General features: G+C 44.0%; 52 protein-coding genes and 1 riboswitch (1 of these 53 running past the window's edge). Of the genes, 28 read left to right on the top strand and 24 right to left on the bottom strand.

Annotated elements, in window-relative coordinates; translation table 11 throughout:
* A protein-coding gene (locus JNK13_10975; GenBank protein MBL7663260.1) for a GTP-binding protein crosses the window boundary here: on the top strand, positions 1-1,104 show its 3' portion. 102 nt of this gene lie to the left of the window's left edge; only the last 1,104 of its 1,206 coding nucleotides appear in the window; its start codon lies off the left edge, out of view; its stop codon occupies positions 1,102-1,104.
* Between the two features lie 58 nt (positions 1,105-1,162).
* Here the strand turns inward: JNK13_10975 and JNK13_10970 are convergent, their stop codons facing one another.
* From JNK13_10970 to JNK13_10950, 5 genes are all read right to left on the bottom strand, one after another.
* The gene (locus tag JNK13_10970; GenBank protein ID MBL7663259.1) at positions 1,163-1,948 is read right to left on the bottom strand and encodes a hypothetical protein; all 786 of its coding nucleotides are present in this window, start codon (positions 1,946-1,948) and stop codon (positions 1,163-1,165) included.
* Between the two features lie 56 nt (positions 1,949-2,004).
* Positions 2,005-2,937: a nitronate monooxygenase gene (locus JNK13_10965; protein MBL7663258.1), complete on the bottom strand. Its 933-nt coding sequence runs from the start codon at positions 2,935-2,937 to the stop codon at positions 2,005-2,007.
* Positions 2,938-3,576: 639 nt separating this feature from the next.
* Positions 3,577-3,852: a hypothetical protein gene (locus tag JNK13_10960; protein MBL7663257.1), complete on the bottom strand. Its 276-nt coding sequence runs from the start codon at positions 3,850-3,852 to the stop codon at positions 3,577-3,579.
* Between the two features lie 122 nt (positions 3,853-3,974).
* Positions 3,975-4,706, bottom strand: a complete 732-nt coding sequence (locus JNK13_10955) for a hypothetical protein (protein ID MBL7663256.1) — start codon at positions 4,704-4,706, stop codon at positions 3,975-3,977.
* A gap of 5 nt (positions 4,707-4,711) precedes the next feature.
* A complete protein-coding gene (locus tag JNK13_10950) occupies positions 4,712-5,473 on the bottom strand; it encodes a nucleotidyltransferase domain-containing protein (protein MBL7663255.1) in 762 nt (253 codons plus the stop codon).
* 472 nt (positions 5,474-5,945) lie between these two features.
* On the opposite strand from JNK13_10950, the gene JNK13_10945 reads away from it, so the two are divergent.
* The 3 genes from JNK13_10945 (at position 5,946) to queF (ending at position 8,095) form a co-directional block, all read left to right on the top strand.
* On the top strand, positions 5,946-7,088 hold the full coding sequence (locus JNK13_10945) for a Fic family protein (protein MBL7663254.1): 1,143 nt from the start codon (positions 5,946-5,948) through the stop codon (positions 7,086-7,088).
* Between the two features lie 319 nt (positions 7,089-7,407).
* On the top strand, positions 7,408-7,710 hold the full coding sequence (locus JNK13_10940; protein MBL7663253.1) for a zf-TFIIB domain-containing protein: 303 nt from the start codon (positions 7,408-7,410) through the stop codon (positions 7,708-7,710).
* Between the two features lie 25 nt (positions 7,711-7,735).
* Positions 7,736-8,095 carry an NADPH-dependent 7-cyano-7-deazaguanine reductase QueF gene (gene queF, locus JNK13_10935; protein ID MBL7663252.1) on the top strand — a complete coding sequence of 120 codons (360 nt, stop codon included), beginning with the start codon at positions 7,736-7,738 and terminating at the stop codon, positions 8,093-8,095.
* Here queF and JNK13_10930 read toward each other — a convergent pair.
* Genes JNK13_10930 through JNK13_10910 form a run of 5 tightly spaced genes read right to left on the bottom strand, consistent with a single transcriptional unit; the run spans position 8,092 to position 14,230 of the window.
* Positions 8,092-9,798, bottom strand: a complete 1,707-nt coding sequence (locus JNK13_10930) for a hypothetical protein (GenBank protein MBL7663251.1) — start codon at positions 9,796-9,798, stop codon at positions 8,092-8,094. The two genes, queF and JNK13_10930, sit on opposite strands and share 4 nt — an antisense overlap.
* Positions 9,798-10,544: an ABC transporter ATP-binding protein gene (locus JNK13_10925; GenBank protein ID MBL7663250.1), complete on the bottom strand. Its 747-nt coding sequence runs from the start codon at positions 10,542-10,544 to the stop codon at positions 9,798-9,800. The genes JNK13_10930 and JNK13_10925 overlap by 1 nt, the downstream gene beginning before the upstream one ends.
* Positions 10,537-11,289, bottom strand: coding sequence for a hypothetical protein (locus tag JNK13_10920; GenBank protein MBL7663249.1), 753 nt, complete (start codon positions 11,287-11,289; stop codon positions 10,537-10,539). The genes JNK13_10925 and JNK13_10920 overlap by 8 nt, the downstream gene beginning before the upstream one ends.
* Before the next feature lie 25 nt (positions 11,290-11,314).
* Complete coding sequence (locus JNK13_10915; GenBank protein MBL7663248.1) at positions 11,315-12,241, bottom strand: hydroxymethylglutaryl-CoA lyase; 927 nt, start codon at positions 12,239-12,241, stop codon at positions 11,315-11,317.
* A 12-nt stretch (positions 12,242-12,253) separates the two neighbouring features.
* A complete protein-coding gene (locus tag JNK13_10910; GenBank protein ID MBL7663247.1) occupies positions 12,254-14,230 on the bottom strand; it encodes an acetoacetate--CoA ligase in 1,977 nt (658 codons plus the stop codon).
* A gap of 197 nt (positions 14,231-14,427) precedes the next feature.
* Between JNK13_10910 and JNK13_10905 the strand changes: the two genes are divergently transcribed.
* Both JNK13_10905 and metF read left to right on the top strand, forming a co-directional pair.
* Positions 14,428-14,964, top strand: coding sequence for a hypothetical protein (locus tag JNK13_10905; GenBank protein ID MBL7663246.1), 537 nt, complete (start codon positions 14,428-14,430; stop codon positions 14,962-14,964).
* Positions 14,965-15,140: 176 nt separating this feature from the next.
* Positions 15,141-16,037, top strand: coding sequence for a methylenetetrahydrofolate reductase [NAD(P)H] (gene metF / locus JNK13_10900; protein ID MBL7663245.1), 897 nt, complete (start codon positions 15,141-15,143; stop codon positions 16,035-16,037).
* Positions 16,038-16,394: 357 nt separating this feature from the next.
* Here metF and JNK13_10895 read toward each other — a convergent pair whose 3' ends face one another.
* The 3 genes from JNK13_10895 to JNK13_10885 are packed head-to-tail and all read right to left on the bottom strand — an operon-like array spanning position 16,395 to position 21,362.
* Entirely contained in the window at positions 16,395-17,951 is a 1,557-nt protein-coding gene (locus JNK13_10895) for a glucose-6-phosphate isomerase (GenBank protein ID MBL7663244.1), read from the bottom strand.
* Complete coding sequence (locus JNK13_10890; protein MBL7663243.1) at positions 17,926-20,262, bottom strand: thioredoxin family protein; 2,337 nt, start codon at positions 20,260-20,262, stop codon at positions 17,926-17,928. The genes JNK13_10895 and JNK13_10890 overlap by 26 nt, the downstream gene beginning before the upstream one ends.
* Positions 20,262-21,362, bottom strand: a complete 1,101-nt coding sequence (locus JNK13_10885) for an FAD-binding oxidoreductase (protein ID MBL7663242.1) — start codon at positions 21,360-21,362, stop codon at positions 20,262-20,264. Before JNK13_10885 ends, JNK13_10890 begins: the two co-directional genes overlap by 1 nt.
* Positions 21,363-21,391: 29 nt before the next feature.
* Here JNK13_10885 and JNK13_10880 point away from each other — a divergent pair, with 29 nt between their 5' ends.
* From JNK13_10880 to JNK13_10870, 3 genes are all read left to right on the top strand, one after another.
* The gene (locus JNK13_10880; protein ID MBL7663241.1) at positions 21,392-22,051 is read left to right on the top strand and encodes a 4'-phosphopantetheinyl transferase superfamily protein; all 660 of its coding nucleotides are present in this window, start codon (positions 21,392-21,394) and stop codon (positions 22,049-22,051) included.
* Between the two features lie 76 nt (positions 22,052-22,127).
* Positions 22,128-22,772, top strand: a complete 645-nt coding sequence (can, locus tag JNK13_10875) for a carbonate dehydratase (protein MBL7663240.1) — start codon at positions 22,128-22,130, stop codon at positions 22,770-22,772.
* A 56-nt stretch (positions 22,773-22,828) separates the two neighbouring features.
* A complete protein-coding gene (locus JNK13_10870; GenBank protein ID MBL7663239.1) occupies positions 22,829-24,370 on the top strand; it encodes a hypothetical protein in 1,542 nt (513 codons plus the stop codon).
* Here JNK13_10870 and JNK13_10865 read toward each other — a convergent pair.
* Entirely contained in the window at positions 24,367-25,806 is a 1,440-nt protein-coding gene (locus tag JNK13_10865; protein MBL7663238.1) for a hypothetical protein, read from the bottom strand. The two genes, JNK13_10870 and JNK13_10865, sit on opposite strands and share 4 nt — an antisense overlap.
* Before the next feature lie 99 nt (positions 25,807-25,905).
* On the opposite strand from JNK13_10865, the gene JNK13_10860 reads away from it, so the two are divergent.
* A complete protein-coding gene (locus JNK13_10860; GenBank protein ID MBL7663237.1) occupies positions 25,906-26,667 on the top strand; it encodes a hypothetical protein in 762 nt (253 codons plus the stop codon).
* A 63-nt stretch (positions 26,668-26,730) separates the two neighbouring features.
* Positions 26,731-28,413 carry an energy-dependent translational throttle protein EttA gene (gene ettA / locus JNK13_10855; GenBank protein MBL7663236.1) on the top strand — a complete coding sequence of 561 codons (1,683 nt, stop codon included), beginning with the start codon at positions 26,731-26,733 and terminating at the stop codon, positions 28,411-28,413.
* A 198-nt stretch (positions 28,414-28,611) separates the two neighbouring features.
* On the opposite strand, the gene JNK13_10850 is transcribed toward ettA, so the two are convergent.
* The 3 genes from JNK13_10850 to JNK13_10840 are packed head-to-tail and all read right to left on the bottom strand — an operon-like array spanning position 28,612 to position 30,464.
* Complete coding sequence (locus JNK13_10850; protein ID MBL7663235.1) at positions 28,612-29,514, bottom strand: RsmB/NOP family class I SAM-dependent RNA methyltransferase; 903 nt, start codon at positions 29,512-29,514, stop codon at positions 28,612-28,614.
* A gap of 19 nt (positions 29,515-29,533) precedes the next feature.
* Positions 29,534-29,893: a nucleotidyltransferase substrate binding protein gene (locus tag JNK13_10845; GenBank protein MBL7663234.1), complete on the bottom strand. Its 360-nt coding sequence runs from the start codon at positions 29,891-29,893 to the stop codon at positions 29,534-29,536.
* Positions 29,883-30,464 (bottom strand): helix-turn-helix domain-containing protein, encoded by a 582-nt coding sequence (locus JNK13_10840; GenBank protein MBL7663233.1) that lies wholly within the window; start codon positions 30,462-30,464, stop codon positions 29,883-29,885. Before JNK13_10840 ends, JNK13_10845 begins: the two co-directional genes overlap by 11 nt.
* Before the next feature lie 151 nt (positions 30,465-30,615).
* Here JNK13_10840 and nadE point away from each other — a divergent pair, with 151 nt between their 5' ends.
* The 3 genes from nadE (at position 30,616) to JNK13_10825 (ending at position 34,662) form a co-directional block, all read left to right on the top strand.
* Positions 30,616-31,488 carry an NAD(+) synthase gene (gene nadE, locus JNK13_10835; GenBank protein ID MBL7663232.1) on the top strand — a complete coding sequence of 291 codons (873 nt, stop codon included), beginning with the start codon at positions 30,616-30,618 and terminating at the stop codon, positions 31,486-31,488.
* Between the two features lie 16 nt (positions 31,489-31,504).
* Positions 31,505-32,695 carry a thiolase family protein gene (locus JNK13_10830; GenBank protein MBL7663231.1) on the top strand — a complete coding sequence of 397 codons (1,191 nt, stop codon included), beginning with the start codon at positions 31,505-31,507 and terminating at the stop codon, positions 32,693-32,695.
* 152 nt (positions 32,696-32,847) lie between these two features.
* Positions 32,848-34,662, top strand: a complete 1,815-nt coding sequence (locus tag JNK13_10825; GenBank protein MBL7663230.1) for a threonine--tRNA ligase — start codon at positions 32,848-32,850, stop codon at positions 34,660-34,662.
* 108 nt (positions 34,663-34,770) lie between these two features.
* Here the strand turns inward: JNK13_10825 and JNK13_10820 are convergent, their stop codons facing one another.
* The gene (locus JNK13_10820; protein MBL7663229.1) at positions 34,771-36,678 is read right to left on the bottom strand and encodes a TonB-dependent receptor; all 1,908 of its coding nucleotides are present in this window, start codon (positions 36,676-36,678) and stop codon (positions 34,771-34,773) included.
* Between the two features lie 53 nt (positions 36,679-36,731).
* Positions 36,732-36,927, bottom strand: a riboswitch (cobalamin riboswitch).
* A 57-nt stretch (positions 36,928-36,984) separates the two neighbouring features.
* Between JNK13_10820 and JNK13_10815 the strand changes: the two genes are divergently transcribed.
* The 5 genes from JNK13_10815 (at position 36,985) to JNK13_10795 (ending at position 41,518) form a co-directional block, all read left to right on the top strand.
* Positions 36,985-37,506 (top strand): dTDP-4-dehydrorhamnose 3,5-epimerase family protein, encoded by a 522-nt coding sequence (locus JNK13_10815; GenBank protein ID MBL7663228.1) that lies wholly within the window; start codon positions 36,985-36,987, stop codon positions 37,504-37,506.
* On the top strand, positions 37,493-38,935 hold the full coding sequence (locus JNK13_10810; GenBank protein ID MBL7663227.1) for a glycosyltransferase: 1,443 nt from the start codon (positions 37,493-37,495) through the stop codon (positions 38,933-38,935). The genes JNK13_10815 and JNK13_10810 overlap by 14 nt, the downstream gene beginning before the upstream one ends.
* Positions 38,935-39,573 carry a Rieske 2Fe-2S domain-containing protein gene (locus JNK13_10805; protein MBL7663226.1) on the top strand — a complete coding sequence of 213 codons (639 nt, stop codon included), beginning with the start codon at positions 38,935-38,937 and terminating at the stop codon, positions 39,571-39,573. The genes JNK13_10810 and JNK13_10805 overlap by 1 nt, the downstream gene beginning before the upstream one ends.
* Positions 39,570-40,673 carry a hypothetical protein gene (locus JNK13_10800; GenBank protein MBL7663225.1) on the top strand — a complete coding sequence of 368 codons (1,104 nt, stop codon included), beginning with the start codon at positions 39,570-39,572 and terminating at the stop codon, positions 40,671-40,673. The genes JNK13_10805 and JNK13_10800 overlap by 4 nt, the downstream gene beginning before the upstream one ends.
* Positions 40,674-40,735: 62 nt before the next feature.
* Positions 40,736-41,518 (top strand): MBL fold metallo-hydrolase, encoded by a 783-nt coding sequence (locus JNK13_10795; protein ID MBL7663224.1) that lies wholly within the window; start codon positions 40,736-40,738, stop codon positions 41,516-41,518.
* Between the two features lie 321 nt (positions 41,519-41,839).
* Here the strand turns inward: JNK13_10795 and JNK13_10790 are convergent, their stop codons facing one another.
* Together JNK13_10790 and fabD are read right to left on the bottom strand one after the other, a co-directional pair.
* Entirely contained in the window at positions 41,840-43,138 is a 1,299-nt protein-coding gene (locus JNK13_10790; GenBank protein ID MBL7663223.1) for a hypothetical protein, read from the bottom strand.
* A gap of 66 nt (positions 43,139-43,204) precedes the next feature.
* Positions 43,205-44,125 carry an ACP S-malonyltransferase gene (gene fabD, locus JNK13_10785; protein ID MBL7663222.1) on the bottom strand — a complete coding sequence of 307 codons (921 nt, stop codon included), beginning with the start codon at positions 44,123-44,125 and terminating at the stop codon, positions 43,205-43,207.
* 110 nt (positions 44,126-44,235) lie between these two features.
* On the opposite strand from fabD, the gene JNK13_10780 reads away from it, so the two are divergent.
* Both JNK13_10780 and JNK13_10775 read left to right on the top strand, forming a co-directional pair.
* Entirely contained in the window at positions 44,236-45,423 is a 1,188-nt protein-coding gene (locus tag JNK13_10780; protein MBL7663221.1) for a response regulator, read from the top strand.
* 222 nt (positions 45,424-45,645) lie between these two features.
* On the top strand, positions 45,646-46,245 hold the full coding sequence (locus JNK13_10775; GenBank protein MBL7663220.1) for a superoxide dismutase: 600 nt from the start codon (positions 45,646-45,648) through the stop codon (positions 46,243-46,245).
* 199 nt (positions 46,246-46,444) lie between these two features.
* On the opposite strand, the gene JNK13_10770 is transcribed toward JNK13_10775, so the two are convergent.
* The gene (locus tag JNK13_10770) at positions 46,445-47,209 is read right to left on the bottom strand and encodes a FliA/WhiG family RNA polymerase sigma factor (protein ID MBL7663219.1); all 765 of its coding nucleotides are present in this window, start codon (positions 47,207-47,209) and stop codon (positions 46,445-46,447) included.
* A 346-nt stretch (positions 47,210-47,555) separates the two neighbouring features.
* On the opposite strand from JNK13_10770, the gene JNK13_10765 reads away from it, so the two are divergent.
* On the top strand, positions 47,556-48,110 hold the full coding sequence (locus tag JNK13_10765; GenBank protein MBL7663218.1) for a hypothetical protein: 555 nt from the start codon (positions 47,556-47,558) through the stop codon (positions 48,108-48,110).
* A 223-nt stretch (positions 48,111-48,333) separates the two neighbouring features.
* Here JNK13_10765 and JNK13_10760 read toward each other — a convergent pair whose 3' ends face one another.
* Positions 48,334-49,314, bottom strand: a complete 981-nt coding sequence (locus JNK13_10760; protein ID MBL7663217.1) for a Gfo/Idh/MocA family oxidoreductase — start codon at positions 49,312-49,314, stop codon at positions 48,334-48,336.
* 240 nt (positions 49,315-49,554) lie between these two features.
* Between JNK13_10760 and JNK13_10755 the strand changes: the two genes are divergently transcribed.
* The 4 genes from JNK13_10755 to JNK13_10740 all read left to right on the top strand — a co-directional run bounded on the left by JNK13_10755 (position 49,555) and on the right by JNK13_10740 (position 54,350).
* Complete coding sequence (locus tag JNK13_10755; protein ID MBL7663216.1) at positions 49,555-50,562, top strand: ParA family protein; 1,008 nt, start codon at positions 49,555-49,557, stop codon at positions 50,560-50,562.
* A 96-nt stretch (positions 50,563-50,658) separates the two neighbouring features.
* Positions 50,659-51,633 carry a protoheme IX farnesyltransferase gene (locus JNK13_10750; protein MBL7663215.1) on the top strand — a complete coding sequence of 325 codons (975 nt, stop codon included), beginning with the start codon at positions 50,659-50,661 and terminating at the stop codon, positions 51,631-51,633.
* A gap of 8 nt (positions 51,634-51,641) precedes the next feature.
* Entirely contained in the window at positions 51,642-52,829 is a 1,188-nt protein-coding gene (locus JNK13_10745) for an aminotransferase class I/II-fold pyridoxal phosphate-dependent enzyme (GenBank protein ID MBL7663214.1), read from the top strand.
* A gap of 198 nt (positions 52,830-53,027) precedes the next feature.
* Positions 53,028-54,350: a pyridoxal phosphate-dependent aminotransferase gene (locus JNK13_10740; protein ID MBL7663213.1), complete on the top strand. Its 1,323-nt coding sequence runs from the start codon at positions 53,028-53,030 to the stop codon at positions 54,348-54,350.
* A 154-nt stretch (positions 54,351-54,504) separates the two neighbouring features.
* Here JNK13_10740 and dcd read toward each other — a convergent pair whose 3' ends face one another.
* A complete protein-coding gene (gene dcd, locus JNK13_10735; protein ID MBL7663212.1) occupies positions 54,505-55,062 on the bottom strand; it encodes a dCTP deaminase in 558 nt (185 codons plus the stop codon).
* Positions 55,063-55,413: 351 nt separating this feature from the next.
* Between dcd and JNK13_10730 the strand changes: the two genes are divergently transcribed.
* Positions 55,414-55,854: a hypothetical protein gene (locus JNK13_10730; protein MBL7663211.1), complete on the top strand. Its 441-nt coding sequence runs from the start codon at positions 55,414-55,416 to the stop codon at positions 55,852-55,854.
* A 24-nt stretch (positions 55,855-55,878) separates the two neighbouring features.
* On the top strand, positions 55,879-56,040 hold the full coding sequence (locus JNK13_10725) for a hypothetical protein (GenBank protein MBL7663210.1): 162 nt from the start codon (positions 55,879-55,881) through the stop codon (positions 56,038-56,040).
* A gap of 393 nt (positions 56,041-56,433) precedes the next feature.
* On the opposite strand, the gene JNK13_10720 is transcribed toward JNK13_10725, so the two are convergent.
* Entirely contained in the window at positions 56,434-57,654 is a 1,221-nt protein-coding gene (locus JNK13_10720) for a hypothetical protein (protein ID MBL7663209.1), read from the bottom strand.
* Positions 57,655-57,671 lie beyond the last annotated feature (17 nt).

Below are 57,671 nucleotides of genomic sequence, written 5' to 3'. Positions count from 1 at the left end.
GTGATCGTTAATGATATGAGCGAAATTAATATTGATGCAGAGCTTGTAAAAAGCGGCACGGCATCACTTAGTCGCACAGAAGAAAAGCTGGTAGAAATGACTAATGGGTGTATCTGCTGCACTCTTCGCGAAGATTTAATGAAAGAAGTTTCAAAGCTCGCTGCTGAAGGACGCTTTGATTATCTTCTTATCGAATCAACTGGAATCTCTGAGCCAATGCCAGTGGCATCAAGCTTTGTTTATGACATGGGAGAGGGCGCGAACTTATCTGAAGTTTCAATTCTTGATACCATGGTAACAGTTGTCGATGCTGCAAATTTTCTTACTTTGTACGAATCTCAAGAAGACTTAGTTGAAGCCAAACTTGCTGTGAATGATGCAGATGATAGAACGATCGTAGATCTTCTTACTGATCAGATCGAGTTTGCAAATGTCATAATTCTTAATAAGTGCGATCTTGTTGATGATTATCAACTCGGGAAAGTTGAAGGTATCATCAAAGCATTAAATGCAGATGCTAAAGTAATTCATAGCCGTTTTGGAAAAGTTCCCCTTGAAGAAGTTCTGAATACAAAGCTTTTCGATTTTGAAAAAGCATCACGAGCCCCAGGATGGGCAAAAGAGCTCGCAGGAGTACATATCCCAGAAACTGAAGAATATGGAATTTCAAGCTTTGTGTATCGAGCCCGAAAGCCTTTTCATCCGGAAAGATTTAATGAACTAACTAAAACTGAGTGGCCCGGAGTTCTGCGCTCAAAGGGATTTTTTTGGCTAGCTTCAAGAAATGATTGGGCTGGCATTTGGTCTCAAGCTGGAGGTTCATGTCGCGCAGAGCCTGGTGGTAAATGGCTGGCTGCTTCACCGAAAGAGATGTGGCCACCTGAAGTCTCCGAAGATAGTGGTTATATGAAAGAATGGCATCCTGAATTTGGTGATAGACGTCAAGAAATTGTTATTATTGGCATAGACATGGACAAAGAAGAACTTATAGCTTCTTTTGATAGCTGCCTTTTAACGGATGACGAAATAAAACTTGGTTCAAGTGAATGGGAGAAGCTAAAAGATACTTTGCCTCGTTGGGTTATGGAATCTGATCCTGATTAGCTCAACAATTATTTCACTACGCAGAACGTTTACATTCTGCCCGAACGGGCGTGCGTATTCAAAGAGCATCAGAATAAGCTTTTGGCAGGCGTTCTGGGCAGTAATGTTTTGTTATGCTGCCACCTATGAATGTTAATGGGATGGCAATTAACAAAGTCAGCAAAATACCAAGACTAGACAATGTGAGGGCGAGAATAAAACAAAAAACCGCCATTCCGAACAAACCTTTAATAAACGCATTCAGTAATTGACGGGCGGCCTCATCTCCGGAACTGTAGTGCGTGAATCCTGACAGAATTGTTCCAGCGATAGGAAAAGGTGCAAGAAGGCCACTAAGGCGTGGGCCCAAGATATCTGAGGAATATGTTATCAGGAGAACGAGCGTAGCCGCAGCAATCATACGAATGAGTATTTCGAGAAAAGATGTTTGAGGTTTTTTCACTATTTTATCGCTTTGCGGAAATGCAAATAGAAAAATGCAGAGAAGAAGAATAACTAAAAGGAATGTAATAAAGAGTGGCAAATCAAGAAAAGAAAATAGTGAGGTAGAAGCTGCAAACCCAAGCAAGCCTGCGCACAGTGATGAGAAGATTCCAAACCTCTGGGAAGTGATAGCATATAAGAAGCAGAAAAATCCTATTGAGATTACTCCTGCTAGTGCACCTTTTGCAGAAGTAGCGGCGAATTCGTTGCCGTGATCAATAGCCAAAAATATAAGTATCGGGCCTACGATCAGTGGTAAGCCAACTAGAAATCCTCCTATATAATGCCCCCACAATCGCCCTGCAAAACTAACAAGAGCAATCATCGCTGGGACAAGAATAATTTTAAATATCAGCAGCATAATGTCTTAAATCAGCGGGCGGCTTGTCCGTTCCGCTAATTTGATTGTTAACCATCCTACGTCAATTTACACTTGAATTCTTCCATGATTTCGGACACGCTCGCTATGCGATCGACACCGCTTACACCCATTCCGGCATACAAGCACATATTATCAATACTTCCGGTCACACCGCGAACTGGAGGCATATCCGAGAGCAGTGCGACCGGCGATCCGTCAGGAGCAAAAGCTCCTGACCGTTCAGGCAATTTTAACTTTTGTTCCCATAATTCGAGCACAGGATTGCGTAAAACTCGATGAGGGGCGTTTGGCCAACCAACCGAAAAACACTCTGTAAGAACAGTATCTGCACTGGAAGCTTGTACCAGTAAATTCTTATAGCCGTCATGAGCAGCTGATTCACTCGATGCGACAAAACGTGTACCCACCATTACAGCATCTGCTCCTGAGGAAAGAACTTTCAAGGCATCTATTGGAGTTCCAATACCACCTGCAGCGACTAGCGGTAAACCAATATCAACTAAATTTAATCGTTCAATTTGCTGGATAATCGGTAAATTTCCTTGCACATGGCCCCCAGCTTCGATCCCCTGTGTTATCAGAAAACTAGCACCAAGCTCTTTTGCCCGTCTAGCTTCAGTTTCCGTTAAGACTTGGATACCAAAAGGAATCCTTGCAGCAAGCAAATCATTCGTCGTTGTCGAAGATGGCATGCCCCAAGAAAACGTAATAACGGGCACTCGCGATTCAATGGCTGATCGAAGCTGCTCTTCAATTGGAAAGCACAGAACGAAGTTAGCTTGGAATGCCAATGAGGTTAGTTTCTTGGTTGCTTCTATGATCTCTCTGACTTGTCGGGGAGACTGCCAGGTTACGGCAAGTGCACCTAGCCCACCGTTATTGCTGACGGATGCTGCAAGCTCGGGTGTGCAGCAACTACCAATTGGCGCTTGAAGTAATTTAACTTGAAGTGAACTAATAACATTCATTTATTAGATGAATAACGTTTAGGAGGAGCGGGGAAAGGCCACTCCAACTCTATATAAAGTTTCACTTTCGCTTGCGGCCTTTCCTCTGCTCGCTCTGTTTGTTCTCCCCAGCCTTCCTCAGTTTCTTCCTAGACGTTCTTGCTTCCTGAAAAAAGGCGTATCCAGACCCCGTGGGTTTCATTCCACCCCAAGAGGATAATTCAGCGAGTCTTTCAATATATAGCATCGGGGAATCACTTTTTGGGTTTAGAATTCGTTTTCTCAATTTGGCATCTCGCCGAATCAAGTTAAGAGCTTGTTTTTCGGCTGATCGCGCGTCTCGAGCGATCACAAGCCGAGTCACGTAAAACCCATATCGCACTGTCTTACCCTGAGCTTCAAAGTGATAATTCGCTCCGCGAATAAGAACTCCAAATTTCTTCTTTTGTGACGCTTTAAGCATTTAATTACTCTTAGGGGAGAACATATAGATCACCATAACCGATGATCTACCTAAAATTTCTTTGATAATATACCGTCTATTAATATCACAAATCAAATATAGGTCTATATTATTGCATTCATTATCTATAGTTATTTAAGTTATAAATAAGCTACTTCAGCGTTCTGTCAATTTAGAAAAGTAACCCAGAACGAGGGCTAAAAAAATTTTCCCTCAGGAGTAAGAATAAAACCATCTGTAAGAGGCATGAACGATCGTAGCCCACCGTCGTCAACTGCGCCAACAACCCTAAGATTTCCATCTTTTTGATCATCCCAAAATACCTGAATTTCTATTTGATATTCGGCGCCACTTTTACCAGTTACTGCGTAAGTGTCTTGTGCATTAAGAAGCACTTGAAGTTCCGTGTAGGATTTCTGTCGATACTTCTTCAATTCCTGAGCAAGCAACTTTTTCGCTTCTTCATTGTCCATAGATCAATTTTTTTGTTGTATAACGTTTAGAGCCACAAGTTTCGCGCCAATTCTGCAGTTAATCAAACCAAAAGAGCTAAAAGGCGCGAAATCTTTGTGGGCTCAATTGTTATACGCCTTTATCAATCAATTAGCTGTTTCAAGTAAGCATCATATTCGATAGCTGGAGCTGTAGCTAAAGATTGGAGCTGCTTAAGTAGTCTAAATAGAAACTGGACAAGCGACCGCTCTTGCCCAGAAATAGCTATATCAATGATTGCATCAGTTGAATAAGTAATCTCGAATGATCCAGCGGTCAGCGCGCAACCAATATCGAGGCGATGCTCGTTGTCCAACTCTGCCAACACATCTTTGAAAGGTTGACCAAATGGCGGTGACCAAGAACTTTGATAAGTTACAATGCCTCCAATAATTCTTGGCAATGGTCGTGCACCATAAGAGCCACCAGCGTGGGGTATCGATGCTGAGGTCCGTTTCAATTTTCGAACAGATGCGGCCTTCTCGCCTGCGTAAATGATATGTTCACGACTCAAATCTTGCTTGGCCTCCAGAACTGCATACACACTTTCGGCGGGGACATATTGCTGACCAGCTTGGTTGTAAAGAATTGGAGAGTATTGACGATCATAAATAACGATATCAATCTGATCACTACATGCTCCTGTTGAATCAATCACAAAAGCCTTATCAGCTTGATATCGATTCGGAAGGTGCTGCTTAAAAAGATTTATCCAATCTTGCTCCGATGCCTCTCCTCGTGCACCAGAATGAGCAACAGCTGTTCTTGACCCGCACAGTTCTCCCTCTAAGCGCTCTTGTAGACCAGTAAAAATTTCTTTCAAGCGATCAGTCATTGCATTCACCATATTATATTTGCCCATGATCGCTCTACAGCAGACAAGGCAGCGAGGGCTGATATTCGGTCTTTTTCAGCCTTAGTCAGTTCGTCAGATAGAATATTATTGGTATTAGAGGGATCAACAATCCTTGTAGAGCTCAGAGAAGATCCAATGGTCCTCAAAACTGTTATGACGTTGGTTGCTACGGCATTTCGAGAATGCCCGTTAAGAGCATTGATTGTAAAAAGTTCAAGATAAAGTGATGGAAAATCAATTTGTCGTAAGGCTTTCCAAATTTTTATCGCTTTTATTTCTTTGATACGTTGAGATTGACTAACAATTTGTATGTGATTTGCAACATTGGTCTGTGTCCAAGAATCCCGTTTGGACAAATATAGACTATGGTAGTTTTGATAGCCGGACTGAACTTTCCCGGAAACGAGATCGCCTCGGTTTCCATTAATGATAATTCCAATGGAAACATTTTGTCTTCTTGGAGACCAACCTTGCGATTCAGCTAAAGAATACACACCCTCGTATAGGTCTTTAAGAGAGTTAGTCGTGTCTGCCTTGAGAGAGATAAAAATGTCCGCATCAGAAACGCCATGAATAGCTGTTCCTTTAGCGTAAGAACCAGAGTATTCAAGTGAGTTTAGCTGATTTCCCGCCCACGCACGTATTGGGCCAGCAACTGTACTACCTATGATTTCCGATGGTGAGTTTGCTCCAACCGGCGCAGTATATTTTAATAAAACTGATTCAACGTATTGATCGGGTGTCATCACTCATTGGCGTATAACATATAGATCACCACAACTGATGATCTACCTTAAATCTCTTTGATAATATACCGCCTATTAATATCACAAATCAAATAGAGGTCCATACTATTGCATTAATTATCGAGGGTTATCTTGGGTGCAAATAATCTATTGCAGCGCACCGGCGGTTTATTATCCAGCATCCGAAACTGGAGATCTAAATTTTCACTTAGAAAAGTAACCCAGTCCCCACGTCGAGGTTCTCCAAATTCTCCAGCAAACGCAATTGGAGAGATGACGGTGAAAAAACCCGTAGCTTCATGGCCATGACCCAGTAACAAGGCTAACCAGGACTAGTAAAACCAATTGCCGTAGCTGCTAAATATTTCAAAACTAATCGTTACATAAATTCTCACTAAGTATGAATTGACGGAAAAACATTACTTATGATACCATTAGTAATGATTAGTATATAAAACATTACTAAAATATTATGACTCGAGCCGGAAACTATATCAAGCAACTAACGGGATATCAGGCATTTGTTCCTAAACCATTGCCACCAGATCCACCCATTCTACTAGATGACGAACTTGTTTTGTTGTTATCACAAGCAAGCATTGCCTTAGGAAAACTAGCAGGACTAGCTTCTATAATTTCAGACCCAGATTTGTTTGTTTATCTATATGTACGCAAAGAAGCGCTTCTCAGCTCTCAAATTGAAGGCACTCAGTGTTCACTTGAGGATGTGCTTAGTCCTGCGGATAAGATGACTCCTAATCACAACATCATAGAAGTTTCCAACTACGTAAGGGCAATGAATCAAGGATTGGCCCAAATTAAAAACATCCCAGTCTCAACCAGGCTAATTAAAGAAATGCATGCAGTGTTGATGACGGAAGCTCGTGGTTCAAATAAGACACCAGGTCAGTTTAGAAAATCTCAAAACTGGATCGGACGGCCCGGAGCAATTTTAAATACCGCTGAGTTTGTCCCACCTCCTTTTACTGAGATTGATGATCATATGTCCGATCTCGAAAAATTCATACATTCTCAAAATTCAATGGCGCCACTAATCAAGGCTGCATTGATTCATGCGCAATTTGAAACTATCCATCCATTCCTCGATGGAAACGGCCGTTTAGGAAGACTACTCATCACCTATTTGCTCTGCTATTGGCGTGTACTAGACCGACCGCTTCTATATCTGAGTTACTATTTTAAAGCTTATCGTACTGAGTATTATGCAAAGTTAATGGATGTTCGATTTAAAGGGGACTGGGAAGGTTGGATAAAATTTTTCCTCAAAGCTGTCTCGGAATCCGCGGAAATGGCAAAGACAGCAGCACTTGAGATTCATCATCTGCACCAATCCAATCGCGAAGCATTGCAACAAAGTAAACCTACTGCATATACACTTCAAGTTTTTAACGAATTTTGCAAAGCACCAATCTGGACCGTGCAAGAGCTATTGGCGCAACACAACTCAAGTAAACCTAAGATTCAACGAGCGATCGATCACTTAATTGAATTAGGTTTTTTGCAAGAAACTAGTGGTAAGCAACGTAATCGTAAATACGCTTATGCAAGTTATTTGCAGATCCTCACACGTGATACGACAACGAAAATCGGCTAGTGCTTGGATAAAGATTTATCTACCAGTTTGCAAGAATCGTCAGTTTAATCCAAAATCTTTTTGCAAACTGGTATATAAGTTGTGTCGCAGACACAACCAGTAAATAAATAGCGTTTCCCTTTTAAAAATATACTCATAGATAGCTGTTCCACTCAGAGGAAATGTTTTTTATAGCATGCTGCGCTTGCTGCGTATCCCAAATAGTTATGGAAACGCTATCAAAGCGGTTCGGATGGGATCGCACAGATTTTTTGAGGGATTTTGAAGCGCAGCAACGTTATGCTAGACAAGAGCAGTAAATTTTCAGGAGGAAATCATCATGTCTAACGCTTGGGACGATATGCGCCGCGCCAAAGAAGAAAGTCACTTTGACAGAAAAAATCGTGAGCTACTGGAACGCCTGGCAGCCCGTAAAGCCGAAGATAAACCACGCTTAAGCCCAGTTACCGGCAAACCCATGGAACAAGTCCACTTCGGCGAAGTAATCGTCGACCGTTGCAACGACTCTGGCGGAATTTGGCTCGATGCTGGTGAACTAGAACTTTTAATCAATCAAGCCGCTGATAAAACTAACCAAGAAACTGGTTGGCTCAATAAATTTCTTGGGGCCGTGAAAAAATAAGGCCGTGAAAAAGTAAAGCAGCTAAATGTCTACCTCACCCTCAAAGCAACTGGAAACGTTTCCCAACCCACAACCTGGGCGTGACTACAAAATCGAGTTCTCATGCCCAGAGTTTACCTGCGTTTGCCCAAAAACTGGTCAACCAGATTTTGCGACAATTAAAATTAATTACACCCCAGATAAGCTTTGCGTAGAACTTAAATCTCTAAAACTTTACCTCTGGTCGTTTCGCAACGAAGGCCATTTCCATGAAGCTGTAACAAATTTAATCCTGGATGATTTAGTTGCAGCAGTTAATCCACGAAAAATTGAAGTGATCGGTGACTTTTATGTGCGTGGAGGAATTCACACGGTCGTAACTGCCACCTATCCAAGTAGCCGCTAATCGTGCTCCATTCTGCGTAATAACTCCCGCTCCCCATAGTTGAGCGCGATATCTTTAAACGCAATATTCAGCACAAACAGCAAAGTATAACAAAAGAGTGTTACAATTAGCCAAAACTGCTCATGGCGGATGTGCACGTTGCTATAAACTAATAAAATCGGGACCCACATAAAAAAGAGACTGACCGAGATAAATAACACTCCCGTGAGCATAAAGACCATGTTACCAAAACCAGCCGAAAGCTGCGCCGAATGCTCCCACTTGAAATTTGCAAAACGACTGCCGAATCCAATCGCAAGGCCAACCATTCCAAAACAGACAACTACAGTTGCAAGCGCTTTTAAAATTACTATTGCCCAAGGCGCGCCGATACTTCGCGTGCCGACACAAAATACCAGCGAACAAGTCGTAGCAACCGGAATAAACCAGCCCCAAAACTTATAACGCATAATCGATTTAATACTCTGCGGTGAGGTTTGTAAAACCCAAAAACTCTCACCCTCAAGCGATACCGAAGGAAAAACAAAACGCGAACACACAGCCGTAATAATAAAAGCTTCAGTCATCGCACTGATTAGCATCAAGAATTGACCCCAACTTTTTGCCTCCCAACCCGGAAGCATCACATTAAAACGATAGATTAATTGAATCCCTGCCACATAAAATGCCGCAATTCCAAGTAGCATCAGACTCTGTGAAGCCTGAGCTAAGTCACGAAAAAAAACTTTATAATCCTTTACGATCACACCACGCGCAGCAGAATACCTGTCACCGATTAACGCTGCCCAGCGGCGCTGCGAGGCACGACTATTAATACTTACACCCTGCTTAAGACTTTGAGCCTTAGAGAATGCTGCAAAGTGTAGCGTTCGAAATAGTAAAAATGTTAGCGCGCCGAGACAAATCGCAGCGATGTAAAGAATTGCAAAAAATTGATTAACCTCTTGCCCTGAACTTTGTAACCGCTCACCCAGTGCTACCCCGGCCCAGTAAGGGGGGCTAATTAATAAATCAGGACGCGCTAGCTGGTCGAGCACTAGAAAGATATTTTCAACACTAAAAAGTCCTCCCGCTTTTTCCGGAGCAAGGACTCGGAGAAAAAGCAGAAACCCAAAAACCAGCCCGATTCCAAGAATAATAAACACCTCACGAGTCCGGTTAGCTGGGAAAAATGAAGCAAAAAGAATAGCAATTAGCATCGCAGTCCAGACTGCCAGCGCCAAAAAAGGCAGAAAAACTAAGAGTGCATGTAGAAAAAACCAGAAGTCCCCGTGATGAAAAACCCAAAACCCAAAGATGATTGGACTGACAAATAAGACAACCATCCAAGATGAACTGACGCCGATTTCAACAGTTTTTGCAATGAATAAAGAAAATGGTGGCAGTGGCGACTTAATAATTGTCTCGAGACTACGGCTCAAAAAAAGCGACCCTAACGCTTCAATCAAGTTTGCGATCACAAGGAAAACAAAAACTGGAACAAAGATCGTTCCAATAATACTTGAAGGCGGAAGAAATGCTAAGGTTAGCGTTTCTTGAATAATGGCCAAGGTCCAAAGTGTTCCGCGAAAAACTCCATACACAAGAACGCCCAGTAAAATTACTGCTAGAGAAACTCGAAATAGTCCAGAGCGCTGACTTAAGACTTGCTTGGCAAGTCGACTGACTGTCCAAAATCCTGGTTTTGCCGCGGAAAAAAGCATCAGAGCGCCTCGCTAATAATGCTTTCTTCAACCGTTAATTCGATAAAGACGTCTTCTAGTGATTGGTTGGGGTTTGCCAGGAGGGATTTAATTTCCTTCACTGTTCCGTTGGCAACAAGTTGACCTGCATTAATAATCACAATGCGGTCGGAAATTTCCTCCGCGACGTTAATTGAGTGAGTAGAAATTAACATCGACATGCCTTCACTGGCATAACGTCGAAATAATGTTTTCAGCAATTTCGCCCCATGCGGGTCAAGCCCAACCATCGGTTCATCGACAATCAGAATCGGTGGGTTATGAATTAATGCCGCACAGATTGCCAGCCGCTGTTTCATGCCGTGCGAGTAACTCTCAACTAAAGTGTCTTCCCATTTGGTGAGTTGATATTCCGCGAGTAATTGATCGATTCTTTGCTCTGCGGCTGCACCTGTAATTTTGTATAAGTCAGCAACAAAGTAGAGATACTCTCTGCCGGTGAGCTTGGAATATAAATGCGGCCGGTCGGGAATGTATCCGCAGATTGATTTTGCTTTACGCGGCTCTTCTGCGAGATCAATCTGATTTAGTAGAATTTGACCTGAACTTGGCTTGAGAATTCCGGCAAGCATTTTAAGCGTAGTCGTTTTCCCTGCACCGTTTACTCCAAGAAAACTACAAACTTCTCCACTGTTAACAGTGAACGATAGATCGTCTACGGCTTTAAATTTGCCATAACTCTTACGCAAGTTTTTAATTTCAATCATAGTTTTGAACGCCTAGAATTTTATTTAATTGTCCAGTTACCTTGCTGGCCTCTTTTATTTTAGACCCGTAGGTTTTAAGAATCGGCCATAAATCAACGGAACCCGTCAGGCCAACTTTACACTGAGCAATAACGCCCGGGTCTGTCTGGGCAGTTAACCCTAATGCCTGTAATAGTGCTTGATTCAAATGCTGCTTGTCTGCCGGAAGATTTTTATTTGGGACTTGCATGCCGCGTAACAACGGGTGACTAATTGAACCGCGGTCGTCTTTAATCGAGAAAATCACGGGTCCCGGGAGCGTTAATTCTTGCTTAAAGTCTCCTTCGGGGAGCGCAGCTGAAATGCTTAATTTAATTGGGTTAATCGATTCTGAAAAAAGATTAATTTTTAGATGATCAACTGTCAGATCGAACTTGATGCGCGAAAGCTGATTAAGCTGATTGAAAATTAAAGTTCCATCAATATTAGTTTGAATTGAGCGTGGTCCAAGATGCGCCTGGATTGCCCCTTTGAGTCGAATATACCAGACTTCCACGCGGTCAAGCTTTGCTTCAAGATATCCCGCGCAACGCTCTTCAACTAAAACTGCAAGATTATTATCCCCCGCATTGATATAAGCAAAAGGTTCGGTATCGACTCCAGAATTTTGAATCGAGCGGGCTTGGTAAAATAATACCGTGCCTGAGACTATAAAGATAATCAGCGCTAATAGTAGGTCTAATTTTTCAGCAAGAACAATACGCACGCAGTTTGGCAAACTTTTAGAATGACTAAATTTTACCGCCTTGTTTTAACTTACCTGGAAGCTTATGCCCAATAATTTTTTCAGCTTCGAGTGCACATTGAATATAGCGCTGCAGATCGATCCCGGTTTCAATCCCAAGCTCAGCACAAAGAAAGGCCACATCTTCTGTGGGCACATTACCTGCTGCACCCGGTGCAAACGGACATCCGCCAAGCCCAGCCACAGAGCAATCAAATCGATCCACTCCAAGCTCAAGTCCAGCATAAACATTTGCCATGCCAGTCCCGCGCGTGTCATGCAGGTGCAAGCCGACAGACAATTGCGGATAGCGATCTCTGAAATTCCCCACAAGTTGCTGGACTGATTCTGGATTTGCATAGCCAGTCGTATCAGCGAAGGTCACTTCCTCAACGCTTGAGTTATTCGCAGCAATCACTTCAAGCGCCTTGGCGACAACACTAAGTGGTAAATCCGCTTTGAGCTTTCCTGCGAAGGCATCGCCAAAGGCAGTGGAAATCATCAAGCGTTCGAAGCGCATTGATTTTTCTTGAAAAAGCTTAATCCAAGCTGGCAGCTCAGCTAGGGCTTGATCTAGGGTTTGATTATTATTTCTTTTTAAAAATTCTTCGCTCGCTGCCAAAAGCACGTAGCCTTCAGGTTGTAAATTGGGGAAGGTACTAGCACGTTCAAGGCCTTTTTGATTGAGATAGAGTGCACGGTAACGCACTCCTGCTCGAGGAATAATACCTTGGGCAATTTCTTCGGCATCAGCAAGTTGTGGGACTTTGTCGGCACGCACAAAAGACGTAACTTCAATGCTCGAGATTCCAGTCTCAGCAAGCAAATCAATCAGCCTTAATTTTTCTGCTGTAGGTATTACTTTGGCATGCATTTGAAACCCTTCACGGGGTCCATCTTCGCGCAGTAATACTTTTTTGGGGTAATTTGCCATACAGCAGTCCGCTTAAGTTTGTAATTCCTTGAGGTCCTCAAAATATTTGAGCGATTCAGGATTAGCAAGCGCTTCAATATTCTCCACAGCTTCGCCGTGAATCTTCTTTTTGACTGCTAGTTCTACTAACTTCCCGTTGACTGTGCGAGGGATATCAAGAACGGGGATAATTTTGGCAGGTACGTGGCGCGGGGTAGTGTTGAGGCGAATTGTTTTTTTGATTTGCTCGACAAGTCCAGTTGTAAACTCAACTCCTGGTTTAAGTTTAACAAAAAGCACGACCCGCACGTCACCTTCCCAGTTTTGTCCGACACAAATACTTTCTTGGATTGCGTCAAGTGTCTCAACTTGACGGTAGATTTCTGCAGTCCCGATTCTCACGCCGCCTGGATTTAGAACGGCATCTGAACGGCCATAGATAATATAGCCGCCACTTTCAGTAATTTCTGCCCAGTCACCATGCTTCCAAACATTTGGGAAAACGTCAAAATAGGCTTTATGAAATTTGCTCCCGTCAGTGTCATTTAAAAATCCTAGCGGCGCAGAAGGGAAAGGACTTTTACAGACAAGTTCCCCCTTGGTTCCACGAACCGACGTGCCATTAATTGAAAAAACATCCATGTCCATGCCGAGGCCTGGCGCTTGTAGTTCTCCGCTATATACGGGGCTGATCGGGTTACCGAGACAAAAACAAGAGACGATGTCTGTCCCACCCGAGATCGAACAGAGGTGTATGTCGGCTTTGAGTTTTTGATAGATAAATAAAAATTGTTCTGGTAGCAGCGGCGCACCAGTAGAAAGCAGGGTGCGTAATTGAGGTAGCGAGAAGTGCTTACTCGGATCATAATTTGCTTTTTCAAGTGCCGCTAAAAACCGTGGACTTGTTCCGAAAGAAGTAATCTTTTCGTCCTCTGCAAATTTAAAAAGTGAACCAAAATCTGGATACGTTGGCGAGCCTTCGTAGAGCGCTACCGTTACTCCTGTAACCAGCGCACTAACCCAAAGATTCCACATCATCCAGCCGCAGGTTGTAAAAAAGAAAGTTACGTCACCTGGCTTTAGATCGTTATGCAGTAAGTGCTCTTTAGTATGTTGCAGCAGCGTGCCACCTGCGCCATGCACAATACATTTAGGAATTCCAGTTGTGCCTGAGGAATAAAGAATAAAGAGTGGGTGATTAAAAGGAAATTTCTCCCAATTTGCGACAGCAGTCGTATCGCTTGGATAGTCTAAAGCTTGCTTCCAGGAAACCGTCGGTAATTTAATGTTTTCTAACTGCACTTGTGGATTAAGAAAAGGAATCAGGATCAGCTGTTTAATGCTAGGAATACGTTGGCAGAGTTCGAAGATTTTGTCGCGACAGTCAATTGCTTTTCCGTTGTATGTATAGCCGTCTGCGGCAATTAATAGTGTTGGGTTGATTTGTCCAAAGCGATCGAGAATGCCTTGCACTCCAAAGTCAGGGGAACAGGAAGACCAGCTTGCACCAAGACTGGTAGTGGCGAGCATACTGCTCACAGCTTCAGGAATGTTTGGGACTAGTGCTGCTACCCGATCAAGCGGTTTCAACTCGATTGACTTAAAAAAACTTCTGAGTTTAAGAACTTGAGAGTTTAAATCCTTGTAACTGACTTTAGTCGTAACTCCCAATTCTGACTTAAAGACCAAAGCGTCTAGGTGTTGGTGATTTGAACCCTGCAGCAAATTCGCTGCGAAATTTAACTTCGCATTCGGAAACCAGCGGCACTTTTCAATCGACTGTTGATCGACGAAAGCTGGGGTAGAATTCCAATCAATTTTTAACTTTCCAAAATCTGCAAGCTCACGCCAAAAATGCTCCGGATGAGTAACTGACCAGCTGTGAAGTTCGGAGTAATTTTGGATGCTGAGGGCATACTTTTCATTCAGCGCAGCCTTAAACTTAAAGATATTTGTCTTGCGAATAAATTCTTCAGTTGGCTGCCAAATTGGATGATTTTTAGACTGCATTGCTAACCTATTGTTTACATGAGTTTTTTTGCGCTACCCTGTAGATTACATCCGAATAATTAATGCTACAAATTGTAAAAAACATGCATAACCTAGTGGGCGACTGTAGATTTAATTGCCCATAGTCGCTATACTCTTTGATATCCGGTTTTCCTCTGTTTTCTTAGGTTTCTTATATTTCGGGCAAAGGGAAATTTATGAGAGAAGGCCAAATTATCAAAATACTTATCAGCATCACAATGCTACTAACTTTTAATGTAGCAGGTGCAGTTGCAGGCGTTTTAGTTCCTGACCAGAATTTCAATTATCGACCATACGCAAGCGGATCACTCTGGAATTTCGGCCCAGAACATCGACGTGCCGCGCGCAGTACTCAGGCGCAAAAAGCTACAGCACCAGCAGGCATGACTGGAGGCTCGATTAAAACTTATCGAGTTGGACAAAGCTATACAAATACATCTGAAGACGTCTTAGTTCGCTATCTTAAAGCTCAAGCGCAATACGAAGTAAAACTTGCTGCATGGGAAGCAAAGCAAAAGGCATCAACACTTAAGCAATCACGCCAGGGCCAATCTCGTGCGGCAGCAAAAGTAGTGCGCCGCGACACGACTCCAGGTGGCGCAACTTGGGGAGCAAAATATGCGGAGCATCGCATGAAAGTAGAGCGTGTGAAGAAAACAGCGCCTCAGGGAAAGTCTTTCGTTGAGCGCATTAGGTGGGCTCTCTTCGGCTAAAATAAAATCGCTTTATCAGGATAGTTTTTGCCAAATACTTCCGGCCTACGCGGCTTTGCCTAAAAATTCTCGTTATAAAGCGATTTTATTGCAATTTATAGATCAAAAAATCGTATAAATATTACAGAGAAAGGCAACTTTCATCATTTTTTATAACGTTATAGTCTTCTGGACCTATGACGTTTCGAGAAATTTATTCGCAGAACCGACCGATTTTTTCTTTTGAGTTCTTTCCCCCAAAGGAAGCAAGGCAGTTAGATCAAACTAAGCAACTAATTTCTGAATTAACTGAACTTAATCCAGATTTTATGACTGTTACTTATGGTGCAGGTGGGGGTAAACGTGCGCTTACTCAGGAATTAGTTGCTTTTATTCAAAATAATTTACAGCGCGAAGCTGTTGCGCATTTAACGGCTGTTGGCCACAGTGCTGCCGAGATTAAAGAATTACTCATGGAATATCGCGCGCAGGGAATCGAACATATTTTAGCCTTGCGCGGGGATATCCCGAAAGAGCCTGAGGCGTTAAAAAGTGGAAGATTCTCGTGCGCACGGGATTTGGTGCACTATATTAAGGATTTTGGTGGATTTAGTATTGCCGTTGCAGGGTATCCTGAAACGCACCAAGACGCCGAATCACCTGCTGCAGACATTTCGTATTTACGCGAAAAGTGTGATGCCGGCGCTGAAGTTATCATGACGCAATTATTTTTCGATCCAGCTTTGTATCTGCAGTTTGTTGAGCGCTGTCGCGCTCAAGGAATTACCGCCCCGATTGTGCCAGGAATTTTGCCAATTCGTGATTTGTCGCAACTTCTTAGAGTTATTTCTCTTTGCGGAGCTTCTATCCCCGAGAAACTCGAAGCAGAATTAGTACTGCGCAAGGAAGATAAGGCTGAGCTTTTGAGCTTTGGAACAGAATATACAATCAAGCTCTGCAAAGAACTTTTAGCCGCAGGTGCTCCGGGAATTCATCTTTTTACGTTGAATAATAGTCTACAGAGCCGCGAAGTTTTTAATGCAATTCGTTCCCCTCAGCCTGAGCCCTCGGTCGAACACTTGGGTCGAAGGTAGGAAGATTCAGTCGAAGGATGGCACCCTAAGTCATTGCGAGCTTGCGACAGCAAGCGCGGCAATCTGTTTGCTTTTTCGTGTCATTGCGAAGGAGAACAAACTTGTTTGTTCGACTGCGGCAATCTGTTCGCCGCTAAATTATATTTATCATTTTAAATGAACAGATTGCTTCGCTACGCTCGCAATGACGAGTGAAAACAAAATGAACAGATTGCGGAGCCTGCTCTACCTTCGACCCGAGCGTTCGACCGAGCTCACGCCGAGGGCTCAAGCCGTGAGGAGCGAAGTCGAATGGGTCGCCAGCGGTCCTCGCAATGACAGGGATTGAATAATGCCACACCAAAAAGCTGATTGACCCTAGCTACGCTTTCTCGAGATGGAATACTTAGCCTGCAGCGGATCTTGAGCGTTCCTTTTAGTGACACCAGCATGTTGATTAGCAGCAAGATGTTCAAGGATTTTAAAAGTAATCTCAGTGTCAGCCTTTAATTTAGAGGCAAGCTCCTCAGCCGTGTATAGCTGACCAGAGTTATTAAGTTCCTGCTGGATTTCTCGCTGTAAGGCGATCACGCCAGCAGCCGCCTTTTTACCAGCTTCGACACCAGGCTGATGATAAGCGTTCACGTTGACAAGTGTTGCATAAAATCCAACCGCACGTTCATAAAGAGCAATTAACGCACCAATAGTTTGCGCAGAGACACTCTCAACTGTAATCGTGATCGAGGCACGGCCATTTTCTGTCAAAGCCTGCCGGGTGCCTAAATAAAATCCACTCAAATAGTCGCCACTTGTAATGCCAGGTTCAACTTCAACTTGTGGATTTGTTTGTGCTGAGTCGCTTAAGACTTCAATAAAAGTTACAAAAAAGTTATTAATGCCATCACGAAGCTGTTGCACGTAGGCATGCTGGTCGGTGGAACCTTTATTGCCATAGACAGCAATGCCTTGATTTACGATTGCTCCAGCGCGATTTTTTTCTTTACCGAGTGATTCCATCACCAGCTGCTGGAGGTAGCGTGAAAAAAGGATCAAGCGGTCCTTGTATGGTAGCACTACCATATCCTTTAAGCCTACGCCGCTACCAGCTGCGTGCCACATTAGTGCTAAAAGCATTGCCGGATTTTTCTTAATTTCTTTAATGCGCGTTAATTGATCCATCAACCTCGCACCAGCCAGAAGCTCCTGCAGATTAATGCCAGAAAGCGCTGCGGGCAGTAAGCCAACCGGAGAAAAAATACTAGTGCGCCCACCAACCCAGTCCCAGAGCGGTAAAATCTTCAGCCATTTCTCGGCTTTTGCTTGATGCTCGAGCTTACTCGCTGCGCAGGTAATCGCCACAGTATGGTCAGCGAAATTTAACTTGCTTCGACTAAAACGCACAGCTAATTCAATTTGACCGTTACGGGTCTCAAGGGTTGAGCCCGATTTAGAGATCACGATCACTAGTGTTTCTTTAAGTAACCCAAGTCGCACTGCAGTTAAACGATCAACCCCATCTGGATCAGTGTTATCGAGAAATTCGATCGGAAAGAGCTGGTCACTTAATGCATCAATCAGAAATTGTGGGCCAAGAGCTGAGCCGCCAATGCCAACTAAAATTGCACGCTTGAATTGAGATCGTGCGATTTTCGCAAATTCTATAACAGCTTGAATTGCTTGATCGATTTGTAATTTTATTTCTTTACTCGGCGCAAGGTCTGAGTTGCGTAACCAGTAATGCCCGACCATGCGCTGCTCATCAGCATTAGCAATTGCTCCAGCTTCTAATGCCACCATTTCGCTAAATGCTGCGGCACAAGAAGTCTCTAAAGCACTAAAAAGATTCTCTGGATAATTCATCCGGCTCAGATCAAGAGCAAGACCAATTTCTGGATAAGAAAAATAATTTTTAGTGAACTGTTTCCACGAGCTCATAAGCCTGACCTTGTGCAAGAAATCTATCGTATGCCCGTTGTAGCTCAGAGACCACAGTAGATCCAGTTAGGATTGTTGGTAAAACGACGATTTCTGGATCTAAGCCACTCTTGGCCGCGCCAAGCTGAGGAATGATTAAAACATAATGTGGCACGCCTTGACCGCCAAACTGTTTAAGTGCTTTGGTAATTTCATCCTCCCGTCTAGTCCAGTCGGCTTTAATCGGCCTGATTTTATATTTCTTAAAAGCCTCAATCACTTGCGACTGATTGAGAATGAAGCGCTCGTTATACTTACAAGTAATGCACCAATCTGCTGTAAAATCGATAAAGATAATGCGCGACTGTGCGCTTAAGTTATCGATGATTTCCTTGGAAAACGGTTCCCAAGCAATTTGGGTGTCATGTAGTTGAGGTTTTGAGCTGCGTTGCGACACGACATGTGGCCAGGAGGCGATTAGCGAGAATAAGCAAAGTATTAAAGCAAAAATTTGCAGGTTCTGCTTACTGAATGAACTAATTGAACTCATCGCTAATACACGCCACGCCCAAAGTAGAAAGAACGTGACAAGCCCTTGCAACACAGCCCAAACTGCTCCCTCGTCAGAAAGTCCATGTAATACAAAAAGTAACCACACTGCTGTTCCTAGAAGCAAGAAACCCATCAGCTCGCGAAAGCGATAAGTCCATTCCCCGGGTTTAGGAATAAAGCGAATGAATTTATCGTTAGTTGATAACACCGCATATGGCAGCGCTAGTCCAAGTCCGATCGAAAGAAAAATAATAATGATTGCTGGCGCTGATTGTGTGAAGGCAAAAGCTAAAGCAGACCCTAGAAACGGTGCTGTGCAGGGCGTTGATAAAGCCGTAACTAGCAGGCCTTCGAAAAAATTTCCAACCAATGAGCCACTTTTGAAATTGGAAAGCGCCCGGTTGGCTTTCGAAAGAAACGGCAGCTGAAAGGTATAAAAATCGAAGAATGCTAAGGATAAGACGAAAACAATTAAAAATAAGATGAAAACAAAGCCTGGCTCTTGAAACTGGAATCCCCAGCCGACACTGCGGCCTACGGAACGTAGAAAAATAATTAAAATCGCTAAGGCCGCAAAGCTTGTTAGAACTCCAACAGTGTAAGCAATTGCTCCGTTGATCTTCTGAGCGCGTGGTTGTGTGGCATCACGCACAAGTGCCATAGCTTTAATTGCAACAATTGGCAGAACGCAAGGCATCAGATTGAGGATTAGCCCCGCAATAAAGCCGCTTAAGACCGCAAGTAATAGTAACTTCAGGCTAAACTGCGGAGAAGGCTGCTCACTTACAACTCCTCGCGTGGACTTCGTACTGAAGTCATGCACTCGATATGTTAAGAGCTCACCGGCGTCTGGTATTGCTATTGGCGCGGCAGTGTAATTAATCGTCCAAGTCACATTCGTCAGGTCTTCTGCAGGGTAGAGCTTGGGTGAAAACACAGCAATTCCTGAAAATGAAGCCGTCGAGAGTTCTGCGGTAGTTAAACGTTTGACTGGAAAGCTAATGACGGCTGTTGCGCCAGAGGTCGTAATTCTGGCAGCACTGATCAGTGCTTGAAAATTTTCAGTATCAAAGGGAAAAATTTGTAGTTCAGAAGCGGCAGTGGCAGTTGAAGGGAGATTAAGTCCTGAAATTACAATTTTTGCGATTAAATTGCGGTCGTCTTTTTCGTGCAAGCTGCCCTGGATTGAAATCTCCTTCAGCATGCTAGCTGCAACAGGTGTGCGTGCTTCGAAGCGTTTTATTGCAGCTTGATCTGTGCTGATCTCTAAGGCTCTAGTGGGGTCAAGCGTTAGTTCTTTTGTAAGATCAAGCATCCCCGGAACGCAAATATCCTTGCAGACTAAAAATGAAAGTAGCGCACGAATCTCAATTTTTCCTGATTGTGGAGCAGAAGTCAGCGCATAAAGGTCGGCAAGTAAGATTGTTTCCTGAGAATAGCCGTAAGTTGTAATCCCGCCTTTTTCGATTTGTCGCTCTGGTGCAGGCCAGCGTAGAGCTGAAATTTCAAATCCGCTGGGATTTCTCCAATTAACTGTAGTGGGCGATCCACTCTCTCCACTATTTAGCCAATAGATGTGCCAGCCATTTTCGATCTCAAGTTTAATTCCAAGTGTTGCAACTTTCGTTTCAAGACCTGGGGTAGGTTGGAGCGTTAAGCGATCGGAAATAATTGCGCCTTTAACATAACGATTGCCCGCAAAATAACTATTGTCTTCCGCAAAGCTGAAGACTGGAGCGAGTAGATAACTCAGTAAAACAATGTAAAAGCAACGCAACATCAATGGACCTTTTTCCGCACTCGTGAGACTGAAAATTCTGGGTCAACAGTCACAGACTCGCCGCAAATTAGACGTGCTAAGTCGGCACTTGCTGCAAATGAAGTTGACATGCCAAAGCCACCAAAAGCACTAAGCCAAAATAATCCTGGAGTTGTAGGGTCTTGTCCCCAAATTGGCAATTGATCATCTGTATACGTTCGAAAGCAGTGCCAAGCGCGCTCAATTACAAGATCGGAACAATGTTCGGGGATTGCTTGAACAAGCTTGAAGGCAAGTTCTTCATTTATATTTGTGGGCGGTTCGAAGCGATCGGGATTAGCTGCAAGTCTGTCACAAATTGAGATGAGTCGTTTTTTTGGTTCCCAGCGTCTTAAATACCAATTCAGCGACTCGTCCCAGTAAAATCCATAGGGATCAAAAAACAAACCTTGATCGGGAAAACCGCTGACAACAAATAAGTGTCTAGCAAATACCTCTGCCTGGACAAGAAGTTGCTTATTGTCTCGAAAGGGCGAATTTAACCATGCGCCGCAAGCATTGATCACTACCGGCGCGCGGCAAGTTGTATTCCGATTCGTGTCGACTACTAAGTCTTTTCCCGAGTAATTAAGCCCCGTGACTGTTGTGCGAGTGGCAACTGTGACTAGCGATTTGTCCAAGAGCGACAGTAAGGCTTGTAAATATGTTCCGGGGTCAATTAATCCATCGTCTTTTGTATAAACTGCAGGAACCTCTAGCACTGCGCTTTTTTTTCGAAGCTTAACAGCCTGCTCCTCGAACATCCCCGGATGGTGACTTGGTAAATTCCGTCCAACAACAAGTGAGGGGGTTTCAGTGAAAGCTTGATTGCGAACAATTTCTGGCCAGGTTTGCTGCGAACGAGAAGCCCAGTCGGTTAATGTGCTGTTGCGATAAAGTTTACGAAACATCCCCGCATTTTTCCCTGAAGCATGACTGCCTGGCAGAGTTTCACGTTCTAATAAGAGGACAGATTTTCTGCGCTGACTCAGATGGTAAGCTGCTGAAATGCCTAAAACTCCTCCGCCAAGGATAATTACGTCGGCTTTAGTTGGGATATTTTGCTCGGCAAGTAATGACATAGTTTGCAGACTTATGTCATAGCTTATGCATGAAATTTCAGGAACGCAGAAAAGTTATGCAGTATCCGGGCACTGTTATGCTGCTCGAGAAACTAGCACTAAGCGCTGGGACATCTCACAAGGAAATTAGAGCACTTGCTCGTGAGCGGATTGAAGCAGCTCTTCAAGTCGCTTTAATCGAGCTTGGTGGATTGCCGCAAGCTGCTCAAAAAAATTGGCGGCTAGAGCGTAATGCGCAAGGGGCTCCAATTTTTCCAGCAGGATACGTTGGGTCAATTGCCCACTGCCAGTCACATGCTGCTTTAATTGTCGCGCCTCAGGGCAGGCAAAATGACGATCAGACAAATTATGGGCTGCGCTCTGTTGGGATCGATGTTGAAGATATTTCTCGTTTCTCCAATTTGTCGATTAAAAACCGCATTCTTTCCATGGAAGAATTACAGGAACAAGATTTAAGCCTTAAAGATCTGGCGCTGATTTTTTGCGCTAAAGAAGCTCTCTATAAAATGCTTGCACCACTTGTGAAATCTTGGTTTGGACTGCGTGATGTTAGCTTAGCTAAAACAGCTGATGGTTTTCGTGCAAAGACTTTAGTAGATTTATCTACGGAATTTAAGGCTGGATCTGAGTTCTCTGTGCAGGCATATTACGATAATAATCTTGTAATCGCTTGGTCAAAGCTTCCGTAGCATACGAGACGGCTAGCGTAAAAATTATTCTTTCCATGTCTTGACTAACAAGAGCTGAACGGATTTTATAGCCTTAATGCGAAATCTAAATCATATCTTTGAGAACAATCGAGTCTGGGCACAAGAGTTTACGGCAAAAGATCCTAATTTTTTTGAAAAACTCGCTACTGCTCAAAATCCTAAATATCTCTGGATTGGCTGCTCTGATAGTCGTGTTCCCGCAAACCAGATTATGGGATTGCCCCCCGGGGACGTGTTCGTGCACCGCAATGTTGCCAACGTCGTCGTGCACACAGATTTTAATTCCCTATCAGTGATCCAGTTTGCAGTAGAAGTGCTGAAAATCGAACATATTATTGTTTGTGGTCACTATGGTTGCGGGGGAGTCCAAGCAGCGATGGGCAATAATCAACTTGGCCTGCTTGATAACTGGCTACGCCACATCAAAGATGTGTATTCAAAGCACGACGAGCTCTTGGCTCAAATTAGCGATCAGACCAAGCGTCACCGTCGGCTTTGCGAATTAAATGTTGTCGAGCAAGTTTTTAATGTCTGCCATACCACGATTGTGCAGCACGCTTGGGGCTCAGGACGAGCACTTTCAGTGCATGGCTGGGTTTATGATCTGACCGATGGATTGCTTAAAGATCTTAACTTTTGCGTAACGAAGCCAGACGAAGTTAATGCGATTTATCATGTGGCAACAACCCAAATCAAATAGACCAGAATAAAATATTCGACGTAGAAATATTTTATTGTTAGTCTTTTTTCAGGCGCGTGAAATCCTCAAAGGCTGGCATATTTTTCCTGATCCTCTTCTCTCTGCCCTTTGCAGCAGTTGGTGTATTTGCTGGCTATACTGCAGTCCAAAACTATTTAGCAGGCAAAGACTTAATCAAAGAAGTTTTATTACTTGGAACATTTAGTTTCGTGTTTTCAGCATTTGGTTTTGGCTTGATGTTGGCTGTAATTTATGGAGGGAAACTTGCAGATACAGAGGCAGATCTTAAAGAATTATATCCAACCGAACCCTGGAAGTGGAAAAAAGAGTGGAACGAATTAAAAATTCGCAATCAAGGCAAAGCCGCAGCTTTGGGGCTATTTATTTTTGCAATTCTTTGGAATGCAATTGGTTCAATTCCGATCATAGCGTTTTTACCTGAGGAACTTGCCAAGGGTAACAATTCAGCTTGGATTGGCTTAATTTTTCCTTTAGCTGGCGTGATACTACTTTTTCACGCGGGGCGACTGATTCTACAAGCGCGTGAAGTTGGCGATGTTTATTATATCCCTCAACGCTTACCTGGGGTGATCGGCGGGTTTCTCGAAGGTAGTATCGACCTTACTAACTCACGAGAACCGCAAGCATCTGGCACGCTAATTTTGACTTGCTACCATATCGATTCGACTGGAGATAACACCTCAACCACAGTAATTTGGCAGGGCGAACAGGTAGTTGATGTTAATTTATTAAAGCAGCGGCGTATCCCTGTGCGCTTTCAAATTCCATCTGACCTGCCAAGTTCATCGCCTGATTACAAATCTGTGCGATATGAATGGAAATTGTGCCTAGCTTTTGCCAAGCGTGGGATTGATCTAAAAGTTGAATTTATACTGCCGGTCTTTAAAACCAAAGACAGTGTAGAAAACATTAGCCGAGAAGAAATTGTAAAAAATGTCACGCCGACATCACTTGATCCTAGCGAGTTTGCAAAGCACGGAATTTCTATTTCGCGCATCGGTGACAGCGAAATTATTTACTTTGGACCTTTGAGAAACATCGGGACAGTTATCGCCTTTAGCACCTTTACTTTGATTTGGGTTGCAGTTGCCGTGGGCACCTACATTGGCAAGGCTCCACTTATTTTCCCAATTGTCTTTGGCTTTTCTGGACTGTTGATGATCTATGGCTTGCTGTGGTGTTGGGTTGGGTCGTATAGAATTAGAATTTCAGCAAGAGATCTGGGACTGAAAATTGCTTGGCTAGGGATTGGCAGGGAAAAGGTTTTTACAAAACCTGAAATCAAAGGCATTGCAGTCGACAATGGAATGACTAGTGGAAACACGCAGTTTTATGATTTGCACGTGATTCTTAATCGCGAGAGTAAAACGATGCAATTTATGCAGCGTAAATATTCGCGACTAGCTGGAGAAAAGATGCCCGATTTGGGCATCAATGCCTTTCAATTTGTAAAAGTCGCTTCTTCAATACCGGGCAAAAAGCCTGCCCAAGATATCGCGCTCTACATCGTAAAAATTCTAAGAATCGAATTTTATGACAACCCGCGCCGCAAAATGCTGATCGATAAGAGTGCTTAATTGTCGCTACCTGCCTTTGCTTGGAAATGTGCATAAGTGCAAATACATAAGCCAATCAAGACACTGAGCATTGCTGCTGCCACGATATAATAGGGATTCTCAGTCACATTGGCATAAATTGAAAATGGTGTGCCAATTAATACTGAACTGGCGATAGCAAGAGCAATCGCTTTCTCTGAAATGCGCCGACTATAAATTGCAAAGAATGTGGGAAACATTCCAGCCGAAGCAAGTGCACCGTAGGAGAGGAAGACCCACATCAACTTTGGTTGTAGTAATGCGATGCTCGTGCCTAAGGTTGTAAGTGCCAGCATAAACAAGCGCGAAGCCGTCAGTAGTTTCTGATCGTTTGCAGCTGGGTTGAAGTAACGTTTATAGATGTCAATTGATCCTAATGAACTTGCTGCGCAGCAGGCAGAATCCATCGTCGAACATAGTCCTGCGAAAGCCATGATGCAAAATAGATAAAGTGCACTCTTCGGTAATAAATAACCAATTACAGTTGGTCCGACTAGCTGTGGATCGTTAAGCTTTAGTAGCCCCGCTTTAACTAGGGGGACAGCGATAAAGCCAAAAGTTGAGAGTAGAATCGGAACAATCCCAAAAAGTAGCCCGCCGTAGATGAATGTTTTATAGACTTGATCTTTACGCACTGCCATCGCGCGCTGCCAAAACATTTGGTCGCTTAATGGCCCAGCTAGTAAGCTTAAGGTCATGGGGATTCCCATTGAAAAGGCAAGCCAGGGATCAAAAATTGATTTACCATGATCATTAATCCCGCCTAAGCCCGAGAGAGTTAAGCTTAGGCCACCAGAGTTAAACAAGCAGAGTGGCACTAGGGTAAAACAAATTCCAAGCACCATTAACATTTGCACGACATCAGTTAGAATTGATGCTTTAAGACCACTTACTAGTGAATAAGAAAGCGCCAGACAGGCAATGCAGATGATTGCCAGATTGATACTTACTCCGCTGACTGCATGTAATAATGTGCCGCCAGCGAGTGCATTGATAATAATTGCTCCGAGCTGATATCCAAGTGCGACGACAAGAAATGCAAGATGCGCGTACTTACAGCCGTTGAAGCGTTGGGCAATGTATTCTGGGAAAGTAAATCCTTCGGGTAATTTCTTTCTTAATTTTACTGCCAGTGGCGCATAAAGAAAAAAACAAAGCACATTCGGAAAGGTAAACCAAAAAATTCCTGCCAATCCGTTTTGATATGCTTGCATTGAGCAAATAAAAATCGCCGGAGCCCAAATCCAGGCTACGGCAATACTGAGTGAACCCTGCAAGAGTGAGACATTGCGGTTTGCTACCAAGAAAGCGTTCGAGCTGAGTTTCTCTTTAGATACGGTCGCTAAGACCAGCGTAATCATGGCCAAGCCAAACGTGATTAAAAGCGTAAATCCTTCGAATTTTGTGAGTAGATACATAACAGCCCTCTAATATGCATAATTACTATGCTACTTATTAAGAGTGGCAAATATCACCACAGTATGATTTAATAGATTGTATTTATTATATAATTTATTATGCAGACTTCTTATCAGCCAGTTTTTCAACACCTTGGGCTAGCCCAGAATGAAGCACGTATTTACGAAACCCTTTTAAGGTATGGCGAGCTTTCGATTGGACAAATTGCTGTTAAGTCTCACGTCCATCGGCGCAATGTCTATGATTCAATCCACCGCTTGCTTGAGCGTGGACTTGTGTTTGAAATTCTTCAAAAAATTGAAAGTAAATATCAAGCCGTTGATCCCAATAAATTAAACGAGATTATTGAAGAAAAAAAACGCGCGCTTAGTGCTGTGCTCCCAGAATTGGAAGCCTTATACCGCGGCACTCCGCACCTGCAGGCAACGTATCTTTATCGTGGGCTTGAAGGCTGGAAGAACTACATGCGCGATATTATTCGTCTGGGGGAGGATTTTTATTGTATTGGCGGGAAAGGTGGATGGATGGAAACAAAAACACTGCCATTTTTCCAGCAATTTATCAAAGCTGCGACGCGGAAAAAAATCAAGTATTTTCATCTCTTTGATTACGAAGTCAAAACGAGCAATCATCCGATTTTAAAGCATGTCGGGAAGAACTATAAATTTTTCCCCCAAGGCTACTCTGCGCCTGCTTCAATTGATATTTTCGGCGACAGGGTTAATGTTGTCTCGAATATCCACCTTGGTGGGGTGGAAGAAGACATGTGCTTTGCGGTGATTGTTGATCAACGTGTTGCTGATGCGTTTCGTATTTGGTTTAAGTTTATGTGGGATTTTTGTCCCTGCGAAGTGGAATAGAGCGTTAAGCAAGATGATCTAGACTTTGATTTTTATTCTGTTTCAGTATAGAGCTTAGCAGTTATGTCAGAAAAATATGCTTTCTCAATGATGCAGGTCTCAAAGACCTATCCACCACAAAAAACAGTCCTAAAAGATATTAGTTTATCTTTTTTCTATGGCGCGAAGATCGGCGTCTTAGGTTTAAACGGCTCAGGTAAATCAACCCTGCTCAAAATCATGGCAGGCGTTGAGAAAGACTTTGTAGGGGAAGCATTCCCCGGAGAAGGCATTAGTGTTGGCTATCTCGCCCAGGAACCAGAGCTCGATGAAAACAAAACCGTTCAGGATGTAGTCAAGGAAGGTCTTGGCGAAACCGTCAACTTACTCAAGCGTTTCGAAGAGATTAGTAATTCTTTTGCTGACCCAGATCTTGATCCAGATAAAATGGAAAAGCTCCTGGAGGAGCAAGCAAAAATTCAGGAACAGATTGATGCCTGCAATGGTTGGGAAATTGACCGCACAATTGAAATCGCCAGCGATGCACTGCGTTTGCCAGATGCTGACGCGAAAATAAAAATCTTATCCGGAGGGGAGCGCCGCCGCGTCGCATTATGTCGCCTCTTGCTACAAAAGCCTGACCTCTTACTACTTGATGAGCCAACCAACCACCTCGATGCGGAGTCTGTGGCTTGGCTTGAACAATTCTTGCAGGAGTATCAAGGCACGGTTGTTGCTGTTACCCACGACCGTTACTTTCTTGATAATAGTGCACAATGGATTTTAGAATTAGATCGCGGACATGGCATACCCTGGAAGGGAAATTATTCATCTTGGCTTGAGCAGAAAGAAAAACGCCTCCAGCAAGAAGAAAAATCAGAGTCACGCCGACAAAAAACACTAGAACGCGAGTTAGAGTGGATTCGTATGAGCCCCAAAGCGCGCCAAGCTAAAAGTAAAGCTCGTGTCCAAGCTTTTGAAAAATTAGCGAACGAGCACGGTGCCCAAAAAATTGAAGACGTTGAAATTTATATCCCGCCTGGGCCGCGCCTGGGAGACCTGGTGATTAAGGGTGAGGGGGTTACTAAAAGCTACGGAGAAAAAGTACTGTTGCAGGACTTTAGTTTTGATCTCCCTCGCGGTGCTATTGTGGGCATCATCGGCGGTAACGGCGCTGGTAAGACCACACTTTTTAAGATGATTACCGGCCAAGAAAAACCTGACACTGGGAAAATTATTCTCGGTGACACTGTAAAGCTTGCCTACGTTGATCAAATGCGCGGGTCGTTAAATCCAAATTATTCAGTCTGGGAAGAAATTTCCGACGGTGGAAAAGATTTGGTGATGCTTGGGAATCGGGAAGTGCCGTCACGCGCTTATTGCTCATGGTTTAATTTCTCTGGTTCTGACCAACAAAAGAAAGTCGGGAGTTTGTCAGGGGGGGAAAGAAATCGTCTGCAGATGGCGAAACTTCTCAAGACAGGGGCTAACGTTTTACTCTTGGACGAACCTTCAAACGACCTTGACGTTAATACTTTACGCGCGCTGGAAGATGCAATTTTAAGTTTTGCTGGTTGCGTGCTGGTGATTTCGCACGACCGCTGGTTCTTAGACCGCGTGGCAACTCACATTTTGGCTTTCGAAGGCGATAGTAATGCAGTGCTTGTCGAAGGCAATTTCCAGGACTACGAAGAGGATAAGAAAAAACGACTGGGAGTGGATTCCTTAATTCCAAAGCGGGTCAGGTATAAGAAGCTCGTGCACTAAGCGCTGATACGCTCCCACGGCCATTACGATAAGCAACAGGACGCTAGAGTAGGTGTTGCCAGCTTAGGCTTGAACTTATACTTCTCCCTACCCTTTGCCTTTTTCAAGTAACCCCGCACCTTCGGCCAAACTTAACTAACTCATTAGTTCACCTCAGCTTTCCGTACAACCCATAACTTAATGGCCGTGGGTACGATCCTAACTTGAAGATTTTTTAAGTAAGCAAGTAAATCCACCAAGTCCTAAACCCTGATTCGGCCAGAGGCGATAGCAAGCAAATTCGACAACAGAGGATTGATAAGCGCGATGAGTTTCAACGGGAATTGCTGTAATGCCTGGAAATTCACGTAGCGCCCAAGCGATGACATCTTCATTCTCGTCTTTAGAAAACGTGCAGGTCATATAGGCAATATGTCCTCCGGGGGCCGCGGCCGTGATCGCATTGGCTAAAATGCGCCTCTGGCGCATCGCATTCTTTTTGATCATTGTTGGGTGAAACGTTGCATCAGAATTTTTATCTTTGCCGAGCAAGCTTTGCCCCGAGCAAGGCGCATCGACAACTACGAGATCAAATTCCTCACTGTGAAATTCTGCAAAATACGAAGGGTCGAAAGCAGTCACTTCAATATTCTCTAAACGATATTTGATGACGTTCTCGCGTAATATTTTTGTCCGCGACTTGACTAGCTCGTTTGCGACAAACTTCTCAATCTTCGTGCTTGAGTTAAAATAGCGATAAGAAAAAATTGTTTTTCCGCCCGGGGCGGCACAAAGATCGAGAATACGTTGCGGTGGGCTAGTCATCCCCGCAACAATTGACCCTTCAAAAATAGAGGAAAGATCGAGAGGGTAAATCTGCCCGGCCTTAAACTCCGCAAGCTGACTAGGTAATGTGCCCAGTGGTGGAATCGAGACAAAATTCGGCACCCAAGCCGCAAGGGCTGTTAGATCTGCCGCGCCGTGCTGCTCAGAGCTCAACCAAATAAATGCCTTTTTCCCGGTAAACTGATTGTTCAGTAAGTTAGCAAGTTCTGTCAGCTCACTTTGATCAGGAAAAAAAGGGTTTAAAATTCTTTCAATGGATTTTATTGAACGGGCCATGCTATTGAGTTATTAAGAATTATTTTAACAGTAAGGCACCTTCGCGGACTAGCTGTTTCATTAAGTCCGCAAAATCTTCGTCTTTAATACCAATATAGTCATGCACAGATAAATTCCTAGCATTTAGAAACCTGCACCAGAGGTCGGGATCTTTAATCAATTCCATTTGAGCCGCTGCACGAATCGCATCACGAGGATTGTACGTTTCATATCCTGCTAAATCTGCTTCTTGCTTAAAATGTTTCCAAGCGTATTCAAAAAATACTTCAAATGCTTTGGTCGCAGCCGCAAACGCCAAGGGCTCACTTTGATCTTTTTTCCAAAATGATTGGGCATTTTTGAGTAAAGAGTATGATTCTTCAAGTTTTTTATTTTTCATAACGTAGTTTGTCTGAGCCTTTTAATAATACTTCCCAAGCTTTAGGTTTCCCGCCGATAAATTTTATATCTTTGGAAATGCTTGTAAGAAAATATTGATCAGCATTGTTTAAATTTGTTAGTTGCACTGATAAAATGTTGGCTTCATTCCAACAGTCTACTTTATCCAATAGTGAGCTGTAGAGTGAAAACGGAATTGGTTTAATTGTATATAGTCCAATATCAAAATCTGAATATTTCTTTTCAGTGCCACGTGCACGTGAACCGTATAGAACAAATGCAGCTTCAGGGCATGCAGTAACTAACTCATCGATTAGGGGCAGAATAGGTTGTTCAGGGTATTGGAAAGATTCAAGTCGATGTTCGAGGAGAGCATCTTTAGGATGTAGTCCTAAGTAGTTCAATATTTTTTCAAGCCCATCGGGTAGAGGCTTTGCTTTACTATTTAAATAATCCGACACGGTATTTCTGTGAACACCGATCGTAGTTGCAAAGTCGTGTATAGATTTAAATCCAAGCGTTTTGATTTTTTGGCGTAGTAAGTGAGAGTTGATAATATAGCTTATTTGCATGAAAAACTATTCTTTGCATAGTTATACTATGCAAGAAGCTTGCTTGCAAGAATTTTGAGATATATCCTCGATCACGTACCGGGTTACTATGTTAAGTTAATGTAATGATTGATAATTTGTTATCTAAGGTCAATGCGATTGAAAGATTTTTATGCTAACCAAAGTTGAAGCAACTGCACATAAAATTGAAGAGGCAATTAAGGAATTCTGCGAAATCGCAGTTATCGCCGTCAGTGGCGGGGTCGACTCGGCAGTCGTGGCTTCAGCAGCTTGCGCAGCACTTGGACCTGAACATGTCATCTTAGTTTCGCTGCCAATCTCAGAAACAGATCGAGGTGTTTTTAACCGACGCAGCGCTGAACTGGCTGCTAAGTTGGCAAGTCGACATCTTAAAGTTGATCTCACCGCTCTGAAAGAAGCATTTGACCAAACACTCAAAGCAGCTATTCCTGAACTGACGAGTAAGGTAACCCAAGCCAAACCGAGCGTGCTCTCAAAAAGCGATGCCCGGATAAGAACATTACTGCTCTACGCCGTCAGTGAACAGCTTAGCGCCAGTAACGACACTCTGCCGCTAAAACGCATCCGTGTAATCGGCAGTGCAAATTTGTCAGAAGAGTTAATCGGCTACAATGTGAAAGGTGGGGATGCCTTGGCTGATTTTTTCCCACTCGGCGATTTATTTAAGTCCGAAGTTTACCAATTGGCGCGGCATTATGAAGTGCTTCCCGAAATAATTAACGCCCCGCCAACCTCGGGACTTTGGGGACAAAAACCATTTTCCGAAGAAGTTGGCTTTACGCATGAAGCACTAGAACCAGCTTTTGTCGCGCTTTTACGGGCGTTGCGACGCGGGATAAAAGATAATGAGCTGGCAATCACAACTGAAGAATTCGCCCGAATTGATCGAAAAGTTGGCGAATTTGTTATAAAACGCTTTACTTCAAACAAACATAAACGGGTTATGCCGCGTAAGGTTCCATTGCGAGGCACGGAATTTGTTAAAGATATTTTCAACGATTAAATCTAGATAGGAATTTATGAATCAAGCATATATTTGTAGCCCTGTGCGTACCCCGATTGGTTCATTCATGGGCAGTTTAGCTGCACTTAGTGCCACCGAACTTGGAGCAGCCTGCGTTAAAGAAGTGCTTTCGCGTAGTGGTGCCCCGGCAGAGACAATTAATGAAGTGATTATGGGTAACGTCTTGAGTGCGGGGCTAGGTCAAGCACCTGCTAGACAAGTTGGCATCAAAGCCGGGCTTCCAAAGCATGTCCAAGCGCTAACGATTAACAAAGTCTGTAGTTCGGGACTAAAGGCCGTGATGTTAGCAGCGCAAAGTATTGCAACTGGGCAATCCGAAGCCGTGATCGCAGGTGGCATGGAAAGCATGACCAATGCACCTTACTACTTACCGAAATTCCGTCTCGGCGCGCGTCTGGGCCATGCCAGCGCAGAAGATGCAATTATTCGTGATGGCTTATGGGATGTGTATAACGATTTTCACATGGGAAGTGCTGCGGAACTTTGCGCTAAGGAGCATCAGGTTAGCCGCGAAGAGCAAGATGCTTTTGCCGTTGAGAGCTATCGCCGAGCGCAAGCTGCTATAGCCAACGGATTTTTTAAAGATGAAATCTTGAGTTTAACTGTGGGGACCGGCCCGAAGGCAACCACTGTTGCAACTGATGAAGAACCTTCGAAAGTTAACTTCGATAAAATCCCAACGCTTAAAGCTGTCTTCAATAAAGTAGAAGGGCAAATAGAGGGGACTGTTACTGCGGCAAATGCTTCTTCAATTAATGACGGTGCATCAGCAATGCTTGTCTGCTCTGAGAGCTATCTCAAGAAGCATAACTTAACTCCAATGGCACGCATCGTGCAGTATGGAACTCACGCCCAGGAGCCGGAGTGGTTCACTACCGCGCCAATCGGTGCAGTTGAAACCGTGCTCAAGCAAGCTAAGCTTGATACACAGCAAATTGATTTGTTTGAACTGAATGAGGCGTTTTCTGTGGTGGCAGTAGCTTGCTCACGCGGGCTTAAGCTTGACCCAGCCAAGGTTAACATTAATGGAGGAGCAGTCGCGCTGGGGCATCCAATTGGAGCATCTGGAGCACGTATTCTGACGACTTTGCTCTACGCATTAAAGCGCACTCAGGGTCGCACAGGAATTGCGTCTTTGTGTAATGGTGGCGGTGAAGCGACGGCAATGATTGTGACGCTGGTCTAGACCATTGTCATCCTGAGCGAGGACTGAAAGGACGAGTCGAAGGATCTCCAAATAATAAATCACAGCGGTATGAGATTCCTTCATTCAAGAATTAATATAAATTTGTAAAAATATTGAGCAACAATCACGATTGAAAACTAATAAAGGTACTTATGAACGAGATCGACGCAGATAACAGTAAAAGTGGCGATGCCTTATATAAGCTCCGCCACTCACTTGCCCATGTACTTGCGCAAGCAGTTTTAGAGCTTAGGCCCAAAGCAAAACTTGCCTTTGGACCACCAATTGATCACGGATTTTATTATGACTTTGATCTTGGTGAGCCGATTACGCACGACGATTTGCCGAAAATCGAAGAGCGCATGCGACGGATTATCGGAGAAAAACAACAATTCGAGCAAATTACTCGCAGTCTTGATGAATCGGTTAAACTGCTTAGCGGACGCGGCGAAGTTTATAAAGTCGAATACGCTCAAGAATTAATTGAACGTGGCGAGAAAACTCTCGGGTTCTATAAGAATGGCCCCTTTGAAGATATGTGTCGTGGACCGCATGTTGTTCACACCGGAGAAATTCCCAAGGATTGCTTTGCGCTCGACAATATTGCGGGTGCTTATTGGCGTGGCGATGAGAAGCGCCCGCAGCTGACACGAATTTATGGACTTGCCTTTCAAACTAAAGCCGAACTTGAAGCCTTTCAAGAACAGCGGCGCTTAGCCAAGGAGCGAGACCACCGTAAGCTCGGCACGGAATTAGAAATTTATACGATTGTTGATAAGATCGGCCCTGGGCTTCCACTCTGGATGCCGAACGGAACAGTATTGCGCGACCAACTGGAAAATTACGCCAAGGAAATTGAATTCAAGGCCGGCTATAAAAGAGTTGCCACGCCACATATCACCAAGGCAAATCTCTATTATACTTCGGGGCATTTGCCTTATTATAAAGGTAGCATGTTCCCGCCGATGGAAGTTGAGGGAGAAGAGCCCTATTTCCTTAAGCCCATGAACTGTCCGCATCATCATATGATTTATAAGTCGCGGCCACGAAGCTATCGCGAATTGCCGCTAAGACTTGCAGAGTATGGGACCTGCTACCGTTTTGAGGATTCAGGAGCACTCTCCGGCTTACTCCGGGTGCGCATGTTAAGCATGAACGATTCGCACATTTACTGTCGCCCCGACCAATTGCAAGAGGAATTTCGCGCAGTACTTGACTTACATGCGATGTATTACAAGAAATTTCGCTTAAGCGACTATTGGATGCGGCTTTCCTTGCACGACCCCAAGAACAAGGAAAAGTATGTAGATGATCCAGAAGCTTGGAAGTATTCCGAAGGAGTAATCAGAGATGTCCTTAAGTCGATGTCTATTCGCTATAGTGAGGGCATGGATGAAGCTGCCTTTTATGGGCCAAAGGTAGATTTCCAAATCAAAAACGTGATTGGACGCGAGGAAACAGCATCAACAAATCAACTTGATTTTGCGATGCCAGGTCGTTTTGATTTAACTTACGTTGGCGAAGACGGCAAAGAGCATCGACCTTATATTATTCATCGCGCTCCGCTGGGCACGCATGAGAGATTTTTAGCATTTTTGATCGAGCATTTTGGCGGGGCCTTTCCAACTTGGATGGCACCAACTCAAGTAAAAATCGTGCCTGTTGCTGACAAATTTAACGATTACGTGGATTCTCTAGAGCGCGAATTTGTTGATAATTTAATACGAGTTGAAGTTGATCGTTCAACTGAGTCCTTTAATAAAAAACTACGTAATGCAATTACAACAAAGACGCCCAACATTTTGATTGTCGGAGGCAAGGAAGCCGAGGCAGGTAATGTCACTTGGCGGCGTTACGTAACTCCAGAGCAGAAGACCATGTCGCGTAGCGATTTCTTAGGTTTGATTAGGCTCATCAACAACACCCGCACAATGGATAATTTTGCGGATGAAGTTTTGCCAGGGTAGTGTTTTGCAAGCTTAGGCTTGAACTTTTCCTTATCCTTCAGCTTCTATGCAAAAGAGGCAGGAGAAGGGTAAGGAGAATTAAAAGTTCAAGCCTAAGCAATCTACGGCTTACAAACTTAAACTCACACCCGCATAAGCACCAAAGCCTCGCGTGCCGTAGCCAAGCACTTCCTCATATTCCTCATCAAAGAGATTCTCGAGTCGAAGGTAAGTGCTCAATTTTTCACTGAAGGCGTATTCAGCACCAAGATCAGTTAGGAAATAGCTTTTTAAGGATACGCGCTCAGCAGGAAATTGATTGAAGTCGTTATCAAAACGACGACCAATGTAACGTAGTTTTAGTTTTAAGTTTAAATTTTCAAGGGCTTGAAAATTTACTCCGATACTCCCTTTGTGCTGAGGACGTCGTAAAAGCTCTGTTCCGGTGATCTTATCTTCAGTATCAGTCCAAGTATATGTGAGAGTTGAATTAAGTTGCTCGCTAAAATTGGTTTTGTATGTAGATTCGATGCCGCGCGTTTCTGCCTCCTGAATATTTTCAAACTTGAAAGTATTTGGGTCAAAAGAGATTAAGTCGTTAAAATCTTGTGAGAAATAAGTCAGACTCAGTACGGAATTGAAGATCTCGAAATTTTTCTCAATTCCAAAATCATAGCCAGTTGATGTCTCGGATTTCAGGTCTTTAAAACCGTAACTAGAGTAAAGCTGATAAAGCGAAGGAGCTTTAAACCCAGTCCCGATCGATCCTTTAATCGCAGTGTTGATTGCTTCCAGTTTATAGAGCGGAGTAACCCGCCAGGTTGTCTCAGCATCCGATGTATCAGGGTCGTCATGTCTTACGCCGGCTCCGACTGAAAGTGCACTTGTCACGGGGAGCTGATGTTGCAGATAGAAAGCATTAGTGCGTGCCTGTTGCTCAGCTAGATTATCCTCGAAGGGACCAAAAATGCCGTCACTAAAAAAGTTTGCCTGAGCTTTTTCTTCTTTGGTGAGTAATCCAAATACAGTCGTGCCCAGTGTAGCTAAATTCGCTGTGTTTTGCAGTTCGAAAGCAAGCTTATCTCCCGCATAATCGCTACGTAGAATCTCTAAAGGGTTTAATTCATCAGGATCCGAATCATCGTCGTAGCGATTTTTAGCCCAGCTGACCGAGAAGAGATGAGAAAGCTGATTACTGATGCTTGTGAAGTCAAAGTTTGATCGAAGTGACATTTCTTCGTTGTCTAATTTGCGATTTAAATCATCGCCGCCGGCTCCTCCAAAGTTATCTAGATCTGAATGAGCATTATGGTAGCGACCGAATAAACTAAGTTTGCTTGATTCGCCTATTTGTTGAGTAGCAGAGCCGTTAACTGTCAGGCGGTCATAGGGATCGGGCTCGTTGTTGCCTAATCGAGGGGCAGCTGAAGAAATACTGTGAGAATGGATGTGTGCCGCGGAAAGGCTAAAAGACCGCGTTTCACTGCCCGCAGTTGCTGCGGCACTTTCGGCAAATGTCCCATAGCTACCAGCTTCAAGCTTGACTCTATTACTTAAGGGACCTTTTCCGGTTTTGGTAAAAATCTGGATTACGCCGCCCATTGCGTCACTGCCATAGAGTACACTCTGCGGGCCGCGCACTACTTCAATGCGATCGATGTTATTAACTGGTAAATCGGCAAAATTATAAGCATGTGTCGGGTTAATTGGGCTATTTAACTCGACTCCATCAACTAAGACCAAAGTATGTTCTGGATTAGCGCCTCTTAAGAAGACAGAAGCGTTACCTCCAAGAGAGCCACTTTGTATAACATCAACCCCGGGTAGATCTCTTAATAAGTCTGTCAGATTAGAGCCAGCTTGAGGAAGATAATCGTCGACTTTAATGAAGCTGGTTGAGCTTGCAACCTCTGCTGGGTGTTGTTCAATCTTGGATGGCGTAACAATAATGTCGCTCTCTTCAGCGACGATTGAACTTGTAACGACAAAAGAGAATAAAATGGCAAACGCTGCCAGCGAATAAGAATGAGCCTTCATGACTACTCCACAGATGTATAACTACTTAAATCCCCAATCCACGAGGGAAAAGTAACAGAAAATAAATACTTGATAGGTCTTCTGGCTTATCGGATTTTTTGCCTTCTACAGCTTCCCACAAAATTGCAGTGCTTGATTGTAAAATGCGTGCCGAAATTACAGCGGCGGGACCGCGGTGGAATTGAGTTTTTTACTCGCACCACACTTCCCTTGAACCAAGTGACCTCTATCTAACACCTGCAGGTTGATGTTTCAAGCACTAGATGCGATAATTGAAATTATAAAAATTTATTTCATATATAGACTATGCTTACGCTTGAAGACTTTATTGACGATCAACCCTGGACGGAAAATGTTCAGCCTTTTTCTGAAATTGCAATTGAAAACCAAATTGAGGGCGTGAAAATACAACGTTTGCTTACTCATGCTGATCAGCGCGGGGACCTTACGGTTTTACTCTCGAGCTTATATACCGATCAACGCACTGAACATGTTTATCTGGTGACTGCTCGAGCCCAGTCAGTCCGTGCTTGGGTCTACCACAAACACCAGCACGATCGCTTGGCTTACACCAATGGTGATATACGAGTTGTGCTGTTTGATTTGCGTAAGGATAGCCCAAGCTATCAGCGATTAAACGTGATTGATGTGGGTAGTGCTAACAGAGTTCAGATCACAATCCCGCCTTTTGTTGTGCACGGTGTGCAGAACCGCGGATCAAGTGATGCTTATTTCATTAATATGCCCACACGTGCATACGATCCAAGTAATCCCGATAAGTCGCGCTTACCTAAAAATCATCCTGACATTCCTTATGTCTTTGACTAGTCATCCTTTTTTCTCGATCATCATTGCAACTTATAATCGTGGCCAACATATTTTACCGACGATACAATCAGTTTTGGCGCAAGAGTTTCAAGACTTTGAGCTCCTGATTGTCGGTGATTGCTGTACCGATCAGACGGCAGAAGTCGTTAAACCCCTATTAAATGCAAGAATTCGCTGGTTTAATTTAGCTGAGCGTTTTGAATCACAGAGCGGGCCAAATAATTTTGGCATACAAAAAGCTCAAGGCAGCCATATCGCCTATCTTGGACATGATGATATTTGGGCCCCTGATCACCTAACCGAACTCGCAAGAGTTTTTAAAGAATCAAAACCAAGCTTCGCAATCTCTGGAGCAATACTTCACTCCCCGCCCGGGATTAATCGACCAATTATTACTGGGATGTTTGAAAATTCTGAAGCAGCTCTCCAGCATTTTTTTCCGCCATCGAGTCTAGCTCATACACGCGCTGTAGTAGAGCAGATTGGGACTTGGAAAAATCCCTATGAATGCTCTGCTCCAGTTGATGCTGATTTTTTATTGCGAGCTGCGCAAGCGGGGCTTAAATTTGTTTCGACAAATAAACTTACAGTCCATAAATTCACTGCCGCTCAGCGCTATTTGAGTTACTTAAAAATTAGCTCTGACGAACAAACTGAAATGCTGAAAACGATTAACTCTGATAATTATCGGCAATTTTTGGAAGAATGTTTATCTCAATCGAAAACTTATGATCAATTCATGGCCCTGCCATATGTTGATTTCAGCAAATTTACTCCTGGCCAAATTGCTCGAGAGAATCATTGGCGCAGGGGCCTCAAAGGTAGAGCGTTAAAGCGCTTTGAGATTTGTGAATTTATTGCAGAAGAAAAAAAAGCGATGGCACTTGACTGGACAACTAAGTTATCCAATGACTTACGCTGGGTAGGAGTAAATCCCTTGCCACAGATGCTGATCCCTTACACAGGAGATGTGCAAGTTAATCTAAGTATTTTATTCGCGCATCGGGACCCTCGAGCATTGGAAGTTATAGAATGCCAAGTTAGCGATTTAAGTGCTCAATTCGCCATGGGCCAGCCCTTTAAGGTTGATGAGCATTATGAATGTCTCGGAGTTTTATCAATACACTTGGACAGGCAAGCAGGCTTGGTTTTAAAGCTAATTTTAAACTCTCTGCAAAAGCGTAGCGAACAAGCAGGCGGAATTGGCTATAGCTTTATCTTTATTTCCGAAAAAGGAGATGGAGAAGCTCAGCGCTATCTTGATGAAGCAATCTCCTCGCGGAAGTCAAGGCCAGTTAAAACTTTTGCCGAAGCAGATTATCTTGAGGTAAATCCCGACGTCAGAGCAGCGCTTGAGCGCGGTGAATTTCCATCAGGAGAAATGCATTATCGACTACATGGCCACTTTGAAGGCCGCTCACTGGGTTAATGTCGACCTATTTTGCGCTAAATGCACCCTTGGGTAGTATAAAATCTCGTGGTAAACTATTAGGCATGCCTTCACGTCGAAATTTTATTTTTTTTACTTGTTGTTTGCCGCTCTTTTACTTGTTTAGTTGCAAGCGTAAATATAAGCGACCCGCTGAGCAACTCGATTTAGGTGAACCCAGAAACTTACTTGCCCCGCAGCAATATCTAAAACACGCTTCAATCTTGCTTTTTAAGGACGATCGAGGATTTTCTGCATTGAGTATGCGCTGTAGCTACGATGGCTGCGACCTGACAGATGGCGACCAGGCGCTTACTTGCAGCTGCTGTTCTTCACGCTATAAATTGAACGGACAAGTAACGCGTGGACCTGCAGCTGAAAATCTTTCCTTTTACGAAATTAATTTTCAAGAAGGGCACCTTTTTGCCAATTCAGCAAAAACAGTCAATCAGAATTACCGTTTTCTGAGCAAAGAACTTGATGAGTTAATTAAAAGTCTAAAATTTGCCCCGGGCGAAACTCCTTCTTCGGTAGCGATTCCCGACCCGCTGCTTGGCCGCGACAGCACGGACTATAAAAATAAGGGCATTCTGCCTGACGATACCTACGAGATGTCTGATTTTCAAAAAGGCCGATGATACGCTTATTACGCACAAGCTCGTTTTGGTGTTTAATTTTCTTAACCTCAAGCTGTGTCTTCATTCCACAAGGTGCAAATTATCAAGGACCAAGCGCATTAAGTGCCGAACAAACTGCTTACTATGCTTACACACACAAAAATATTACTGCTCAAGAGGTGATGCTCGAAGATCGCACGCAATATTTCCTCAGGCGTATTCATCTTGCGACTGAATATGGCGAAGTAACAGTTGACTATTATCAGCAAAAAAATTCTTCACCGAATTTAATCTTAGTTTTCCCGATTCTTGGCGGAAACTACTTCATCGAAAACCATTTCGCGGATTATTTTACCGTGCACGGCATTGATGCGGCAATCGTGCACCGTGATCTGGAATTTAAGAAACCAAAAAACGTTCCAAACATCGAAGAAATATTTCGTAACAGTGTGATCCGTGATCGGATTGTGATGGACTATTTTCAAGCACAATATGGAAAGGAATCATTTGCCTCTTTTGGAATTAGCCGTGGGGCGATTAATGCGGCAATGACAGCTGGGGTCGATTCACGTCTGGAACATAATGTTTTTGTCCTGGGTGGAACGGATATCGTTGAAGTATTTAAAACTAGCGACCAACCGGGGCTAGAAAAATATCGCCGACGTGTGCGTAGTGCTTTAGGGATCACGGACGATGAGTTTTATAAGTTTTTAGAGAAAAACATTAAGACTGACCCCAAGAACTTATCTCCGGCAATTGATGCGCGAAAAACATTACTGATGCTAGCGCGATTTGATCACACGGTTCCCTATGCCAGCGGTGCCAAGTTAAGAGAACAAATTGGAGACCCTGAAACACTAATTTTTTTAGGCAATCACTATACGACTTTGATTTTTACCCAGATGGTAAAGATTTTGCCTCCGATTGAAGAGTTTTGCTTGTTCCCCTTTGACTATGTCGAATCCGAAGCACTGCGCTTTTATAATCGGTCTTTTAAAACTGGCAAATGGCGCTGGAAAGACGTGCCACTAACATTTTTTCATGTGCCTTTCGATATTGGGGTTAAATTTTACCGTCTCTTTACTGGTGTATGCGGTAAAGATAAAGTTTCTACGCACTAAACATGATTTTGTCATATCTATGGATTTTTCTTTTATTCGTATTTTATAAACAACCCTGCGCTATGGCTGAAGAATTAAAAATTCATTTTTTTGATGTTGGTGAGGGAGATGCTGCATTACTGAGTTTCGACGATCGACACTACTTAATCGATACTGGAAACGCTAAATCAATTTATAGTTTAGCTGGTAAACTGGACAAAATTACGGATCAACTGGCTGGTATAATAATCACACATCTACACCAGGACCATCTTGGCGGCTTTTTCTATCTCTATGAAAAATTTAATCGACCATTTGTTTTTGATAATGGCGCGGCGATTCCTGGGATTGAAGAGCCTTATCGTTGGTATGCAGAACTCGCCCGCAAAACTAATCCGCGGAATTACCGCGCGTTAACGCGCGGCGATAAAATCAACCTAGGTGCTATTAATCTTGAAGTTTTAGTTCCGACACTTGAGCGTTTTCCTGGAGATGATTGGAATGAGAATTCACTTGTAATTAGACTCCAGTATGGGAAATTTTGCGCTTTACTGATGGGGGATGCATTAATTGCTACTGAAAAATTCCTGCTTGAGCATGAAGCTAGCTTAAAATGCGATTTAGTTAAGCTTGGACATCACGGGTCGAAGTATACCGGCGATCAGGACTTTATTACTGCTGTGAGCCCTCAATATGCTGTGCTTAGTGTTAATCAAGATAACGTGCGTGAGTATCCAAGTAGTGAGGTCTTAGAGCGCTGGAAATTATCTGGGTCGAAACTCTTACGTACAGATCTTAATGGTGATATCGTTTTCACGGTTGCAAAAACTGGAGCGATTCAGCAGCAAAGCGCATCCGGAAAATAAAGCTGTTACACCAAGAAGTAAAACACTATAGCGTAGCTCGGATTAAGTCCTAGGTTGGCAATATCTTTCGTCTATGCATTTGGTGTCATTGCGAACGAAGTGAAGCAATCTGTTAACCGATATATTGATATCTTTTCGTGCTAAGTGAACAGATTGCTTCACTTCGTTCGCAATGACGGGTGAAAACTAAGTGAACAGAGTGCTTCAGTTGCGCTGCGTTCGACCGCGGTCTCGGTCAAACGCTCACGCCGAGACCTACCTTGTAATGACTCAAGGCGCAAAGAGATTGCAATTCGATGGAGTCTGCCCAGCCTTACTTCCCTAGTGGTTGAGTAGGAAGCGGCGATAATCATCAAGAGCTTTTTTGAAATCAAAGAAAGAATACGGCGCATCAGCGGCAAGAGAATCCTTATTTTGTGCGTTACTTACCCAAAACTGTAAATCAGTTGGTGAATAGATAACGTTCTGAAAATTTGATTTCATAATTATTTGCGGAATAATGGTGTTCATTAGTAACTGCGGAGAAATTTCCCCACGGTACTTTGAAAGCAAATCAGTCATCAACTCATTGTAGTGCCCACCGTAAACAATATTCTGAATCGCCGGTAAATGCTCCTTATGATCGCGCACATCCGTGTTGGGCGGAAATGCTAAAAAACGATTACGGTCTTTGACGTAAAGCTCGCCTTCACCAGTTTTTCCATCAGTCATTAGGAATGCATAGGAATTCGTTCCAACAGTGTCACGTAAAATTCTTCGCACATCGCTTAAGTCCTTGGCGTAAGTCATCACGTCGCGCAGCATAAAAGGCATTGGTGTGCCCTGTAATGTTTCACCAGGAGGGTCGCCATATCCCATCTCTCCAATGGTAATGCCTTTTGCATTCATGCCTGAGACTGAACCGAGGTAGCCAGCCCAGCCGATATTTGCATAGGGAACTCCTTGATCTGGAATGCCCACAGTAATCAGTGCGTATTCGTGCAGGCGTGAAATGCGATGCAGCCCCCAATCTAAAATTCTTACAGCGTAGAGTTTGCCATCGACCGTTGCGCCTTCCTGAGCACCGAGATTGCTGCACGATGTTCCCAGGTCGATTCCTTTCATCTGCTGCTTGATTACATCTTTAATTTTTTTCTTTCCACCCCACTCTCCGATGTCTGCCAGTATGTGCATCCTGAGAATTACTTTCAGTGGCATGCGTGCGCCATGGGCCAGGCCGCGCATCTCTTCAATATGCTCGACGGGAATGTATGGAACCATGCGTGTGAACGCTTCGTCAAAAAGCTCTTCGAAATGAAATTTTTTTATTGCTTGGTCGTGGATATATCCAATGTTGTCTTTGATTTCTTGGCGCAGCAGTACGCCCTGTTGATAGCCTCGTTCATAAGGGCTACCTGCCACGTAGATTACCCGAACTCGACCATCCTCGGTGCGGTCGAGGCGTGCCTTAGCCAAGATCCTCTTTTCATCTGCTGCCGAGTCGATTACATCGCTTCGTACGAGCACATTCATCGGGTCAATGCGCAAGTAAGCACAGGAAGATAGGAGTGGCAGCAGTAAAAAAAGTAATACAAATGACTTAGACATCACACCAACCGCATAGAGAAAAAACAGTAGCAAGCATAGCGCTACCTAGCTCTATTCTACACGATTTAAGCTTGCTCAGCTTAGAATATTTAATAAATTTTATGCGTTTAGAAACTGAGCTAAGCCCTGAAGTTGGTCTGGCTTATCTACATTGTAACTAGCGATATTAGTATTAATGCGCTTGAGAAGCTTCGCGAGCACATCTCCCGAACCAAATTCAATTGCCTTGTTCGTGCCTGTTTCTGAGAATAGTCCTTGCATGCAGTCGACCCAACGCACAGAGGCACAAACCTGATCTTTTAAAAGTTTTCGTGCATCAGCGGCTGACCTCACAGCTTTACCCGTGACATTAGCGTAAATCGGGAAAAGCGGGTCTTTAAATGCTACCGTATCAAGGTCAGGACTGAGCTGATCAGCTGCAGCCCGCATTAGTGAGCAATGAAACGGTGCGCTGACATTTAGCGGAATAATTTTTGCACCGGCTTCCTTAAGTAGTTTTCCACCTTGTTCAACCCCAGTCACGTCGCCAGACACGACTGTCTGTCCAGGTGAGTTTAAATTCGCAATTTCAGCCACTCCAGCACTAACATTGGCCAGAACTTGACGGATCTGCTCCTCAGTCGGCCCCATTACAGCAATCATTTTACCTGCGCCAGCGGGCACTGCCGCTTGCATATATTTGCCACGCTTATTCACTAATACTAGGGCATCTTCAAGTTCGAGGCTGCCAGCGGCGGCAAGTGCTGAGTATTCACCAAGACTGTGCCCTGCTGCAGCAACCGGGTTTAGACCGGCAAGTTTAAATGCAAGATAACTGACAAGTAAAATCGCAGGCTGTGCATTCTGCGTGAGCGTTAGTTCGTCGATTGGCCCCTCGAAGCAAAGCTTGGAAATAGAAAAACCCAGAGCCTCATCTGCACGGGAAAAAATTTTCTTAGCCTCGTCTGAAGCGTCGAAAAACGCTTTACCCATACCGACGCTTTGAGATCCCTGTCCGGGGAAAAGTGCTGCAAAAGCCATATCACCTCACATCTGTTTGAAGCTGATCGAAATAGTATGAACGGGATAAAATATCAAGAATATCGCATAAAATGTCGATATCTCTCTTTGCGGTAAGAAGGTTTTACAAAATGGTTCAACAAGAGTCGTCTAAAGGGCAAGCGCCCAAAGCTGCGGAACGTCGCGAAAATCAGGGCAAAATCCTGGTGATCGATGATAATGAAAGTGTGCTGATTGCTGTGCGTGAGTTTCTGCAAACACATAATTATCAAGTGACCACAGTTAGCAATCCAATGAAGTCAATTGAAAGCCTCAAGTTCGAGCGTCCAGATTTGATTATCTGCGATATTATGATGCCCGGAGTAGATGGACGCGATTTACATGCAGCGATTAAGCAAAATCCAGAATGGTGCACAATCCCGTTTGTTTTTTTAACGGCACTTTCTTCGAAGCCCGATATCCAAAAAGGTAAAGCATTAGGTTGCGATGACTACTTAACAAAACCCTTTGAGCTCGACGAAATGTTGGCTGTAATTAAGGGCAAGCTTACGCTTGCACATGCGCGTACAAATGGCAGTAAGGTTCGACTTGATAGTTTCCGTAAACAGGTTCTAAACAGCTTATCGCATGAATTTAAAACACCGCTTGTCGCAGTTTGCACTGGCAGTGAATTATTGCGAGAAAAAATTACTGATACCCAAGACCAGCAAAACCCTGAAAACATGCAGCAGCTCTTGGATTCAATCCAGCACGGAGCGCAGCGTCTGCAGCGCTTGGTTTCAGACTTCATCAGCTTGCAACAAATTGAATCTGGCGCGGCAGCAGTTTCGTTCTCTAAAATGCGCTCGCGCATCGCAGTCGAATCACTAATCGAACAAGCGATTGAATTTACTCAGCCCAATATGCGAACTGGACGTGTAGTGAATTTTGAGCGAGGGCCCAAACCGCATTTTATCCACGTCTATTCTGTGCAAATGATTGAAGCCTTGCGCCAACTCCTGAGTAATGCTGATAAGTTTTCTCCACTAGAGCATCCAATTCAAATCGCTCTGGCACGTAACGGCGACAAGGTGAAAATGAGCATTCATGATCATGGTCCAGGCATGACCAAGGAAGAACTTGCTTATGCTCAGGAGATGTTCACGCAGATTGACCGTGAGAAGCGTGAACAGCAAGGCGCTGGTCTGGGGCTTGCAATTGCCAGCTACTATGTAGATTTAAATCAAGGTTCAATCCAGTTTGAACGGAAAGCTGCAAACGCAGACGGACAGACAGAATTCGAGGTGACCCTTGAATTTGCGCTTCTGCCTGAATGTTAGCGCGAACTTGCCCTTCTACTGCTTAATTTACTATTATAGCGTTTCCCGAAACTATTTTGGATATGTAGCAAACACAGCTAAGCTATAAAAAACATTTCCTTTGGGTGGATTAAGCTATATATAAGTTTATTTTTAAAAGGGAAACGCTATTTACTGGTTGTGTCTGCGACACAACTTATTTCTCAGGCTCTCTAAAGATTTTCACTAAGGAGGCACTTAATTATGCCACATGAGTTACCAGCACTAGATTACCCATATAATGCACTAGAACCGTTTATCGATGAGCAGACGATGAAGTTGCATCATGACTTACACCACGCTGCATATGTAAAAGGTTTAAATACTGCTGAAGCTAAGCTAGCTGAGGCTCGTGAAGCCAATGACTTTGCGCTGGTTAAGCACTGGTCGAGAGAACTAGCATTCCACGGTGCAGGCCATTTCTTGCACTGTATTTTTTGGAAGAACATGGTGCCTAATGGCGGCGGCAAGCCAAGTGGAGCATTGTTAACACAAATTGAAAAAGACTTCGGAAGCTTTGATGCTTTTATGGCGCAATTTAAAGCTGCCGCTACTGCAGTTGAAGCTTCTGGCTGGGCAATGCTTGTCAAAAATCACCCTGCTCAGAAACTAGAAATTCTTACAGCTGAAAAGCACCAAAATTTATCTCAATGGGTTACTGAGCCACTATTAGTGATTGATGTTTGGGAACATGCCTATTACTTAAAATATCAAAATCGACGTGCTGAGTACGTCGAGGCATTTACTAAAGTAATTAATTGGAAGTACGTCGAAGCACGCTTTGGCGGTAAATGTTGTAGTTAGAGTTGATACTGCTGATTTCGCGCCTTATAAACTTAAGCTTGAACATGAACCTAGCCTGATCCTTAACCTTATTCCTCTAAAAATAAGGTTAAGGGGCATACGTTAAATTATTGAATGTTTGGCTTAAAATACTGGCGAAGGATCAGCTTAAGTCTAAGTTCAAGCCTAAGCTATTATTAAACGCTCAGGCATTGATAACCTAAGCGGCGATTGTAGCGAGTGAACGTTTCAAGTAGCCTTTCAGTCTAAGTAAGGCGCGTGAGCGGACTTGCGAAGCACGTGACTCAGTTACGCCAATAATCTCACCAATTTCTTTTAGATTCAGCTCTTCGTAGAAGTATAACGTAATTACCAGGCGTTCTTTTTCGGGTAAACGGTCGAGTGCTCGGGAGATAATTTCAATTCGCTCAGACTCGAGTAAATTTGAAAGCGGGTCAGGGTTAGCGCTTGGTAAATATTCATCTGCATTAAAGCGTTCTTCGCCGTGTCCGAACCCAAGTTCATCAAAACTGAGCATAAGTACGCCGCTCACTTCAGAAAGCATCCGCTGGAGCTCGTCGATTTCTAGGCCTAATAGCTGGGCAACTTCATCGTCATCTGCAGGGCGGCCAAGCTCTTGTTCGATTTTTAAATACGCTTGCTCGAGTTTATTGGCTTTATGTCTGAGCGAACGTGGGGCCCAGTCCTGTGTACGGAAACTATCTAAAATGGCTCCGCGGATGCGGAATTGCGCATAAGTTGCAAAATTTGTTTCATGGCGAGGGTCATATTTTTCAAGCGCATCAACTAATCCGATAATCCCGGAGTTGATCATTTCATTGATGTCAACATCAGCTGAAAGGCGTCCAGCTAAGCGATGAACGACCCGTTTAACTAGAGGCAAATAAGCTTGAATTAGCTCCTCGCGCTCGAGTTCTTCTTGAATCTTTTGTTTACTTTTTGTAGCAGCTTTTGACCTTGACACAACTTGAACACTCCCTGTTACTCTAAATTAGATGCAGAGAAGTAATTTCCGGTCTTTTAAATTTTTGCTGATATGTCGCTAGCACTGATAAGTGTTTTAACTTATTGATATCGCTTTAATTTTTTATCTGCTCTGCATAAATAGAGCGTAGACTAGAACGGAGATTCTGTAGGCATTTCCAGGAATTTTACGTCCCCGAGATCTTGCATACAAGATTAGAGCAGATAATTTTTCTATTTCTTCCTGAGAATTTCTTGGTTTAACTTAAGAGTAGCTTGCAAAAGCGTGACTCTATCTCTAAAGCGCGGTATATTATAGGCGTTAGAATGTTGTGAGGAAATTTATTGTGAGTTCTCAGTCGACTGTTGGATCGCGTCTTAGAGTGTTAGTTGCAAAATCATATCGCGCAGAGCAGCTCTATGCCTCAATGCGTCATAGTCTTTCCAATAAGCCCGAAGTTATTACCGATATCACTAACGACTATCGCGCGCAGGTTTGGCTTAAAGCCCACCAGGAATTAAGAATTAAACTAAATGAGATTATCGGCTTGCCGTATGGGGTAGGCGTGCAAGAGTTAATTAAATTAAAAGCGCAATTTGAACGCAAAGTCAGTGAATCGAATATCGTGATTGAGCGCGTTTCTAAAAAACTCGCTGAGTGTTCAGACAAGCAAGAATTTGCCTCAGTGGTTAAGCTTGGACTTGAACTTGTTCAATACAAATCTCAAGCGCAGGCCTTTCAAGTCGTTGCCGATGAACTAAAAGATGTTTTAGCTGGCAATGCCGAGCGTAACGCTAAGCCTAGTGAGCAAGCTGCAAGTAACGATGACCAGGTTAAGGATCAGGCTAGCGAGGCTTCAAATGTGGTTCAGTTTCGGCCAAGGCGCGTAGCCGCACGTTAGGTGGTCAACAATAACCTGATTGTGGCGTAGGCTTGAACTTATACTTTCCCTTCTCCATTCCCTTTTTCAATTACGCATGAACTCTATTCATGCACTGGGCAGTGAGGCATAAGGCTTTCCAAAAAGTCGAAGTGCAAGCCTAAGCAGCAAGGAATGTATTAGAGCAATTCACGATTCTATGTAGCAAATAGTAAGTTACTCTAAGGAGCGCTTATAAAACGCTCTAAGCTCCGTAGGAGGAATTCCGAATTTGCTCCAGAAGCTCGGCTCGTAAGATCCTGCGTGGCTCTACGAAACTTGCTGTTCGCTCGGTAATCGTGCAGTAAAAATCTTCAAACATTAATCGATAGTGATTTGCCGGCGGACAGAACTTGACGAGTTGCTCTGTGTTGCTGCGAATGGAAATTCGCGCTTGCTTGTTACGTGGAATATGAAAGGCTTGGTGGCAAGTAATCGATCCAGCCGCACAAGTAATGGTGTAGGTGTTAGACTTTTCAGTTTGACAACCAAAGTTAAGAATTGCAGTTGCCCCATTAAGGCAAGAGATTTTTGCTTGGCCTGCTAGGTCTACCCCTGTTGACCCAATGCGCAGCGAAGACTCAAGGCTAGTTGGCTTTAGGTCATACATGTGGAGTAAGTCGATCAGATAACATCCAACATCATTTAAAGCTCCTCCTGCGCAGTCGGCCTTTAAACGAATATTCATTGGGTCATCTAAATAGTAGCTAAAACTTGCTGTGAGGGCTTTTATTTCACCGAGTTGATGAAGTTTAATTTGGCTCTGAATAAACTGGTGTTGCGGGTGGAATTTATACATAAAAGCATCGCGGATATAGCAGTGCTGCAGATTTGCTGCGGCTGCAGTTGAAACTGCTTCATTCGCGGTAATTACCCCGGGTTTTTCACAGAGAACGTCCAGTTTTAAGCTGAGAGCTTTAGTTGTCCACTCAGCATGGAGGTGATTAGGAAGTGCAATATAAATAGCATCAACTAGACCTGAATTGAGTAAACCAGAATAGGAATCAAATATTTTAGTAGCTGGAAGTTTCTCGGATAGGAGTTGATGTTTTTCATTTGAGCTAGCGCTAATCGCTGAAATAGCGAATTTGTTTGCTAGTTCAGTTAACACAGGTAAAATTACTCGCTGTGCATGTTGTCCTGAGCCGAGAATTCCGAGTCGAATTGGAGAAATTATTTGTCGCACTGATTTTATCAATAGCATCAAATTTGTGGGAAGTAAAAATCAATGCTTCAAGTCACAAAAAATAATTAAAATTTTCTAACATCATTCCCTGAAAAATTTTTTGATTAGCGTGGATAATAAATATCTTTACAGAAAAATTACCTCCGTTCATATTCAACAGTTCCTTCCAGCTGATCAGCAGTTTCATCGACGAGTTGTTGCTGTGTGGTAGTGGATGTAGTGCATTAGGATTTAATTTTCATGAGCGTAATCAGCTTCACATCTCTCAAGGGTGGAGTAGGTAAGACATCACTTTCAGTTAACGTTGCGCATGCTTTTGCTTGCCGTGGATGTCGCACGTTGTTAATCGATTGCGATCCAGCAGCGCACGCCACTCGACTTTTTACCAAGCACGATGCCGCGCGGACTAATTCTGCGGCGCTAGCCAAACTGTTTTTAAATCGTGAAATTCTGACTGAAGAAAGTGATGAAGAACGTCTGAGTTTGTTCGATCAATTGCTAGATCTCGATGGTTTGTGTGAGAATGTGCGCCCTTCGCTTGATCTGATTGTTGGCGGTTCTGAACTAAGGCACCTAATTTGGGGCGTTGGTGCTAAGGCTTTTGCTAAGCTTTTCCCTCAATTAATTCACAATCTCTATGACGAATATGACCAAATCATTATCGATACACCACCTGATTTTAATGTGATCACACGTAATGCCATTGCTGCAGCCGATTTAGCAGTCGTTCCTGTTGATGCTAGCGAAATGGCGATTTGGAGTTTGGAGGAGCTTGTCGAAAATGCCCGACATATTCAAAGGCCACGTTGGGCGATTGTGCGCACGATGGTGAATCGTTCAGCCTCGCGTGTGCGAGCGCTTGGCGCAGAGCGTATGACTGCGAATTTAAATCTTGACGCCTCTCAGGAGTTAGGGAGTTCTGAACAGGACATCGCCACTAAAGACAGTTTCTTGTCACTACTCCGTAGCTGCGAGAAGAAAAATAAAGCCGCAGACCCTGCATTGAAAAAGACAATCGACACTCGGCCAATTTATCTGCTGCATGCCATGATTTATCGCACCGAGCAGCAAAATCAATTAAGCTTTCTTTCGCAAACTGCCTTCGATCGCAAACAGGCTGCAACGCTTGCTGAGAATTATTTACATGTTGCGCGTGAAATTGAAGAGCTAATTACTATCACGCAAAAATTACCCGACGACTTGCTACCAGAAATTGATTTGGGTTTTAGCCAACAGCTCGCTGGATAAGAGCAGGCGAATTTCGCTTGAAATTAATCACATATTAACTGAAATCTGCCAAAGCTTTAGCATTTTTACGCTTTATGTTAGGTATAACTTTTCCGTATGAGTCAGTTTAGTCCATCACAAACAGCAACAAATGTTATTTCAGGTCGCAGCCATGCGCAGGCTAATCGTGCTCATACCTTATTCACTGAGGTAGCAGTTAAGGATCTAGTTGCTTTGACAAAGCCTGGAATTATTGTGCTGCTTTTGATCTCAACACTTTGCCCGATGGTTTTAGCCGCAAAGGGGCAAGTTGGACTCTCCTTGATGGGCCTGGTGCTTCTCGGCGGCGCATTGATGTCAGCATCTGCCAGCACTCTAAATTGTATTTGGGATCGCGATATTGACGCAATTATGCGGCGCACCAAAAATCGCCCACTACCGGCGGGAAGAATTAGTCCGGAATTTGCGCTGTGCTATGCAATTTTACTTGCCGGTGTAGGGTTCTTTATTTTGCATTACTACGTTAATCCACTTGCTGCTGCCTTGTCGTTATTTGGCCATTTGTTTTATGTGCTGGCCTATACAATTTTTTTGAAGCGTTTGACCCCACAAAATATCGTGATCGGCGGCGCTGCTGGTGCGATCCCACCGCTGGTTGGTTGGGCGGCTGTTACAGGTGAAGTTAATTTTACGGCCTGTATTTTATTTTTAGTAATTTTCTTATGGACTCCACCACATTTTTGGGCCTTAGCCCTCAATAAAAGTGCAGATTATGAAAAAGCAGGAGTCCCCATGCTGCCAAACGTACAGGGCAAAGTTGCCACTAAGTGGCAAATGTTTCTCTATGCACTCTCTTTAATACCCGTCAGTGTTTTACTATTTCTAAGTGATCAAACACTGGGACTTACCTCACTTATCGGATTAGTTTTACTTTCCAGTTTATTTGCCTTTCGCACCTGGAGACTGATTGGGATTGATCATCAGCTATTTCCTGAAAAGCATGACAAAGAAGCTTGGTCAGTTTTCGGATTCTCGATGATCTACCTGGCGTTATTTTTTATTTTAATTGTTATTGATTCAACTCTAATTTAAGGTCAAAAATGAAATTCGCTATCCGCACAACACAAATTCTCGAATCACCAACATTGGCAGTGACTGCAAAAGTGCAAGCTAAAATCAGTCAAGGACTTCCAGTGATTGCTTTCACTGCGGGGCAACCACATCTCTTACCGCCTGATCAAATGCTTAAGGCACTTGCTGATAATGCTAATCAATCCAAATACACTCCGGCCTCGGGAGTAGCACCACTGCGTGAGAAAGTTGCCCAGCGAGAAAGTGAGCGAAACGGGCGCAAGTTTAAAAAAGAAAATATCTCCGTCGCTGCTGGAGTAAAACCAGCGCTTACTTGCTCGCTGATGTGCCTAGTTAACCCCGGCGACAAGGTGCTTTTAGTTGCGCCATTTTGGCCAAGTTACAGAGAAATCGTGATTGCTTGCGGTGGTATTCCAATTGTTATTCAAACTAATGCTACGGATAACTATCGCCTGACAACAGATCTCCTTAAGCAAGCCTTTGTCGAACATGGCGGGTCAAATCTTGCTGCGATAATTTTAAATTCACCGAGTAATCCAAGTGGCATTGTTTACACCAAGGATGAGTTTTTGGGATTTGCCGATGTAATTCGCACACACGCCCCGCAAATTTCAATCATCAGTGATGAAATTTACGAGGACATTTTACATCAGGGACAAGCGCATTTTTCTCTGTTAGGGCTGGCTCAGGATCTAAACGTTGTCAAAGTTTCCGGCTGGGCCAAGGGCTATGCAGCACCTGGCTGGCGAATCGGCTATGCGGTGGGGACAGAGGAATTTATCACTCGCTATGATGCCACACAAAGTCAATTGATGGGCAATCCTCCAGCGCCACAGCAATATGCCGTGATGGGAGCGTTTGACGACCACGGGGCGTTTCCGCGCGAACTTTCCAAGATTTATCAAGGCAATGTGCAGAAAGCTTCAGAGCTTTTTGAAAAAGCCCAAATCCCTTTTATTAAACCACAAGGGGCGTTTTACTTCTCATTACTGCTTGGAGACTATGTCGGCGCAGGTAAAAAATTTGCTGATGACTGGGCACTAGCTGATTATCTCCTTGAGAATTTTAATGTTGGCGGAATACCGCTTTCACCTTTTGGAGGGCCTGCAGGGCTGCGTTTAAGTCTTGCTTGTGACCCAAATCTAGTGGAAGAGGGAATGAATCGCATCATTGCTGGGCTTAAATCTCTGCGCTGATAGTGTTTTGATTAAGTTTTTAGCGTCTGCTATAATCAACCTTTCCACTTTTGTTCTTTCTTTACTATAGACGGGTAGTTTTTTTGTCCTTGCTATTCAGATTTTAGATCATTCTAAATGACTTTCCTGAATGGCAGGGAACGAATCGAAAGGTTTTTTCTCTCCCACGACTTACAAAAGTCAATCCTGGGGAAACAAATGAATAGAATCATGAATGCAGCATTTGCTGCTATCCAACCATCGTCAACGCTTGCCATCGCTCGTGCTGCCAAAAATATGAAAGCAGAGCATGGCCCTAACTTCGCTGATTTGGCCTCAGGTGATGTGGCAGATCATGGACCAATATTTACTTTGTTCAGAGAGTCTGCTCTTACTGCGGCACGAGTATCAAGTTCTTCTCGTTACCCGACGCAAAACCCAGAGCTTGAAGAAGCTATTCTTGAACTCCACGCAAAAGTTCGCGGTGGAAATCTCGGCTACCGAGACCCTGCAATCATCTTCTTTGGAGGAGGGTGCAAGGGAGCACTTTCGGCAGCCTTCAAAGCTTTTGCTAGCTATCGGGACCTGGTTGTTCGGGGGTCTGTCGGCTGGCCTAGCCATCCAGAGATTGCTGCACTCGAAGGCCGTGCATGGGAGACTATCCCAACAGAATCCACCGCAGGTGTCCTGACAGGTCAGCAGTTATTGGATTTCATCTCTGGTCGACCAAGGAACGAAGGTCTCGAGGAAATGCCTCTCGTTAAGATCTTACTTCTTGAAACCCATGTCAATCCAACAGGAGTATGCCACACGGCAGAACAAATGCAGGAGCTGGCCGAGGCAGTCAGGGCACTCGTTAAGAGATACCCAGACTGCGTGATCGTGATTGATGGGGTCTATGAAGCGATTACCTTCGGGGAGAAGCCAATTCCGCACTTACTTGCGTATGCGCCGGAACTTTCCGAAAGGGTGGTTCTGTGCGGCAGCCTGACTAAGTGCTTTGCGCTTGCCGATCTTCGGCTCGGTTATATGATCGGCGAAAAGCCTATGATCGACAAGCTCAAGAGCGCATATGGGCATTTGCAAAACGGCGTTTCATTCTTCCTGCAGGAAACAGCTCTGAGTGTCATGCTAAACGGCGTCGGCTATCCCACCGCCGCAGAGCTCCTCGGAGACGAAGAAGCGCCTCCAGGAAGGTCAGTTCCAGGTCTCCTTGGGCTTTGGGCCTTCGAGCGAGTGCAGAATATCAAGTCTGCGCTTCAGTGCACGATTCTCTCCATGGTTGGTGATCCAACAGGGGCAATCTACGTCTGCTTAGATGTGAGCTCCTTTATCGGAGTTGAACATCGTGGCCAAGTCAGTCAGGATGCGACACAGATCGCCGAGCGACTGATGGAGGAGGCGCTGGTGGCAACGATGCCGTGCGGCGGGATGGGACTTCCTAACTGTCTACGGATAACGCTTCTAGGGGACCAACTCGCTGACGTTGATGCCGGCATCGAGCGTATGCTTGGGTGGTTTGGCGTCAACGTAGCTGCCTAGCTGGGATCTGAGCCGAAAACACTACAGGTCGTCGAAATTAGCAATTTCGGCGACCTGAGTTTTTCTCCTTGGCTGCTTTTATTTTTTTAATTTTGGTTAGAAATTCGTTCTCTGCAGTTTTTTAAGTAGTTTCCTTAAAAAAATCTAGAAAAGTCTACTCCTCAAAAAACTCATCTTCAAAAATCGGACGCCCGACTGCTTCTTGATTGCGGTATTTGCCTGTCTGGTCATAAGGGATAGAGGCTGCAGTTTTAAGTTCAATCAAGGCAGCGCGGGCAATTTTCATCTTCGGATAAAGTAAAATTGCATTGGGGCCGTGATTGGCAAGTTCCAGCGTGACGCAGCGGTTTGTGTGCCCGGGATAAACAAGCATCGCAGTTTGGACAATTGTCAGCCCGACACGGGCAAGTGTGCTACGGCCTTCAATTAAAAATCCAAGTTTGGTTGAAACCGTCACTTTCTCGTATGTATGAGCGAGTACAAATTCGCTGGGTTGTAGTTCGTAAGGCTTGTCCATGGAGATTGTGATTTCATCATAATCTGGGATTTTGTCGCTTTTAATATCGACGACTTTGCCTGGTTTAGGGCGCAGTAGCTTTTCCCCGAGGTGTAGAGTTAATCCTGCAGGACGAATTGACTTGTCGTAGAAGGGGTCTACAGCAATCCAACCTTTTTTAATCGCTTCGCGGATATCTAAATCTGAAAGCATCATAGCTTAAGCTCCAATAGATTGGGGATGAGCTTAGCGGATCTAATCTACTACAACAATCGCTGAGTTTAAGAGTGGTGTTGGGTCTTGGTTGCTTAGGCATAGGCTACTAGATGTCATCTTGAGCGAAACGACGAGCCAAGTATGGCGAGGAGTGAAGTCGAAAGATGACATGGGTCAAATAAGAATAAGTTCAAGCCTAAGCCTAGGGGAGCGATCTCATCCTAGTTAACTAGTCTTACACCTCGCGGAGTTCCGCTTGAAGACGAGCTAGCGCTAGTAGTACTTGTAGAGCTACTACTCGACGAGCTCGACGACGATGAACTAGAGCTCGATGAACTTGAAGTTGAAGAAGTGCTCGTTGAGGAGCTACTACTTGAGCTTGAAGAACTTGAAGACGAGCTACTGGCCGAACTGGCGCTAGTAGTACTTGCGGAGCTACTACTTGACGAGCTCGATGAGGACGAACTAGAGCTCGATGAACTTGAAGTTGAAGAAGTGCTCGTTGAGGAGCTACTACTTGAGCTTGAAGAACTTGAAGACGAGCTACTGGCTGAGCTGGCACTGGTTGTACTTGTAGAACTGCTGCTGGAAGAAGAGGAGCTTGAGGATGAAGAGCTCGAGCTTGATGATCCAGAAGAAGTGCTTGATGTTCCGCTACTACTTGAGCTTGAAGACGAGCTTGCATTCCCGCTTGATGAGGAAGATGAGCTTGTTGAGCCTGAAGATGATGATGTAGATCCAGAGCTACTGGATGAGCTTCCAGTGCCTTGGCATTCAGGATTTTCAGGGTAAAGATCGCAGCACTCCTCGAAAGTCATGCTACCGCTACTACCAGCCTCTCCCTCAGTTTCTACAAGTTCTAAGCAATTCGGAATCGGTCCACCACTTGAGCTTGAGCTTCCAGTTCCGCTGCTTGAGGTTGTTCCGGAGGAGGAGCTACTGGAGGAGCTTGGAGGGCAGTCGTTTGGTTCAGGATAGCAGAACGGGATACGGTTACTACAACCCTTACATGGGCAGGTGTTGGGCGTGCAGTTATACTTTCTTGTTTCTCCGTCATCGCAGAGTTCGCGGCATTTTGGGTTAAATGCGCATTGTCCCCAGGTAGAACCGCCTGGAGGTTGCGGGTCACAATCTTCTAATCCGTTGCAGCGTGGGTGTTCACGACAATCACCGCTTTTAGAACCGCACTGTTCGCCTGCATTTAAACAGCGGCACCACTGGCCATTTGAACCGCAGCATTTTCCATCTCGAGCAGGGTCGCAGGAACCACCGTCATAGCTACCACCATTACACTGAGCAAATGCACTGCTAACAAAGCCGAAACTAACTAAAGCTAGCAATAGCGAAATGTTTAATATTAGTGATTTATACTTACTCATGGACTGCTACCTTTAACTGCTGCTCATTGAAGCGTGATAGTAAATAAATGGCATACGCGGCATCAGTATTGGCCTTTATATTGTTCGCGCATTCCGAACCATGTGACCTATAAGATGCAAGATATCCGAAATCTCCGTCGCAAATTTTATGTATAGGGGTATCCCAAACTGCTAGCACGAAATGCTCCATGAGGGCTTGAGCATCTGCCTTAAAGTCTTGATTTTTCTCGGAAAGATCAAGGAGCACCTCGATACAGGGGTGGACTTGGGAGGCCGATGAGAATAATAGCTGCTTGTAATTACGCTCAGAGAAATCAAGTTTTTTGAATAATTCTTGCAGCTCTTCATAGTACTTAGGCTCCTCAGCTGAGCGAGCAAACTCAAGTTTAGCTAGAGCTATCCAACAGCCATCTTCGCGAAACTCAGAGATTCCGGGGACGATATTGCCGTGGGCTGAGTCGGATTGAATCGCTAAATCTAGCAATTTTTTTCCTGCTTCCTTAAAGGCAGTACGGTCTTTCTCGAAAAGATCAGCTTTATAAGAAATGCTGCGCTTGTTACGTAAAAATTCCACAATTTTCTTATCACCAAGCATGCCATACACGAGGGCCATTTGGCGCGCGCCTACAGCAAGTAGCATTGATTCTTGTGCGTGTTTCTTGGGGTCAAAATTTGATTCTACGACTTCGCGGAATCCACGCACTGCTTCATAGATTCGATCGGTATAGGCAATTTCCCCAGTAGTTTTAAAAGCAAAGAAAATCTGCGCAGCACTCCATGATAAATCAGTGCCGTCTGAAATTTTATACATTTCATCATAGATCGATGAAATTTTACTGAGATAAGAAGCCTCTTTAGAGAGATTTAATAGAGCAGAGTATGCAAGTATTTTCCAAGCGTAAGAGGGGGCCGTCTGTTTCCCCTCAAATGCACACTTGCCTTCGGCATTACAAGTTTTAATTTCAAATGCTTGGCTCTGTGTTTCTAGATTTTTCAAAAAGGTTGAAGTTTTCTGCGCCGCCTCTATGCCAGTAATTGTGAATTCTTTCTTGGCTTTTGGTTTGCTTTTTATTTCCACATAGCCGCCCTTATCATCAACAGGGATCAACCGGAGGACGACAATTAGCAGGATTACAGCAATGACTGCTCCAAGGATGAATTTTTGGACCAGTGGGGATACTTGTTTTTCAAGAGGAGTTTTTTCAGTGCTCATAATAAAGATATATAGCT

This window comes from bacterium, from assembly GCA_016786595.1.
In the GTDB taxonomy this organism is placed as follows: domain Bacteria; phylum Bdellovibrionota_C; class UBA2361; order SZUA-149; family JAEUWB01; genus JAEUWB01.
This window is presented reverse-complemented; position numbering and strand designations above follow the sequence as displayed.

Bases quoted from the DNA above. Each gene is read 5' to 3' on its own strand.
- JNK13_10970 (MBL7663259.1), bottom strand. From the start codon at position 1,948: ATGCTGCTGATATTTAAAATTATTCTTGTCCCAGCGATGATTGCTCTT.
- JNK13_10965 (MBL7663258.1), bottom strand. From the start codon at position 2,937: ATGAATGTTATTAGTTCACTTCAAGTTAAATTACTTCAAGCGCCAATT.
- JNK13_10960 (MBL7663257.1), bottom strand. From the start codon at position 3,852: ATGGACAATGAAGAAGCGAAAAAGTTGCTTGCTCAGGAATTGAAGAAG.
- JNK13_10955 (MBL7663256.1), bottom strand. From the start codon at position 4,706: ATGACTGATCGCTTGAAAGAAATTTTTACTGGTCTACAAGAGCGCTTA.
- JNK13_10950 (MBL7663255.1), bottom strand. From the start codon at position 5,473: ATGACACCCGATCAATACGTTGAATCAGTTTTATTAAAATATACTGCG.
- JNK13_10945 (MBL7663254.1), top strand. From the start codon at position 5,946: ATGACTCGAGCCGGAAACTATATCAAGCAACTAACGGGATATCAGGCA.
- JNK13_10940 (MBL7663253.1), top strand. From the start codon at position 7,408: ATGTCTAACGCTTGGGACGATATGCGCCGCGCCAAAGAAGAAAGTCAC.
- queF (MBL7663252.1), top strand. From the start codon at position 7,736: ATGTCTACCTCACCCTCAAAGCAACTGGAAACGTTTCCCAACCCACAA.
- JNK13_10930 (MBL7663251.1), bottom strand. From the start codon at position 9,798: ATGCTTTTTTCCGCGGCAAAACCAGGATTTTGGACAGTCAGTCGACTT.
- JNK13_10925 (MBL7663250.1), bottom strand. From the start codon at position 10,544: ATGATTGAAATTAAAAACTTGCGTAAGAGTTATGGCAAATTTAAAGCC.
- JNK13_10915 (MBL7663248.1), bottom strand. From the start codon at position 12,241: ATGGCAAATTACCCCAAAAAAGTATTACTGCGCGAAGATGGACCCCGT.
- JNK13_10910 (MBL7663247.1), bottom strand. From the start codon at position 14,230: ATGCAGTCTAAAAATCATCCAATTTGGCAGCCAACTGAAGAATTTATT.
- JNK13_10905 (MBL7663246.1), top strand. From the start codon at position 14,428: ATGAGAGAAGGCCAAATTATCAAAATACTTATCAGCATCACAATGCTA.
- metF (MBL7663245.1), top strand. From the start codon at position 15,141: ATGACGTTTCGAGAAATTTATTCGCAGAACCGACCGATTTTTTCTTTT.
- JNK13_10895 (MBL7663244.1), bottom strand. From the start codon at position 17,951: ATGAGCTCGTGGAAACAGTTCACTAAAAATTATTTTTCTTATCCAGAA.
- JNK13_10890 (MBL7663243.1), bottom strand. From the start codon at position 20,262: ATGTTGCGTTGCTTTTACATTGTTTTACTGAGTTATCTACTCGCTCCA.
- JNK13_10885 (MBL7663242.1), bottom strand. From the start codon at position 21,362: ATGTCATTACTTGCCGAGCAAAATATCCCAACTAAAGCCGACGTAATT.
- JNK13_10880 (MBL7663241.1), top strand. From the start codon at position 21,392: ATGAAATTTCAGGAACGCAGAAAAGTTATGCAGTATCCGGGCACTGTT.
- can (MBL7663240.1), top strand. From the start codon at position 22,128: ATGCGAAATCTAAATCATATCTTTGAGAACAATCGAGTCTGGGCACAA.
- JNK13_10865 (MBL7663238.1), bottom strand. From the start codon at position 25,806: ATGTATCTACTCACAAAATTCGAAGGATTTACGCTTTTAATCACGTTT.
- JNK13_10860 (MBL7663237.1), top strand. From the start codon at position 25,906: ATGCAGACTTCTTATCAGCCAGTTTTTCAACACCTTGGGCTAGCCCAG.
- ettA (MBL7663236.1), top strand. From the start codon at position 26,731: ATGTCAGAAAAATATGCTTTCTCAATGATGCAGGTCTCAAAGACCTAT.
- JNK13_10850 (MBL7663235.1), bottom strand. From the start codon at position 29,514: ATGGCCCGTTCAATAAAATCCATTGAAAGAATTTTAAACCCTTTTTTT.
- JNK13_10845 (MBL7663234.1), bottom strand. From the start codon at position 29,893: ATGAAAAATAAAAAACTTGAAGAATCATACTCTTTACTCAAAAATGCC.
- JNK13_10840 (MBL7663233.1), bottom strand. From the start codon at position 30,464: ATGCAAATAAGCTATATTATCAACTCTCACTTACTACGCCAAAAAATC.
- nadE (MBL7663232.1), top strand. From the start codon at position 30,616: ATGCTAACCAAAGTTGAAGCAACTGCACATAAAATTGAAGAGGCAATT.
- JNK13_10830 (MBL7663231.1), top strand. From the start codon at position 31,505: ATGAATCAAGCATATATTTGTAGCCCTGTGCGTACCCCGATTGGTTCA.
- JNK13_10825 (MBL7663230.1), top strand. From the start codon at position 32,848: ATGAACGAGATCGACGCAGATAACAGTAAAAGTGGCGATGCCTTATAT.
- JNK13_10820 (MBL7663229.1), bottom strand. From the start codon at position 36,678: ATGAAGGCTCATTCTTATTCGCTGGCAGCGTTTGCCATTTTATTCTCT.
- JNK13_10815 (MBL7663228.1), top strand. From the start codon at position 36,985: ATGCTTACGCTTGAAGACTTTATTGACGATCAACCCTGGACGGAAAAT.
- JNK13_10810 (MBL7663227.1), top strand. From the start codon at position 37,493: ATGTCTTTGACTAGTCATCCTTTTTTCTCGATCATCATTGCAACTTAT.
- JNK13_10805 (MBL7663226.1), top strand. From the start codon at position 38,935: ATGTCGACCTATTTTGCGCTAAATGCACCCTTGGGTAGTATAAAATCT.
- JNK13_10800 (MBL7663225.1), top strand. From the start codon at position 39,570: ATGATACGCTTATTACGCACAAGCTCGTTTTGGTGTTTAATTTTCTTA.
- JNK13_10795 (MBL7663224.1), top strand. From the start codon at position 40,736: ATGGCTGAAGAATTAAAAATTCATTTTTTTGATGTTGGTGAGGGAGAT.
- fabD (MBL7663222.1), bottom strand. From the start codon at position 44,125: ATGGCTTTTGCAGCACTTTTCCCCGGACAGGGATCTCAAAGCGTCGGT.
- JNK13_10780 (MBL7663221.1), top strand. From the start codon at position 44,236: ATGGTTCAACAAGAGTCGTCTAAAGGGCAAGCGCCCAAAGCTGCGGAA.
- JNK13_10775 (MBL7663220.1), top strand. From the start codon at position 45,646: ATGCCACATGAGTTACCAGCACTAGATTACCCATATAATGCACTAGAA.
- JNK13_10755 (MBL7663216.1), top strand. From the start codon at position 49,555: ATGAGCGTAATCAGCTTCACATCTCTCAAGGGTGGAGTAGGTAAGACA.
- JNK13_10750 (MBL7663215.1), top strand. From the start codon at position 50,659: ATGAGTCAGTTTAGTCCATCACAAACAGCAACAAATGTTATTTCAGGT.
- JNK13_10745 (MBL7663214.1), top strand. From the start codon at position 51,642: ATGAAATTCGCTATCCGCACAACACAAATTCTCGAATCACCAACATTG.
- JNK13_10740 (MBL7663213.1), top strand. From the start codon at position 53,028: ATGAATAGAATCATGAATGCAGCATTTGCTGCTATCCAACCATCGTCA.
- dcd (MBL7663212.1), bottom strand. From the start codon at position 55,062: ATGATGCTTTCAGATTTAGATATCCGCGAAGCGATTAAAAAAGGTTGG.
- JNK13_10725 (MBL7663210.1), top strand. From the start codon at position 55,879: ATGCTACCGCTACTACCAGCCTCTCCCTCAGTTTCTACAAGTTCTAAG.
- JNK13_10720 (MBL7663209.1), bottom strand. From the start codon at position 57,654: ATGAGCACTGAAAAAACTCCTCTTGAAAAACAAGTATCCCCACTGGTC.